We start from the raw sequence: 57,671 nt of genomic DNA, 5'->3' as shown, positions 1-57,671 counted from the left end.
ATTTGGTGTCACTTCTTCTTTCTCTTTTGAGTCAAAAAATAAGAGAAGTGGCAGAGCGTTATGTTTAGGGAGAATTGCACTGTTACAAAAAGAAGTCGAGAAATTTATTTCTGTACTTCGCAATCAGGGAATAAAAGTATCATCTATACACAACGAGTGGTTGTTTGATAATCCTCGTTTGATTTATGTTAATATCGAATCTGTTGAAAAACCATTGATTTTTGCAAGAAAAGTCAGGAGAGCATTAAAATTCACGAGATAAATGGACTTTTTACATGAAACTACACAATATTCTGTGATCTACCAAAGAGAAAAGCCCGCTAACAGGGCAAGAATTAAAATAGTCTTCCCTTGTACCCAAACATAGGATAAAAAAAGCCCTTTATAAGGGCTTCATGAACAATATAGAAACAAAATTATTGGCTGTTCATTACTAACTTCTTCTTTTTGAACCATTTTTGTATCCCATTTATCTGCGAAAGAGTGTAGATAAAAATAGCTATCCAAATGAATCCAAAACTTATCCAATCGGACCTAGTAAAACTCTCATGAAAAAAGAAAACGCCAAGAATTAAAGCAATCGTCGGAGCTAAGTATTGCAAAAATCCTATTGTTGATAACGGAACTCTTTTTGCTCCTTGAGCAAACCAGAGAAGTGGTATTGCTGTGATTACCCCTGAAAAGATAAGTAAAACCACACTAGGTAGTGGAATTTGACTAAACGAACCAGTACCACTTCCTTCTAAATACAACAAATATCCCAAAGCAAATGGGGCAACCATCATAGTTTCCAATGCAAGGGAAATGATAGCTTCTACTTTTAGTAGTTTTTTTGAAAGTCCATATAATGCAAATGTAAAGGATAAAGAGAGTGCTATCCAGGGGACCTGCCCAAATTCGATGGTCTGAATAATGACACCTATCAAAGCTAAAACCAATGCGATCCATTGCCATCTTTTTAATCGTTCTTGTAGAAAGATCGTTCCGAAAGCAATGCTGATGAGTGGATTAATATAATACCCTAAACTTGTCTCAATAACATGGCCATTATTTACAGCCCAAATATATATAAACCAATTAGCACTGATGAAAATAGAGCAACCTAAAATAGAGAAAACCACTTTCCAATCTTGTAAGGCTTGTTTTACTTGAAACCATTGGTTCTTTATGGTGAGGAGAATGGCAATAAACAGGAAAGACCAAAAAATGCGATTAGCAAGTATTTGTAGAGCAGGCACATTGTTCATGTAGTGCCAGTAAAGTGGGAGAATTCCCCATAAAAGAAATGCAGAGGCTACATACCGAATGCCTGTTCTGTTTTCTTGTGTCATGATGGGCCTCTTTTCTATAAAAATAGCAGTAATTTTTTATTACAATCCTTTTATTCTATTTATAATTATTTTAACTGTATAGCTTTTTTATTAATAGTCGCTGAAATATAGGTATAAATAGATTCCATTAGCTTGGAAAAAACAAACGGATGTTCATAGGTCACCTAGGCAACTAATGTTTTATTTTTATCTTTATCTTTTGCTTGTCCAATTGAAGCTAGTATTTGAACTACCATCATTATTACAGCAATCATAGCCATTCCTATTATCGCTAATGAGAAGCTTTTTGTAGAATCATGAATCCAACCAAGTAGGATAGGCCCTGCTGATCCAATTATATAACCTATTGATTGAGTCATCGCTGCCCATGAAGCAGCTTCTTGGGCATTTTTAGTGGCATCAATAGGAAGTAGCAAATTAAGTGGAAACAATGATCCAGCACCAATACCAATAAATAGAGCTGCAATCCATGGTTCAAAAGCGAATAATATCATAAGGAAACCTATTAATTCCATAGATGATGCAATTAGTAGCCAAGTCAAACGAGATGGAATTCGCTTGAGAAGTACCGGAAGTAGCAAACTAACTGGAATTTGAACGACTACAAAAATAGTTAGCACATTACCAGCGTACATTTTACTGTATCCCATGTTTTGAATAATAGGTGGTAACCATGCAGTTACCGAATAAAACAACATTGCCATAAGTCCGAATGATAGTGTCAAAAGCCATGCAGTTTTATTTCCCCAAGGCATTTTTACTTCTTGTTGAACGGAAGGTTGGTTAGTAGTTTTTTTTATCCGATGTAAAACAAATAACCACCAAACAGGTACTGCGATGATTGCAAAAATCGCCCAAATCGCCAATGCTCCTTGCCAGTTTAGACTTGTTTGTAATGGTGCAGTCAAACCAGAGGCAAGTGCAGCTCCAATCGTAAGTGCAACTGTGTAAATAGCAATCATGGAAGGAACTTTTGTTTGAAAGTAACGTTTAATAAATCCTGATAATAGTGGTCCTACAGCAGCAATTCCTACTCCTGCAATGAATGCTGTGAGTAACAAAAAAAGCGTCGAGTTTGAAAAGAACCGTAGAATGGTTCCAAAACCAATAAACGCTAACGACCATCCGATAACACGTTCTATTCCCCAACGATTTCCTAATTTCGCAGCTATTGGAGAGAAGATTCCCATACATAAAACTGGGATGGAGGTCAATAAACTTGCTATAGAAGCACTCATACCTAAATCATTTCGTATGTTTTCTAAAATAGGTGAAATTGAATTTATTGCTAGACGTAAATTGAGTGATGTTATAAAGAGAGCCACCATCATAAGACTGCCAGTTATTTTTTTCATATGGATCACTTCGCCTTTATTTTTGATAGATGTTTGTGTGTTTTGATGTTGTTATAACTAGTTGATCTTGTGACTCATCTGAGAATTTATCAAGAAATTGTAATCTCAAGAAATGATTCCAAGCGGGATGAATAATAGTGATCATAATAAAAAACTATTTAAGCCTATTCAGATAATTCAGATTGTCTTGGCAATTTGTTTAAGTTATAAATCGCTGTATACACATTATAGATTTTGAATTAGTTTGTCTGAACAAAAATATCCCTTGGTCAACTAGCCAGGGGATGATTCCAATATTTAAATTATTTATCCATAGAATTCTATATATAAAGCTTAAATTGAGCTATCCTTGAAAGAATGTATTATTTTGCAATCATTTCATATTCGTTTTATCGTAAGAATAAGCGATATAAATATTGGAGTATCAAGAGAAATATAGGTATCTAATTTCTCGTATTATCGAAGAAGCCTCTTGGCATTAATTAGGAAAGGGTTTCTGCTTTCTTCGGTTGGATGTTCTAGATAAAATGAAAGATATCTCTTTCTAATAGATAATTGCACATTTTAGTCGACCTTCAAATATACAAATCAAGATTTAATAGATTCACTTAATAAAGCTAAAAATATAACAGAAAGAAGAGGAGGTTATTTTAGTATAAACTTCTATAAAAGATTATACTAAAAAATAGATTTGCCAAGCTATGGAACTTATCTGTCCCGGTTCTTGGAATAAAACATTAAAATCAGCTGGAATACCGGTTCAACAAGAGGAAGTATAGGGAAATTTATACAATGAAGAACTCCTCACAATCCTGCAAACTTATGCTTAGACAGAAGACCTCCTCTTTTATCATCTGTCTATTTTGACAGAGGTAAGTTCAACTTAACTTCTCATTCGTCTCCTTTTATTTCATCCAGTGCATTCATCGTCATCTTTTTTATCTTTTGGACTAAGTCATCCGCTTCTGCTGTTGTTAAGCCGGATGAAATCGTTTGAGTCCAATAATTCAGTTTGGTTTTAATAAAATTGCGCATCTCTAATCCTTTAGTAGTTAATGTGACCAAATACGCTCTGCTGTCATTTGGATCCCGGGTTCTTTTTACATAACCGAGCTTTTCAAGTCGTCCAATTGCACGCGCTGTAGCAGCTTTGTTTATAAATAGATTGGTGGACAGCCGCTCTTGGGAAATACCATCTTTTTCATACAGATTAACCAAAAAGATGTATTCAGATGAATTAATATCGTAATCTTTTAACTCTCTGTTCAGGTAAATTTGAAATTGACGATGTAGCACGGAAATCCATCTAGCAATGCTTTCTTTTTTCATAAGTATCCTTCTATTCATATAGTATACTAGTCAACCATATGAAAAAGTATACCATCAATTAGGTTGAATAGTCAACTAAAGTTGGATTATATTGTTAAAAACAAATTATTTTCGTATCCTAATCGTTGAGAAGCGTGTTCAATAAGTTAGGAGTTTTTCTACACATCTTCATCTGCCTCAACTGCATAGCCTCGAAGCTGAAAATAGGTTTGAAAAACCTAACGGCATGGAGAGCTGGACAAATCAAGTAGAAACTGCTAGAAAAGGATCAAGTAAACCTAGAGCAGTATCTGACCGATTTATTACGATCACTCAGACAGCATAAAAGACATATTCATTGTGAACAGTCATATAGACTAAAATCGATATATTGATATGTCTCGAAGGATTGGATTTTTTTCTTTTCTATTGGTCATTTATATCTCTATTAATTAAGTAGAGAACATGATTGTTCAACCTAATCATTTTATTACATTTTTATACCATAAGAACCTGGAATTATTGAATACAGAGAATTTTAAAATCAAACGACACAAAACCACCTGTTGATCTACAATAAAAGGTGGTTTTGTATTAATGAATTTTCGTTGTAGTGGATTCCCATAGCTTTATTCGGAAAAAACTTCTGAATAACGAACAACACCTTGCACATTTTCAAGAGAATTCTCCGTTAATTCTAAAGCCATGAAAAATTCATCCGGCACTTGAAACGAAGCTCGTATATTCCATAAATGAGCTTGTTTGAATCCGAATTTTGGATAATAGTCTTTATGTCCTAAAACAATAACAGAATCATATCCAATTTTTTTTTGCTTTTTTCAATGCATCCTGAATTAATAGGCTTCCAATTCCTTTTCGTTGATACAAAGGTGCAATAGCCACTGGGGCAAGCGTCAAAGAATCTACAACTTTATCGTTATCTACGATTGTAATTTTGGATAAAAGAATGTGGCCAACAATTTCTTTGTTTTGATTGATTGTGACTAATGAAAGTTCAGGAATAAATGCATCTGATTTTCGAATGCGATTTACAAGTAAATGCTCTTTCTTGTTACTATATCTTTCATTTAAAAAGGCTTTTTTAATCACATCTTCAGTCGTTTTATATTCTTCAGTGAGCTCTTGTCTAATTAATATATCCATAGAAATCTCCTGTTCTTTTAATAAATTAATTATAAATGGTACTGCTCTCCACGATATGTCCAATAAAGGAATCCTGCATCTTCATGATCTAGTTGGAAACCTAGTTTGACTAATATGTTTTTGGAACCAATATTATCAGGCTCGCATCTTGAAACGATACCTTTGATCTCCTTTTGAGTCCATGCCCAGCTTAATAATTTTTGAACAGCTTCAAAACAATAACCTTTTCGACGATGACTTTGATTTGTACCAAATCCGATTTCAATTAAACCGTCAGAAGCGGGATTACCTAAAAAACCGACACTACCTACTATTTCTTTGGTGTCCTTCTTGAGTGCGATCCAAGAATCAAATCCCTTTGTCCCATTGTTTTTAATCAGAAGTTCTCGAAAATAGGGCAACGCTTCGGCAAATTCAGGTTCAGGCCACTCACCGTTGGTTTTGTATCCTAAAGCTTCGATTTCCTTTGTATCACGTTGAGTTGCTGCTTCTAATAAGTCAAGCTCAAGCGTTCTTAATAACAGTCGATTTGTCTCGAGTAGCATATTTGATTCACCTTTCTTTGTAAAAATCAGTTATTTTTGTTTTATGGGAAATTCAAAGTGATAAAGACTTATTATTTAGTCTGTTAATCGTTGTATTTGTTTTAAAATCCTGCTCCTTTATTTTTTGAGGCAACAAAAAAGACAGAAAATGAACTAGGTTCATTTTCTGTCTTTAAAATAGGGTACTCTCCATAAAAACGTCTAATCAAAAGAATGCTGAATACAGCACAGGTCATGACGTATTAGGATAGAATCCTAGACTTCAATTGGTCCCTTTCGTTCTTAACTATTCTTCGATAGAAGCCACCCACAACAAATAAACATAGCTTTTTATGCCATGAAATAGGTTTGCTTACAAACCGATATGAAATTACTAGTTAAGAACTACCACAAACATAAAAGACTCTCCTCGAACAAAATTATTACCTCATTATCTAGATAATATAATTAATTTGGGTATTCTTTCAAGTGGAAAAATGATAAAAAAGGAGAGGCGCAAAGAATTCATGAGCACACCTATTTTAAGCTGTGAAATATCACATATTTATTCCGTTTTGGCACAATCAAACGGATAAAAGGGATTTTTATATCTTTTTGGAGCCCTTTTGGATGTATTTACTTATTGCTTTATATATTTGAAATAGATCCTTCCCCTTCATAGGCGGAAATAAATGTTGTGATCCAATATATAAGGTGTAATAGATTTTAGCTAATAATTCACCATCTACACTATCTTTATATACATTCTCACATAATTCCTTAGCATAATTTATTCTACTTTCATCTACACGTTGTTGATAGGAGCGAATGGTTTCATCATGAGATGCCCAAGCGCGAATTTTCACTTCAAGCGTACTATCTGCCAAGCTAGTAACAAGCTTTGTTAAGCGATTGAGTTTTTCTCGGGGACTTTCTTCACTTTGACTTAATACAATTACTCCTTGGGTCCGGTCTTCTTCCCAAAGTTGGAGTAGGGAATGGATATAATCTTGGCGATTTTTGAAGTGATGATAAAATGATCCTTTTGTAAGATTTAATCTACGACAAAGTTCATCAATTGTTAATTGATCAGGTCCTGCTTGTTCAAGCACAGCAAAACCTTCATGTAACCATGAAAGTTTAGTTTTATTATTCATTTCTTCGCTCCTTTTGGATCAATATATCATACCTTTTGGTATGCAAGGAAGAAAGTTAGAGATTTTTAAGCGGTCTGTTCGAGTCTGAAATAATTAGAGAAAAAGCATTTACAGATCGTGTATATGCATGGAGTGAACAGTTTGTTTCTTCATCGCGAATGGTGATCAAAAGGAGTGCAAATAAAAATTTACACCTCTTATAATACCATACCGTATGGTATTATAAGAGGCAGAAAGAACAGTTATAAATAGTCAAACAATCAAATTCATGAGAAGAGGGAATGTTATGCATCCATCCGATCACTGGGGTTTTTGGAGAGATATTGCTTCTAAGTCATTTAGTTATTCTTTTGCAACGGTTAATCCAGATGATTCTCCACATGTTACTCCCATTGGATCATTTATGCTCATTAAGAATGAGCCAAAAGGCTTATATTTCCAAATTTTCACTTCCTAGATGACACGAGCTAACTGGAAATTTTCAGACTTAACTTTTAAGAATATTAAAAAGATACTATAAAGAGGTGTATGAACATGAATTGGCAAGATATAGCTTTAATAGTGGCTGCTGTTATCGGAATCGGTATCGCTGTGATTCATGGCATGATAATCCAGCGGCGCATGGTTCGTCCGTTTGAGGAGTATTTCCGCTCGGATGAGAGGATAGAAGTGCTTATCAGAAGGCTTGTCCCGTTGATGTTACATTACAGCACGATATGCTGGATTCTCGGTGGATTCGCATTGATCGTTGCAATTTGGTTTGAGCAGGGAGCTAGGTTTGCGACTGGCCTGTTTGTTGGATGTTTGTATCTTTCTGGAGCGATCATTGCCCTTTGGGCGACGCGCGGTCGCCATTTTGCAGGGATACTTTATGTAATTGCGGTCATTCTGATCGGCTTAGGCATCAACATCAGCGGCTGAAGAGAAGCAAGTATTGTCTCAAAGTTATATATTGTACATCGATATATTATGATACAGATGACCACGGGTTTAACCTGTAGTCATCTTTTTTGGATTGAAAAATGACAGGTCGACTATAATTGGTTGATTGTTGTATTCGCAGGATAGCGATGTTTCTTATATTTAAGAGTGGAAGAGATGAAAAATACAAGCTATCTAGTGATAACTTGTATTTTTTTATATTTTATCTATTTTAAGTCCGCAAAAATGATGATGGAAACTCCAGCCAGATGACAACAGATGCTAAAAGAACACCATGAGAATCAGTCCACGGATAAAACCAAAGATACCAATAATGGTTACGACTATGATAGGGATTAGTTTTTTCTTATTCCCTTTAATATCTTCAAACCACAGTGTAGCTTGATGTTTGAATTCTTCCAATCCCTCTACCAATTTTTGTTTAAAGGAAAGATTCTTTTTTGGATCTTGATATTCCGTCATTTAAAAACCTCCTTACATTTTCGTAGCGATGCTGCCATCGCTTGGTGGGTTAGAAGGGGTATTGTGTTTTTTTTTCATCTCTTTTTGCCATTGGCTTACCTTTTTAAAGGACTTAATAATATTCTCCATATCTTCTTCAAGTCGTTCGCGCATCGTTGCAGCTATGCTTGCTTGAACATTCATGGCATGGCGTACCCGCTCTATTTGTTTCTGTAGTTGTTCTTCATTCTGCTTCATGAATTTGTTTAATGTATCAGATGATGCAAACGCGTCTAGATTAGCAGTGGGATTACTTCTAACAAAGTTGAGCCTTTTCTGGATTTCATTTGCCATATGATCGGATGCGATTATGAGATCACTCGACATTCGAGTTGATAGTTCTATTGATTCTGTTGGTTTTTTCATTCCACTTTGCGTGGCAACAAAGTTAGCTAAGTCCATCGTCACTTGTAAATCGGTTTTACCGTTAGGTAGAGGGATACTTTGAGTTGTGGGAGCTGATCTCAAAATCTGGTTAATTTGATTTCGTAGAACACCTGCATCAAATTCAACGTTGGAATCCCCTGATCTTGTCATATTGATACTGCTTACTTGCACATCCACTTTCTGGGTTCCAAAAGTTCCTCCGCCACCAATGGGCATATCGACTTTCAGATTGATGGGTTGGGTAATCTTATCTGCTTGATAACCTTCAGTACGTAATTGTTCATAAATTTGTTTTTGAACCAAATCCAACATTTTTTGAGCTTCTTCTGCTGTGTTGGGTAGATGCTGTTTGAAGTTGCCAGTGACTTTTACATTTAACGATTCATTCCCAAAAGCACCTATTTTCCCTATAGGTGGTATTTGAATTTGATTCAGATCCAACACTACCGTACCAGAATTAGCAACTTGTTTCTTGAAATTGTCATAAACTTTAACACCTATCTCGTTTTTCTGCATTTGATATTTTAATTGACTAAAGCTTGCATATACCTCATCACCTATTGCATTTTTCGCATCTACACGTACTTGGGCAGAGTTCTCATGTAGGCGGTTACCCAACTGAAGCTTCTCAAATTGCTTTTGGACACCAGAATTCGTCATACTAGGTTTTGGAGTTGTTGTTTTTTCTTTCAGACTTAGATTGTTATAGGCATCTAATTTATTCTCAACGGATTTCCACTCATAACTTGCAGCTTCTTGCCACAACTCTACATTTTCAGCTCCAAACCTCCGTGAGAGCATCTCAAGTTCCAAGGAACCGGGAGGTGGCATATGCTTTGGCATTTCCCGAGTCATTTGCTGCGCTAGGGTGTGTTGATCGATTCTACCCAATGTTGCGGAATTATTTTTCGCAAATTGAGGTGCTACTTGATTCAGCATCGTTCTTCCTTCTGGAGTCGTAACATCTATACCAGATACGTCGTAAATATGATTGGCCATTGCCTTATCTTCTGGGAGTAATCCATCTGTTCGTTTTTGATAGGCTATCTGAGCGTCTTGCTTTTCTAATTTCTCTGCTCTGTTTTTTTGTATTTTCGAAGCTATACTATCTTTTCCTCCACCTAATTGATTGGTTGCTTCTTGTTTGATTGCCCCTTTCACGCCTTTGGTTGCTACTGTCATAGCAACCCTTGCGCCGTGTGGCATACCCGCTGCAGTCAAAGCAACTGCTGAGCCAATTCCTGCTGTTGTTTTCACCGCACCTCCAATTTTACTCATTACTAGTTCTGCTTCATTGGAAGTACCTTGGAGGAACATACCATTACCAAGTGGGATATTGGATAATCTTGTACGCAATTCTCTCATTGCTATAATCAATCCGATAAACATGCCAATAGCAAGTAACCAGATATTAAGAAATCCGATGTCATCTGCTTTAGATGCAAGAGCTGTTACCATTTTGATGTAAATCGCCAGAACGATCGTATAAAATACTTTCATAAATAAAGCTTGGATCATTGACCAACCCCACATTGCTGCTTCCTTCATACCATATCCTGGCCATAAACTGATTAACAGATAAACAGCCGCCAACAGACCTCTTCCAAGGGCGATGAACTGCCAGATAATCGTCAAAAAAGCGATATAGGCGAAACACATCATCGCAACAAAAGAAAACATCATGATGATGATGGAATGGGAAAGTCGTTGTGGAGCTTTATCTGCAGTCATCCATTTCATTTTATGCATAAAAGCACACTCAGGAGCTATATCCACCTTTTCTCCCTTTTCTCTCTTCAGTGCTTGTTCGTAATTATAAAGCAATTTCGCTGTACCACCACTCGGTGCTTTAGAGGTAGGACACTTTCTACTCCAGTTGTCATAAGCATCTTGCAATACATCATTTCGATCTTTCCCTAGAGGTGGATCTAACACTTTTTGCCAAGGGAGTTTGTTAGCGAGTTCAGGAGAACCAAAGTTAATCAACATATAGGGTAAATCGATAAAAATCCCGTCGAGACCCTCTTCCATGGTATTCAATGCAATTTTTCTATGCTTCTCAGCATTTGATTTTGTCAAATCTTTTGAGACTTTTTCTTGTGTCTCACTATCTATTAAACCAGCTAAGATCAAAATCGAGACATTCGTGCTAGCATTGCTAACACTTTGCAAAAAAGTTGGCAAATTCGCAAAAATGGAAGTAGATAACGCAATGATAATGAGCGAGTTTAGGAAGGTCGTCCATAGCTGTGTTTTTTTTCCGGAAATCCAATAGTAAACCATCCAAGCAACAGCAACTGTCCACATTAGATACATAAAGGGTTCCCAAATAGACTTTTCTAGATTTTTCATTGCTACTTTATATGCATCTAAAATATAAGTAATAATTTCCATGCTGAATGCCCAAGAGATCCATTTTACAATAAAGTAAGTAATAATAAGAAATTGTTGCCAGAACATCGTATTAAATATGTTAAGGTAGAAAGAAAGATCAAAATATTTTTCTATTGAGAACCCTATTTTGTCTGTTGCTACTCCTAGCGCACATCCACCCATTTCAAGAGCGCCTATGATGGGAATGGACGATAATAATCCTCCTCCTGGTTGACAATCACTTAATTCTTTTTCTTCAAAAGAAGTCTTGTAGTCAAGGATAAAAGTAGATTTACCATACTTTCGAAACATGGATTCGCTCTTCTCATCCGTCTCTTCTTTTGGAACCATATCTCCTGAATCTGGAGGCACATAGTAACTTGTATTAGCGGCTTCAGTGAGGGAGGGGAGGAACAATAGTAGAATTAATATGCCTAGAAATACCGTCATAAAGCGCCTGAATTGTTTCATCAGCTTACTCCTTCTCTAAATAAAGTAAGATTCAAAGGAATACTTTTATCTATTTCACGCTCCTGTGTTTTACAAAATGAAGCTATTGAATGCAGATTCACATATCTCTTATCAAAAACGTTGGTTGTTTTTGGATACAAATGAATCTCCTTCTTTCGATTTGAGTTCTACTAAATGGATGAGGAGTGATATAGATTGGTTAATCTAGCAGCTATTCTGTATACGATGTCTAAAATTTCAGTTTTGGGATCTCTTTATACTGAATAATACCATACGGTATGGTATGTTGCAATGAGTAAAAGTTGTGAGGCGATTTGGATTAGTAAACAAATATGATTCAGTGAGATCTAGAAGATACCGCTATTGCACACAGGTTTTAATGGCATCTGAAAGATGGAGAAAAGTAGCGTCTGATTTTGACTATCTTCGTAAATATGAAGAGGCTTCTTTTTATTTAAAAAAATAAACGAGATGAAATAAAATCTCGTCACGATTCTACGTTATCAGGGGATTGTATTACAGAGGTTGAATCATCTGGCAAATTTGACGGACTAGATCCTCATTTCTTGTCTATCACTATGATATATTTGAGATAGAATAAGGGAAGTTCATTTGAGTTTGAACAGATTACAAATTTCATAACCTTCCATATACATGAAAAATTTTCATTTTATATTGAGCATATCTTTGGTAGTGTCATTTTTTCTCTTTTATAAGAAAAGAATGGAGTGAATTCAAAATGATTATCTCCGTTTGTGCATATGTTGAAAACGATTTAGGAGAAGTTTTACTGGTAAAAACACATCTAAGATCAGACACATGGGAATTTCCGGGTGGAAATGTAGAAGAACATGAATCCATACACACAGCAGTACACAGAGAAGTCAGAGAGGAAACAGGGGTTTTGATCAAGCCTTTGGGAGTAACAGGAGTCTATCAAAATCTTGAAATGAATGTACTGTGCATTGTGTTTCGAGCAAAGTATGTTAGTGGGGAGATCATAAAACAAGAAAATGAGATTAGGGAAGCATGTTTTGTTAAATTAAATGAGAAAAATGTATCGGAATATATTACAAGGCCTAATCTCCAATCGCGTTATTTCGATGCAGTTAACAGCAATCTATCTTCAGAAGTTTGGCAGAATAGTTCTCAATTACTAACGAGCTGGGAATAATGAGTAGAAGAGGTGAGCGAAATTGACACATCAAAGGGAGATTTATGATATTACCATTATTGGTGGAGGACCTACTGGCCTGTTTACAGCTTTTTATGCAGGGATAAGACAAGCGAAAGTGAAAATTATTGAAAGTCTTCCTCAATTAGGTGGACAATTAACAGCGCTTTATCCAGAAAAATATATTTATGATGTCGCTGGTTTTCCCAAGATCCGAGCACAAGAGTTAGTCCATAATTTAAAAGTACAAATGCAGCAATTCGAGCCAACATTATGTCTAGAAGAATCTGTGGAACAATTAGAGAAACAAGCGGATGGGATCTTTAAACTAACCACTAATCGTGCAAGTCATTATTCAAAAACCATTATTATTACAGCTGGTAATGGAGCTTTCCAGCCTCGAAAACTAGAATTAGAAGAGGCAGCACAATATGAAAACATGAATCTTCATTACTTCGTAAAAGATATGAATCGGTTTGCAGGCAAGAAAGTCGCTATTTTGGGAGGAGGAGATTCAGCTATTGATTGGGCACTTATGTTAGAGCCAATTGCTGAAAAAGTGACAGTAATTCATCGCCGCGATAAATTTAGAGCCCAAGAACACAGCATAGAGAACTTGATGAAATCATCAATAGAGATAAAAACCCCATATGTTCCAATAGAATTAAAAGGAAAAGATTCGATTATACAAATTGTCATCAAGCATACGAAAGATGCGAAAAAAGAAAGTATTGTTGTAGACGATATCATTGTAAATTATGGATTTGTATCATCGTTAGGCCCAATGAAAGATTGGGGGCTCACAATCGAAAAGAATGCAATTGTAGTAAATTCTAAACAAGAGACCAGACTACCAGGAGTTTATGCAGCAGGAGACGTTTGTACCTATGATGGAAAAGTAAAGCTTATTGTCACAGGTTTTGGAGAAGGTCCTACTGCTGTAAACAATGCAAAAGCATATATGGATCCAAAAGCAAAAATTCAGCCTTTGCATAGTACATCTCTCTTCTCCTAAACATTTCAAGGTCAAAAAAGTTTGTTTACATTTGCTAAATAGGAAAGGATTTCTGGATAATGGATTCATCCTACCGATAATGGGAGCCACATTTATGAAGTGTGGCTTTTCTTTTTTGCAAACAATTGAATACGAGTTTTGCTTTCATTCGGGAAGCTTATAGAAATAGAATTGGAACATTGCTCAGAATTTTTAACACTATATTCAAATTAGCACATGGATATAGAAAGGAGAGGGTAAGATGATGATTGTTAAAAAAGAAAGACATAAGTTGGACGAGATGAGGATTATCATAGAACCTTATCTATCGATTGGATAGTAAGGAAGGCTCGCAAGTTAGGGATTTTGGTTGTTTTTGAATTAGTCAAGGAATATACTTACTTGACGAAACTTCCTAATGCGAATAAACTTACTTATATAAAGTAACTAAACATTGTCGTTTGCCGATAGTGAAGTAGGGGAAGCTATAAGAACCATAACGAATATAATGGTTTTTTTGATAGTTTGGGGTCTTTATGATCAGTAGAATATGGTTGGGTTTAATAGAATGAATGGTTTACAGTGATTATGTTGAGAGCTATGTTATGTTAAATTCCTTGCAGAATGTCAAGAATAAGGTCAAATGACAGGTTCTGAGGTGTTTTTATTGGTTATTTTGGTCATTTGTTTAGATAATAAGTTTTACATTTCAAGTAGTTGCAAACAGGAGTGAGAATGATGATTTTTCATCGTAAACCGAATACATTTGTAGGTCATGTGAAACTTAAAGTAGAAAACTTAGAACGATCACTTCGATTCTATCAAGAAATAATCGGTTTTAAAATTTTAGAGCAGTCCAAAACCACAGCTTATTTAACGACAGATGGTAAAACCAGTGTGTTATCAATTGAACAACCAGAAAACGTTATACCGAAACAATCACGTACAACAGGGCTATATCATTTTGCTCTTTTATTACCTACTCGTGCTGATTTAGGCAAAATATTAAAACACTTTATACAAGTTGGATATCCCCTACAAGGTGCATCTGACCACCTTGTAAGTGAAGCCCTATATTTAGCTGATCCTGATGGAAATGGTATTGAAATTTATAGTGACCGAGACTCTTCCAAATGGGTTTGGCATAACGGTAACGTAGAAATGACAACAATGCCATTAGATGCAGAAAGCCTTCTAGCTGAGGAGCAAGGAGATGGTTGGAACGGTCTGCCAGATGGAACTGTTATGGGACATATTCATTTACATGTTTCCGAACTAAAAAAGACGGAAGAATTCTATACTCAAGGTCTTGGATTTAATGTGGTACATCGATATGGAGATCAAGCACTTTTCATTTCTACTGGAAAATACCATCATCATATTGGTTTAAATACATGGAACGGTGTAGGAGCACCACCACCATCAAATAACAGTGTTGGTCTTGAGAACTTCAGTTTAATCCTTCCGAGCGAAGAAAAGAGAGAGCATATTGTGAACCAACTAAAGAACATCGGTGCATCAATCACTGAAAATAAAGGTTCAATTGTAACCGCAGACCCTTCTGGAAATCGTATCTACTTAAAAATTTCGTAATGTTTTAGGCTGCACACAACATACCTAAACTACCTGTTTCCCAAAACTCAGTAGGAAACAGGTAGTTTTCGTTTCACTCGGACCACTATTTATATTCATTTTGAAAGGTTCAAGCGATCAATTGGGAAATATTCGCAAATTAAAAACAGGTTTTTTCCTTGATGTATGGTATTACAAACTTTGTAAATCATCGAATCATCATCATTTAATCCGAGATGACTAGCTATATTCGAATCTTGAACTACGCCGAAATCTAAAATTTCTCGATAAAATTCCAATTTGTGTTTTTCGATGATCTTGCCGATTGGTGTGTTTGTATGATAAAGATCATGAATGATATCAAAACTTGCATTATCCTTATAAAAGAGTGTTTCTGCATAAATGAATGGACTAAAATGAGTATCTACTAAACAGATCTCTCGCAATATAGGTTTTTCAAACTTTTCCTTATGATGTTTTTTCAATAATTTTGGACAATGGATCATTTCTTGTTGATTTATGAGTTCTACTTTTAATTGAACATTGTATAGTATTTCAATTAATTTTGTGATAGATGCCGTTGTTTGAACAATGAGATTTCCAATTTTATTTAAGTGAAGTTGATTTATTTCCATTGGAGGTATACTTCCTTCTACTTAAATTTATTAGCTAACAATTTTCTTCAAATGCTCCGTTCGTGTGGAATATTATGTTTTATGGTTTCCATAAACCCACGTAATCTTCCGCGAACAGTTTTGCATATGTGTCGGATTGTTGTAATCTTTCAAGTCTAGCTTGACGTAAGCGGTTGGAAAAAGCTTGGTACTTGTTTTCGTCAGTGTCAGCAGTATGGTGAATCAATCGTATCATCCAATCAGAGAATTCTTGTGTCTTCCATATATGAGGCAGTCGGATGTTAGAATACTCCTTTAGTAAGCTTTTGTCTTGGTTTCGATAATATTGAATTAGTCCTTGAGAAAGGACATCAGCGTCTGCAATTGCTAGATTCATGCCTTTCGCTCCCACAGGGGTAATAATGTGTGCAGCGTCACCAGCAAGGAGAAGGTTTTTGTACTGCATAGGCTCCATCACAAAACTTCGCATGTTGAGAACTCTTTTTTCAATGATTGGGCCATGGATTAATTTGTTATCACCCTCAACCGCCAAACGTTTGTCTAATTCACTCCAAATCCGGTCATCAGGCCAATCCGATGATAGATCACTTGGGGGGCACTCCAAATAGAAACGAGTGATTTGAGAAGTTCGCGGCATCTGACCTGCAAACCCTGATTTGTGTAGTGCATATACCAGCTTTTCTGTTGAGGAAGGTACTTCAGCAAGAATGGCTAGCCATCCAATTCCGTATTGTTTCGTGATTGTCTTTACATGAGTGATAGGAATCGAGGATCGAGATATGCCATGAAATCCATCACATCCTGCTAGATAGTCAGCTTGAATATGTAATAGTAAATTACGAGAGTCATCATCTTGGTAGGAACAGGTAACTACCGGGAGATTATCTTCTAATCCTTCTATCTTGACAGCCGGATGGGAGAATAATATTTTTCCTCCACGAGAAATAAACAACCTAATCAAGTCTTGTACTACAAATTGCTGAGGATACACATAATGAGATCCACCGACCCGATCACCATATGGAATTTTATATCTGCGCCCATTTTGTCTAAATTCACACGTTGTATGCGGTATACCGTTAAGATCCAGACCTTCTGAAAAACCATGATGTTGTAGAAATTCTACAATATGGTGCTCAATTAATCCGGCTCGTGCTCTAGTTTCCACATGGGATCGGGACTGACGTTCAACAATAATACTGTCTATTCCTTCTTTTTGGAGTAGGAGAGCTAGTATTAGACCAGCAGGACCAGCTCCTACAATTGCTACCTGAGTGCGAATGCATTTTACGTTTTCATTGACATGCATTAAGTGCGTTTCTCCCTTCAGCTGCTTTGAATGGAAATAAGATTTGAATTTCGTTATTTATCAAAATCCCCTCAAGATCATCTAGCATTTCAGGAGATCTCAATTTTTTAGAATAATTATATTAATATTCGAAAATTTAACAATGAGAATTAGATCTTGTTATTATTTCATTAATGAAAACAACTTCATCTATCAGTAGATGAGTCAGCTTTATTCAAAGAGAATGGAATTTATTTTTCTTATATCAAACACAATGAAAACAAACAATATAATTCGGAATATTATTAATATAATAATTATTATATCGCTTATCATCTTTTTTGCAAATGATTATCATATTTGTCTTAAGACAGTTTAATTTGGCGAAAGGAATTTGGAAATGGAAATATCAGAAGTTATCTGAATAGTCAACAGACCTGAAATTATGCAGGTGGGGATAAAGAGAAGCGCAAGAAGGTTCCCTTTTACTAGAAGTGAAGAGGTTACTTTGTGTTTCTTAACCTTTGATTTGGATATTTCTGTTAGGGAAATTGCTCAAGTAGAGTTACTATTTTACTATTTTGAGACAGTGATCGTCTGGATTCTTGGAATTCAGGCGATTTTTTTAATATAAAATAGAGTTATTTGCATATTGTTTGATTGAAAATGTGAAGTTTACTTAACTAAATAATTGACTTTATATTTACTTGATTTTGTTTCTTCGTTATCGTGATAGATGAAACTCTTAAAATAGAGAATAAAAAGTAGAATTTTTGTGATGATCTGTTTTACATTCCTCCAAATTATATTTGAAATGGAGCTTTTGTATGAAGCCAGTTACATTAGATCAAATAAAACATAATCTTAAAGATGCAGGTTGGTATCCGGGGCGTAGTCAAGATCAAGAAGCGAAGAAAGAGTGGCAAGATAGAGCTTCCCTTTTGGAAAAAGAAGGATTCGAAGTAATTGAAAATCCAAAAATAGAAGCATTTTTGAAATCATACATCGGGATTGAGATGGAGCTTTGGAATGATGATGAACGATCCGCTATCTTTTCTACCAAATGGAATGGTGGATATATCAAACAAATCATTGATTTATCAAAAAACCGAGGACAATTGTTATTTCCAATTGGGATGAAATATTCCAGTCTAAAAGTTACTGGAATCCCTTATGATTCTATGCCTATCTGTATGGATGCCCAATCCCACTTTTTTGCTGTTTGGTTGGAAGAGTGTTTTTTTCTAGGGTCCAATGAATGGGAAGCTTTTCAAAATCTAATGAATCAAGGTTTTATTTCTGAAAAGAAAAAAGAGATAGCTAATTCATTTATCCTAAAAATACAGAAAGAAAGTCTTGTAAAATCACAGAGGATAGTGACACCTACACAAGATCAACTAAAACATAGTCTGCAGAAAGCAGGGTGGTTTATAGGGCGCAATAAGAATCAAGAGGCAAGGCAACAATGGGAGCAAACGATTCTTGATGCGAAAAAACAAGGATTTCAAATAGAGTCTTTTTCTAGTGTAGAAAAATTTCTCCGCTCTTATGTAGGAATCAAAATGGATCTTTGGAGTTCGGATAAATGGTCTTCTTATGTATCTCTTGGTGGTATTTTTGGAAACGACATAGAAGAGATGATTGTACAATCAGAGTTGCTACAATTAACTTTATTTCCAATAGGCATAGAAGTCACCTGTTTGGATCATTCTCCTTATGAGATCACTACATTATGTATGGATTCCCAATCGCGTTTTTATGGCATCCATTGGTCCGGATTTTACTTCATTGGATCCAATGAGTGGGAAGCTTTTCAAAATCTTAGAGTTCAAAATTGGATTGAGATATAGATGGGAAATGTTGATTAAGATGGATAAGAGACAGTCTAAATAGGCTTTTGTGTAAGCATAGATTTTTATTTTTTTCGTTAGGGGGATGTTATGTTTTCTATTCGAGTGAATTCCGAAGTTCAACTACGATTAATGCAGCAGAAGGACAGTCCAGTCATTTTTCAATTAGTAGAGCGTTCTCGTCCCTATTTAGGTAAATTCCTTCCTTGGGTGGAACATATGAAATCGCTAGAAGACTATAAAGCAGTAATCCAAAGATGGCTTCTACAATTTGCTGAGAACAAAGGGTTTCAAAGTGGTATTTACTTTCAAGGGGACTTTATCGGAATGATTGGGATTCATCCGATTGATTGGACTGCAAAAATGACTGCCATTGGTTATTGGCTTGATGAAAAACATCAAGGAAAGGGAATTATGACCCAATGTTGTCAAAAAGTAATGCATATTTGTTTTGAGGAATATGAATTGAACCGTTTGGAAATTCGATGCGATCCTGAAAATGAGAAAAGCAGAGCGATACCGAAAAGATTGGGATTTATTCAGGAAGGAGTGTTAAGAGAAGTGATGAACCAAAATGGGGAATATCGTGATTCGGTCGTATATGGGTTGTTAAAACAGGAGTATAAGGATTTTTCATTGTGATAGGAAAGTTACCCAATAGAGAAGAAAGATACTTTTGTATGTTGGAGTTGCTGGTATCCTAAATTTGCTTTAGTCTTATTCTCTTAAGTTCGAAATGGAAAAACATCAAGATTAATATCAGTAGGGCAACTATTTGATGAATAGTTGCCCCTTTTGTTCTTATCCAGTGATCTTAATAATTCGACAACCTTTGCGAATCTTTGGGAGAAACATTAAATTGTAAACATGGAAAGAAAAATAACTAAATTGAGTTTTAAAGTGTTATTTAAGTTTTACTGAGAAAGTTTGTTGTTTGTTACAGATTCAACCTTGAATTTTCCTACTAAAGTTCGATGGTTTTAGTAGCAATATTTTTGCAAAACTCACGGTCATGTTCCACAAAAAGAATGGTTGGCGAGTATTCGAGTAACAGATCTTCAATTTGCATACGAGAGATGACATCAATGAAATTAAGTGGCTCATCCCAAATATGTAAATGAACTTTCTCACAAAGACTTTTTGCAATCAAAACTTTTTTCTTTTGTCCTCCGCTGAAAGTCGCAATATCTTTTTCAAATTGAACTCTGGAAAAATCAAGTTTCCTTAAAATAGACTTAAACAAACTTTCATCAATCCCGTTATTTTTGGCATAGTCTGTTAAATTACCCTGTAAATGCGAGGTATCTTGGGAGACATAAGATATTTTCAGTTGATTTCCTTTTCTAAAAATACCAGTGTAGTCCATGTTTTCTCCACAAATAAGTTTGATGATACTTGATTTTCCAGAACCATTTTTCCCAGAAAGCGAGATTCGTTCCCCTTGTTCAATCGTAAAACTAATATCTTTGCAAACCACTTTTTCGCCGTAATATATAGAGACTTTTTCAAGTTCAGCCAGTTGATTTTTATGATGAATAAGTTGTGAAATCTTTAAGCTGTCTGCGTTTTCAATATTTTTGAGTAGCTTAGACTTGTCTTCCATAGCCGATAGTTGTCTTTGTTCAATTGATTTAGAGCGTTGCATCATCTTAGCAGCTTTGTGACCGATATATCCTTTATCTACTTTGGAACCAGAGTTTTTCGTTCCATTTTTCGTTTTTTCCACTTTATGTGACCAATTGCTTTTTTGGTTTGCCGAATTCGACAAACGTTTGATGTCCTTTTTTAATTTTTCATTTTCTGCAAGCTCGTAGTTATCTTGTCTCTTTTTATTATCCCACCATGTGCTGAAATTACCTTTTTGAATTTCAATGCTGGTCTTATTGATGGAAAGGATGTGATCTACGCAGTTATCGAGAAAGGATCTGTCATGAGACACTAAAATGAACCCTTTTTTGGTCTGTAGATAATCACTTACTATTTTTCTTGCATGGCTATCCAGATGGTTGGTAGGTTCATCAATTAATAAAAAACTATTTTCTTTAAGAAACAAAGCAGCCAACAATGCTTTCGTCTGTTCTCCATTGGATAATGTTTCGAATGGTTGATATAAGACATCCTCGGAAAGGTGAAGTAAGGAAAATTCACGTATTAATTCCCAGTGGAGGTAGTCTGGAAATATTTCTTCGATTACATGAAGGGTAAGCATTTGTTGATTTTCGACAGGATAAGGGAAATATTCAAAATCAACACCAGTTGAAATTTTGCCGCTATATTCTAATTTACCAAGCAATAAATTGAGAAAAGTTGTCTTACCTCTCCCATTTCTTCCGGTAAATCCTAATTTCCAATCGGTATCTATTTGGAAACTCACATTTTCAAATATGTTATCGTAACTGTTTTCATAGGCAAACATCAGATTAGTAACATGAATCAAAGACATAAAATCATCCTCCTTAAAATAAAAAGAGAAAAGCCACAAGAAAGTTACTTTCTTGTGGCTCAAAATGAAATACAATAAACCTAACCCACGTGTGGTGTTAGATTTAGGTATATGATTTGAGTGAAAGATGTAGTAACTTTCTTGCATATAGAAAATAAAACAAGCGGAATGTGCTTTTATTGTTTTATTTTAGTAGCAAGAAAACATTACATACATTTTTCAACTCCCATTATCAAATTAGAGATATCTTATCATACCTAATTTCCAATTTCAACAAATAGGGATAAGATTAAATATTGTTAGTCTGATAAAAGAAAATCAAAGAGAACATAAAATAAGGTGATACATGATGGATCATTCTATCCAAATCCGAAAAATGAAACAAGAGGACATTTCTAATGTCTACAAAGTATTTCGCGAACATGACATTAGAAAGCCTTTCGAATATATCGAACAGTGTTGGAAAGAAAATCAAACTGGGAACCGTATTACTTTGTTAGCTTTTCATAATGAAGATTTTGCGGGAAGCTTGCATTTACTTGCTAGAGCTAAATATCCTTGCTTTGTTGAAAATGGCATCCCGGAAATTAATGACTTTAATGTCATTAAACCATTTCGACGATTGGGCATTGGAAATCAATTAATGGAATATATCGAACAAATTGCATTTGAAAAATATGGGGTTGTAGGGGTAGGAGTCGGAATGCATATTCATTATGGACAAGCACAAAGGCTATATGCAAAAAGAGGATATATACCAGACGGGAGAGGTCTTACCTATCATAACAATCAACTTAATCCCGGTGTGAAGATTTATGCTGATGACGATTTAATATTGTACATGATAAAAAATGTTAAGGAGAGTATTCACCTGTAACGGAGAAGGATCAGATTTACTTTAAAAAATACTACAAATAGACCATGCTTTTTTCTAAGTGGATCAATCTAATCATGTTAAAAGGACACTTTATGTAGATCTTTTATTAAGGTGTGACAGGATTTCGATTCTGGACAGATAAGCAGAGATTAGTAGCAGAATAAAAAACTTTAGTTCGATTCCAATACTTGAACCGAGCAATAAATTTGTATAAATAATAAGTAAAATGGTGATGGAAAAGAAAACCTTGTTCAAAAACTTTTGTGATGATGGAAATGATTAAAGTTTGTAACTAAATTTAGATGAGAGATGTGAATATGGAGACATCAACTGAAAACTTTTATGATGAAATGGCTGATGATTATCATTTGATTTACTCAGACTGGAAAAAAGCAGTTTTACGGCAGGGTGAAGTGTTAAGTGAATTCATTCTTTCTAAATTTGGGAATAAAAACCCAGAACAACTTTCCTTATTAGATTGTTCCTGTGGAATTGGCACTCAAGCGATTGGATTAGCGAAAAAGGGGTTTAAAGTGACTGCTACTGATCTAAGTTTGAAATCAGTCTCACGTGCGAAAAGAGAAGCTGCTTTATTTCAAGTAAATATCGATTTTGGAAGAGCAGATTTTCGTTCATTAGCTAAAAGCATCGCTGGGAAATTCGATGTCGTTTTATCAGCTGATAATGCAATTCCCCATCTTTTAACAGACGAAGATTTGCTCAGTGCTTCACAAAACTTAAAAGATAAGCTTCAGGGTAATGGCTTACTTGTTCTTACAATTAGGGACTATGATTCAATAGTAAAAAGTAAACCTGTATCTACACAGCCACGTATTTTTGAGGATGGTAGAGTTATTACTTTTCAAGTTTGGGATTGGTCAGAAAAGAGAAATATTTATGCGATAAATCATTTTATTATGAAAGAAGTAGACGGACAATGGCTGACAAAACACACGAAGACTACTTACAGAGCTTTATTAAGGCAAGAGCTTTGTGACATCCTAAACAAAATTGGATTATTTGATGTAAAATGGCACATGCCAGAAGAAACAGGTTTTTATCAACCTATTGTAACTGCTCGAAAATAGCATTCTCCATCATTACGATTGACCCTTGATAGTAGTGTTGCGCTTCGATTGTTAGTCATCAGTGAAAGAGAAAATCCATTTATCAGGAAAAAACAGAGTTGTAGAGATAAATCTAACAACTCTGTTTTAATTAAGTTATAAACATAATTTGAAAGTATTTATTTTTTATTGATTAAGTGTAGTTGTGATGCAGAAAACAGAACCATAAGTTCTTTAAGTAAAGAGAGAAGTTCGTTCAATTTATGGAAACTCTGGTAAATGCAAATAATCCTTTTGTGCTTCACGGTATATCTTTACCCATTGTTTGAGGCTAGAATGAGTGGGAATCATTCCAGATTGTTTGGCTTTAAGATAAGTAGTTGTTCCGTTCATCTGCTGGGCGACTTTTTCGTTATAGATTTTTGTTATATAAACAACATCGTTTTGATTGTATAAGACGGAATAATCAAACGTACCAAGAGACTTGTAGGCATCAAGATTTTGCTTTAGACTAGGCCAGTCTGATTTTTTAACGGCTGAAATCTCTGCGATTACAAGAAGAGTCAGCTTGTTTTGGGCTAAGGGTATGCCAAAGGTTATGGCATGGGTTTGAGGGTCTAATGATGCTTGTATTTTATCTCTCCATTCGGGAGGATACGTTATACGTAGACCGAGTAGGTAATCTTCATATTGTTGATAAACTAAGTTTAGTTTGTTCTCTTCTTTCCAATTATACCAGCGATAGATGGTTGGTTGCTCGGCATTGGAAAGGGTTCCGGTATTCATGGCCATGTCTGTATAGGCGATATCGAGGATGCCATCATGATTGATATCTTGACTCTTCACATTATAGAGACGGTGGTTCTGCTCGTTATCAAGGTAGTCAAAGGCGTCGTGTAATTTACTATTTTCGATATAAAAAATCCCAGCTTTTCCGCTGTGAGCACCAATGGAGATATCAGCCACAATGCCAAGTCGATTTTTTTGAACTCTCCCTACAGTGATGTAACTCATCACAATGGTACCTTCTATTTTTTTGGTATCTTTCACCTTTAGTTTTTGTTGATGTGGTTCATAAAGAACGGCCTTTGTGTGCATGTCCTCTTTCTGATAGAGTATTAATTCTGTTTGTTGATCTTGATCCAAATCATCAAAGACGGTAGCAGTAGTTTCTTGCTCAAGGATAGGAATCATTTTTTGTTTGTTCCACTGAAGTACTTTGGTTGTTGCTTCGAATTCCGTTTCTCCTTCTATGCTAAGGACAATCTCAGCTGTTTGATCTCCAGTTAGATCGCCAGCTCCTCCTAGTTGAAAATGATTTCCGGTGAACGTTTCTTGGGTGATTTTTTTCCATGTTTGTGCCTCTTTTTTGATGATAATTATTCCCATTTGGTGATTTTGTTTAAATAAACCAATCCCTTCCTCTTGTTGATCACCATCGAGATCGGCAACAAAAAAAGGTGTTCGGTTATTTCCGTACTTGGGCGAAGTCCATTTTGCTCCAGTCGGTAAAAAAAGGGCCATTTCTTTTGCTAATTGCTCAGATGATATAGGATTGGAATTTTCTTTATGTGTTTTTGGAGCTGTTGGCTTAGAGCAAGCTACTAGACAGATTGAAAAGATAAGAATGCAAAGCAAAGAACGAAGTTTGTACATGTATAATTTTCTCCTTATTATCTATATAGTGTTTAGTATAAATAAATAAGTCATATAGTGGAATAAGGATACTATTCAAAAAAACTCACTTGGTGATTTAAATCAGCGAGTTAAATATTTAAAGAATAGCAAAATACACTTTCGGTTTCTTATTATCTAAAGTAGGTGATAGGAGGATATACTTGTTTATGGTAGTTATAGGTAATTCTTTTGGTTGATTCCACTTATAACAATACAAAAAATCATGTATGTTTTCTCCATTCTTTTGATGATTTTAGGTATGCTAGGGGAAAATAATTTTACTCAAAATAGGTTTCTATTGGAGGAACACTTATGTATGATCACCAAGAAACAACACTACGAGGTCATAGTATTTTAAAGTCCCCAAGGTTAAATAAAGGGGTAGCTTTTTCAATGGAGGAACGGCAATCACTTGGACTAAATGGGTTACTTCCACCATCAGTCTTGACTATTGAAGAACAAGTATCCCGTTCATATGAGCAGTTTAAAGAGCAGTCTGATGATCTTAGCAAATATGTGTATCTAAGTTTATTACGAGCACGAAATGAAATTTTGTTTTATCGATTAGTTTCTGAGCATATAAGCGAAATGTTGCCGATTGTATATACACCAACAATAGGATTAGCGATCCAGCGTTACAGCCAAGTATATCGTGGACCTCATGGAATATATCTTTCTATTGATGATCCAGATGGTATTGAAGAGGCATTCCGCAATTTGAGAGTCAATCCAGAAGATATTGATTTGATTGTTGCTACAGATGGAGAGAGAATTTTAGGTATTGGAGATTGGGGGATTGGCGGTATTGATATCGCCATTGGCAAACTCACCGTATATACAGCAGCTGGAGGTATTGATCCGAGTAGAGTTCTTCCGGTGATTTTAGATGTTGGAACCAATCGCGAAAGTTTATTAAATAATCCTTTGTATATCGGACGTAGACATCCTAGAGTACGTGGAGAGCGATATGATGCTTTTATCGATGCTTATGTAAACACTGCACATCGGATGTTTCCTAAAGCAATGTTACACTGGGAGGATTTTGCTCAGCCTAATGCTCGTCCTATTTTAGAGCGATATCAAGATAAACTTTGTACGTTTAATGATGATATTCAAGGAACTGGTGCCGTGTCCTTAGCTGTTGTATTATCTGCGGTTCGAGCATCTGGGATTCCGTTAGAACAACACCGGATTGTCGTTTTTGGTGCTGGGTCAGCTGGGATTGGAATCGTAGAACAGATTCGTGATGCAATGGTACGCAATGATCTATCAAGAGAGGATGCAAACCGCAAGTTTTGGTGTATTGATAAGTTTGGATTACAAGTAGAGAACATGGAAAGTCTTGCTGATTTTCAACGTCCTTATGCTCGATCTACTCATGAAGTCAGTCATTGGGATCATAATGGAACAGAAGGCAATATTTCTTTTGATGAGGTTATACGACAGGTACATCCAACTATTTTGATTGGAACTTCGACAGTTGGAGGCGCGTTTACAGAAGAGATTATACGAGAGATGGCGGCTCATACGGATCAACCTATCATTTTGCCAATGTCCAATCCTACAAGTTCCTCGGAAGCGATCCCAGTTAATTTGCTAAATTGGACGGAAGGCAGAGCACTTATTGCTACAGGAAGTCCTTTTCAACCCATCACTTACAATGGTATCGTTTATCAAATTGGTCAGGCTAATAACGCATTTGTCTTCCCTGGAATCGGGTTAGGAACCATTGTGTCACAAGCAAAGCGGGTGACTGACAATATGTTAGCTGCGGCAGCAGGAGCAGTAGCAGAAATGGTAGAAATAACAGGACTAGGTTCTTCTCTCTTGCCTCCAGTGGAAAAACTGCGTGAAGTGTCTGTAGTCGTTGCTACCCGAGTGGTGCAAGCTGCTATCGAGGACAGAGTGGCTAGAAATCATCCAAGTAATATCGAACAAGCGGTTCAAACTGCTATGTGGCAACCAGAGTACCGTCCTTTAAGAGGCATTTAGATAGTAGGTTGTGTTTCCCTACTATTGATCAAGCTGTTTATAAAAAACTGATTTGGTCTTAATAAAAGAAAGTCTCCATTCTTTAGAACATAGCATGGGAGGCTTTCTTTTTTTGTTGACATCAATCCTCATATTCTAAGTTTGAATAAATACAGATATGGTTACGAATGGAGTATTTATGGACTTTTTAATTAAATCGCTCGCTTACTTCTTAAAGTTGTTATAATAATAGTACGTATCAGTACAAGATGATAAGGTCCAAACCCTTTAGGAAGCTCTCGTGAAGTTTCTGTTCAAGATCGCCGCTGTCGCCATGATGATCCTCGCATGGGCAGTGTCCTGCGTGGCGCTGTAATCCTTTCAGACTGGGAAACCATCTCAGTCAGGATCTCGTTCGGATTGAGTCAATCACTCTGAACTCCGACAATAACATTTTTCCGATAGATAAGTCTTTGAAGAAAAAGTACGCAATGATACCAAGAATTAGATGGATTGATGATTTCATTCTTTTTTGGAGTTTCTATTAAACAAGGAATCCACTCCAATGGAGAATGGAGAATCGATAAAGTATATAGGAGATAATAGATGAGCCGTCAGAAGAACCATCAGTTTAATGGAGTTTTGGAGTTTCTCTTTCTTCTTATTTTTACTGTTCTTGTTTCCATAGGTACATTTTTTTATTTTAACCAATGTGATATTGGTATCAACTCCAATGCTAGTGCTTTCGCTGTCCTTTTTGTTTACACACCTATATACTTCTCGTTATTCACTTTGACGACCATGATCAGTCTATTCGTTCGTTATTTTTACTCTGTTTCTACTTTGATTCAGTGGACAATATCCATTACGAGCAAATCTATTCTAGCTATTTTGATAGGTTTGTATCTAGTAAATCGTTTTGCAGACTATCCTATGGCAGTTTGTTAGCCAAATGGAGTGTAATTAGAGTTTCTGTATCTCATTTGTAGAGTACAATGGACAACATTATTTATTGTTTGGGGAAATAATAAATAAAACGAGCTGATTTGTGTAATAACTGATCAGCTCGTTTTATTTATGAAAAGTATTCCTTTCATCTGTATTCCTATTTCATCCTATCGTTTTAAGACAAACGAGCTTCTACTACAGCCAGGCGAACCATGGCAATAAAAAATATTTATCATGAAAAAAGCCGTAGAAAGGTCTGGTTTCCTTCCGTTTCAAAGGTGCAGAATTTTCATGTCGAATTTACCTCTTCACACCATATGTAGTATGAGTTATACTCTAATAGGACTACATATGGTTTATATAAAACTTAAACGACTCATGTTTTGTTGATTTTAATCAGATAAATTTAACATACCTATGGAAAAGGAAATGGAAGGAAACGGATGAAAATGAAGTTAACCGATAAATTTTTAGCACAATACGATGAATTCCCGGAACAAATGACAGCATACTCTAGATTTGTGTATTTACGTACATATTCACGCTGGTTACCAGAAGAAAAGCGAAGAGAGACATGGAAAGAAACGTGCAAAAGAGCGGTTGAATATAATTGTTCTTTGGTTGAGGAGACAACCCAACAAGAAGCGGAATATCTTTTTGATAATATGTTTCATCTTCGTCAATTTCTCTCTGGCAGAACACTTTGGATTGGTGGTACGGAGGCTGCAAAAAAATATCCTATGGCCAATTTTAACTGTAGTTTTGTTGTAATGGACGACTTTGAAGCCATTGATGATTTATTTTATTTGCTGATGGTTGGTACAGGAGTTGGATTTCGAATTCTTCAATCGGATGTTGCGAAATTCCCTAAAGTTCGAGATAACCTTCAGCTGATACATTCACCATATAAAGCAACACCAAAACATGCACGAACAGACCATACCTCGATTGTTTTTACAGGAAATGTTGCTGAGATCAAAGTTGGAGATTCAAAAGAAGGCTGGGTACAAGCATTGTCTTTGTATTTCAAACTCTTTTGGAATAAAGATTATCGTAGCATTGAAGCCGTAATTATAAATTATAATGATGTCCGTCCAAAAGGAGAACGACTAAAAACGTTTGGTGGTACTGCATCAGGACATGCTTCTTTAAAAGTAATGTTTGAGAAGATACATGATGTACTTACAACTGATAGATTTACAGCAAAGCCAAAAAATGGACAACTAAGACCCATCCATTTACTAGATATTTGTAATATTATTGGTCAAAATGTGGTCATTGGCGGGGTACGACGTACTAGTGAAATCGCATTGCTGGATGCAAAAGATGATGAGACGATTGTCGCGAAACAAAATCTTTGGCAATATCCAGATAAAAGTCACCGTTATATGAGTAATAACAGTATTTTTTACGAAGAAAAACCAACATGGGATCGTTTGAAATGGCAGTTTGATGTATTAGAGAATGAAGGAGAACCATGTTTTGTTAATGCAGAAGCTGCGAGAAAAAGACGTCCAAATTTCCAAGGCGTGAATCCATGTGTGGAAATATTGCTTGATTCACGTGGTCTTTGTAATTTAACAACAATTAATATGATGTCCTTTGTGAAAACAGGCAAGTTAGATCTCCATGGGCTTTTAGAAGCACAAAAACTTTCTGCACGAGCGGGTTATCGGATGACGAACGTCGATTTAGAGCTATATAAATGGGATGCTATTCAAAAACGAGATAGACTAATTGGGTGCTCCATAACGGGTTGGAAAGATGCAATGGAAGCACTAGGATACAATGAAGAACAAGAACAACTTTTGCAACAACAAATGCGAGGTGCTGCTCGATTGGCAGCTGATGAATACGCGGATTCTTTAGGAACCCCACGTCCTTTGTTGACAACAGCAGTAAAACCCGAGGGAACAATTTCACAAGTTGCTGGAGGAGTATCGTCTGGACTGCATCATACTCATTCTCCATATTTCATTCGCCGAGTGAGAATAAATTCGACAGATCCATTGTGCAAAGTCGCAGAGGAACTAGGATGGTCTGTTCATAATGAAGTTGGACAAGGGATAACGATTACAGATGAAAGTGGTACACAACGATATATACCTGTCGATACCAAAGTCATTGAGTTTCCTATCTCTTCTCCAGTTACACGAACCAAATACGACGTTTCTGCAATAGAGCAATTGAATACGTACTATAGTTTTCAAGACAATTATACTGAGCATAACTCATCCAATACGATTTCCGTGAAAGATGGAGAATGGGAAACAGTTGCTGATAACATTTATACACACTGGGATGAGATGGTTGCCGTATCATTTCTAAAACTAGATGGTCATTCTTATGAACTAGCACCGTATGAGAGTATTACAAAAGAAAAATACGAAGAAATGAAAGCAAATATGAAGTCTTTTGATTATAGATTATTAGAACGATTTGAAGATGTTGGCGAAGATTTTGAATTGGAAAATGAAGAATGTGCAACAGGCGCTTGCCCTGTGAGGTGAATACGATTAGAGATGGAGGATTCTCCATCTTTTTTTGTTTGTATAAAGTCAAAGCTTATATGACAAGCATCAAAAAAGGGGAGCAAGAAAGGTAATGAAGTTACTAAGTTTTGGCGAACTGCAATAATTTTTTAGTACAGTAATATTACGATGATTTGACATTGTACTTGTTGTTTACATTCTGTTTATATCTCTATGAGAAACTGTACTTGATCATTTATCACTATCTTTTAAATGAATTTCCCGAATAAAGCTTTAGGAAAGAAAGTGGGGTGGCGTTGACTATGCAAAAAATATTAGTTGTAGACGATGATCCAAACATCCGCAAATTAATCGGAATTATTTTACAAGAAGAAGGATTTTCTATTGTTCCTGCTTCAGATGGAATGGAAGCATTATCAAAGTTAGAGACAATCAAAGTGGATATGGCCATTCTTGACATAATGATGCCAAATATGGATGGATGGGAATTATGTTTAGAACTGCGTAAATATTATGATATCCCCTTACTTATGCTGACTGTTCTTGGGGAAACCGACGAAAAAGTAAAAGGTTTTCAATTGGGAACGGATGATTATTTAGTGAAACCATTTGATCGACGAGAACTAGTTGCAAGGGTTTATGCATTGTTAAAACGATATCAAATAATGGCTTCCAAAATCATTCAAGTTGGAGAGTTGTTTATGAATCGAAGTACATATGAAGTTAAAATCGATAATATGCCTATAACCCTACCGCTCAAAGAGTTTGAACTTTTATATAAACTTGCGAGTCATCCAGGTAAGACTTTTTCACGTGATCAATTGATTGAAGACATCTGGGGTTATGATTATAAAGGAAACGAGAGAACGTTGGATGTACATGTAAATCGGTTGCGGGAACGTTTCTCCGTTAGGGAGCAGTCAATTAAGATAATAACAATACGAGGGCTGGGTTACCGTATAGAGGTAGGATCATGAATAAATATTCTGTCCAGAACATAGCAGGCATTATGATTGTGTTAATTCTTTTTATCGGGTGTTTAACCGCAGCTTTTTTTCTAACTTCATTTCTCTATACAACAATAGAAATATTTCCTTCTGCACTAGTCGTTCAGGTTATCAATTCGTTGCTTGGTTTGATGATCGGAGCAATCTTGATAAAGATTGCAGCAAGATTTGATCGTCCAACAAAGGGATTATTTGATTCTATCATTCATGCTCAAAAAAAAATTTCTTCTGGTAATTATGAGGTTGAATTGGATACGAACGGGAAGGAACTTGGGCCATTTGGAGAGCTGGTGGAAAGTGTGAATCAAATGGCGATCGAGTTGAGTAAGATGGAAAAAATGCGAAAAGAATTTATAGCAAACGTATCTCATGAAATTCAATCTCCACTTACCTCTATCCATGGTTTTGCACAGACGTTGCGAAATAGTCAGTTAAGTCCAGAAAATAGAATACATTATCTTGATATCATTGAATCTGAAAGTGTTCGGTTATCTAAAATGAGCGATAGTTTGCTAAGATTAGCATCTTTGGAAGCAGACACCATGAAGTTTGAACCAGAAATTTATCGGTTGGATAAGCAGTTAAGAAGCATTATTCTAGCTTGTGAGCCTCAGTGGTCCGATAAAAACATGAACATGGATATCATGTTGGAAGAGTTGGAAATACGAGCAGATAAAGATATGATGGGCCAAATTTGGATAAATTTAATACATAATAGTATTAAATTTACACCCAAAGGCGGAAATATGAGCATTGCTATACGCCAAGATGGCGAAGACATTGTAGGGGTAATATCCGATACAGGAATTGGGATATCTCAAGAGGATCAAATCTATATTTTTGAGCGTTTTTTTAAAACAGATCGATCGCGAAAGCCTGCTAATCAAGGCAGTGGTTTAGGGCTTTCCATTGTAAAAAAAATGGTGGACATGCATAAAGGGAAGATTACTGTAGAAAGCAAGCTGGGGTTGGGTTCTACTTTTACTGTTACTCTTCCAAATAAGAATTAAAAAACAAGACAAAAGAGAAACAGGGCTGCTTTTCGGATATGTGGAACAGACCCTGTTATTTTTTATCAAACTGCCGATACACTAAGTACTATTCACAAAGAGGGCATCTGTTCCTACTCGTTTTTGGTTTTATTTCAACAAATGATGATTCTAACGTATGTAAATCGAGGATATATCTATGATTGTATAGTCGTGATTCAGAAAAACCAGTTAGATGTTTCATGATTTCTAAAACACCCAAACTAGCTACAATCGCATTATAGGGATCAATTAAAGCGCCTTCGTAACGTTGATTAATAAATTGAACTATGGGATGAGTTTCTAATGTTTTCTCTGGCATACTACAATCAAAGCAAAGCGTTTTTCCTGGAACAATCAGCGGACCACAAACCTGTGTAGTCATAGAAGTGCCAGCAGTTAGAAATGGGATGCTCAGTTGATAGCTAGCTTCATTCATCCAGTGCGTTATTTTTCCTCTAGGAGTATCTGCTGCTAGTAAAACAATATCAGAGCCTTGGGCGATCTCTGTTAAGTCTTTAGTTGATGTAATTTGACGTTGGAAAAAATGGTATTTTGTTTGACTGTTTATCTCTTTCGCTCGTTGCTTAGCAACTTCGACTTTCTTTTTTCCTACATCTTGCTCGTGGTAAAGTATTTGCCGACTGAGATTACTTAGATCAACCGTATCAAAGTCACAGGCTGTAATCGTACCCACACCCATTGCAGCAAATGCATAAAGTGCATAGGAGCCGACTCCTCCAAGACCAACAATAGCAACATGCGAGCTCTCAATTTTTTTTTGTATTTCATATGCATTTTTATATCCATTTGTCATTCCGGAAAATAAAGAAATTTGTCTAGCATAGCGTTCTTTACTCGAATCAGAAATAATATGATTCAGATCAATTTCTGTCTGATCCACTACTAAAGAATATTCTTGAAGTGTTTCGATAAGATCAGATAACTCTTCTTCATCCATCTCATATCCGTTTGATAATAAAAATTTATAAATTTCATTGGTTGTATATTCTCCGGTCATTAACTTCATTGCTGCTACCTGAACATTATCTAAAGACTCCAATTCAATTAATTCATGTGATCGGATTATGATTTGCCCATCTATTGTATTTCTAGCATATAAATGTTTGGAGAGCATAGGTTTTATGATTGATTTCTTCATAATAAAGGATCCACTCCTTTCCTACATCTTCAATAAGAAAGCAAGCTGTTCAGAGCTTGCTTTTTTCAATAAGTATGAGCTTTTTAGAATTTGAGACCTTCCACAATAACGGAAACAGCTTTGGTTTTTGAAGACGTTTTCACTTTTAGAGATTTTTTCTTCATATTCGTCACCTCCACTATTTAATATTCTTAATAGTATATTAAATAGAATCAAAAGAAAAGCTTTTATTTAGAAAAAATATATTTCTTTTTATTATTAATATTTAGAATGATGGTTTATATAAAGCGCTATTTACTGTTTATATTCCGTTTAAAAAGCGATTGTAACATATTTAAGAAGAGTGAATGAAAAACAAAGAATAAGGAGAAAGAATATGAAGAATTTTAGAAGAGTAGAGTGTTATTCATTTCGCTATGAACATTGGCAAAAACGGTTGAGCGATCTATGTAAAACCTATCGCGTACCAGGAGCATCACTTGCTGTATTAGTAGATGGGAAAATTCATTCATTGGCTAATGGGGTGTTGCATAAAGGAACAGGTGTAGAAGCGACTACCGATTCGTTGTTCCAAATTGGATCGATCTCGAAAGTATATACGGCTATCTTGGTGATGCAGCTCGTTGATTCAGGAGAGTTAAAGCTAAATACACTGGTGAAAGATATTTTTCCAGAATTAAACATTTTTGGTGCTGAAGCGATTACGATTCGTCAATTATTCAGTCATACCAGTGGTCTAACTAGTGATTATACAATAGACACCGGACGTGGGAATGATTGTTTGGCTCGTTATGTCAAGGCGTGTAGCGATTTAACCTTAGATAGTATTCCAGGAACGATCGTTTCTTACAGCAGTGTTGGATACAATGTTTTGGGTCGAATCGTAGAGGTAGTGACAGGTCAGTCTTGGGATGATGCTTTAAGAGATCGGCTCCTCTCACCACTTGGACTCACTCACACTGTAACATTGCCAGAGGAAGTTTTACGTTTTCGATCAGCGATGGGACACTCAGGTGAAGATGGTCAAGAACCAGAACCGATGCCATTTTGGAATCTTTTACCACGTTCATCCGGGCCGAGTGGTGGAGCATTGTGTGCTACTGCTGCTGATCTTGTTCGATTGGCTCAAATGCATCTTGAAGGTGGTGTAACGTCTGACGGTACTCATATATTGACAGATGAATCGGTCATAGCGATGCAACGGCTGGAGATGGAATCTCCTGATAAGTGGACATCAGGAAATGAGGGATGGGGACTTGGCTGGATGATATACGATTGGGGCGACATTCCAGTATTTGGTCACGACGGAGCGACAATTGGTCAGAACGCATACTTGCGTATTGCCCCTGAAACTGGTGTTGCCATTGCACTTGTGACCAATGGGGGAAAATCAAATCTTCTTCATTCGATGCTCTTTCAAGAGCTGTTTTGGGAAATAGCTGGTATAAAAATACCAAACAAGCCATTTTTACCGCTACCACAACCTCCTACAGTAGATATGACACCATATGCAGGGACATACAAACGTCAAGGCCTTGACATTACGGTATTAATTGATGACAATACTCCATATTTGATATACAAAACGGTGGATGGAAGAAAAGACCCAGCTCCTCCGCTAAAAATAGAACTGATACCAGTAACTACAACCGTTTTTGCTGGGGCAGTTCCAGGTCAAGATTTTATACCTGTTGTATTTTTGCCTTTACAAGATGGCACTATTTATTGTTATCTTGGAATGCGAGCAGCTCCAAAAATTTCGTGAATAGAACTTACAAAACAGTGGAAATTTATAATATAATGAGAGGCAAGAAAGACCCCATCTAATTCAATCAAGGAGTTAAGGTGACCGACAACATCAACGGTCAGGATTGGCGCCGGAACCTGTTCATGAAGGTGACTGGAAACATCATCACTGCGAGTGCTGTTCGTAAAACTTCTTCTCAGAAAAAGGAGCAGGAAGTAGAGCGAATCAGCAGCTACACATGGACGAGGGTTACCCCTACCATGCAGGAGATGATGATGACTGAAGTAGAAGCTCACTACCGCATTCGTCAGATGGAGTTCTACGAGCAGCTGAAGGAAGTCAACAGGACTGCCTCTCGGTATTCTTGGAGCAGCTGGAATGTAGAGGTTCTGCGAGACATTCTCGAGATGGCGACCAACCATTGGTGTGCCGAATGCCACCAGGCTAGCCAGTTCGAGGGCATCGGTGTACAGAATCTCAAGAGTAGCTCTCAGGCCGAACTCTATCCGAACCGGTATCGCGAGAATCGCCGGAAGGCCCAGATTGCGAGGCATACGGCTACTATCCTCATGGGGATTTGCAACCGGCTGGCCGAACTGATCGAACAGGTTGAAGGGGCGAGGGGGTAACCTCAAGCTATTCCTGAAACACACGCTTGACGTGTATGTGTAATGGTACTTCATAGATACAGTACGCAACACATACTAGATGGATGTGACAGAGTTGGTTGATCATAGTTAGATCAAGCCAATACTCTGTCCCCGGTAATTAGCTGAGAAGCTTAATAATAAATAGATGAATGTAAAGAAAACTCCTGTATTCCAGAGGAGTTTTATCTTTTAGAAGGATACGTGAAAATAGGGAGAGATAACTAGAAAAGGATAGAAGGAAAGAAGATTGAAATTTCTGTTTTTTTGAGACAATCGATAACTCTTATTTGTCTCTTGCATGAATTGTATCTCTTATTTTTAAAATACGATAACGAATTTATCATTAAAAATAAGTGGGGCCGTTGTCACTCGAACTTTCGAGTGACAACGGCCTGTGTACAGGGCGGATCCCCTTACAACTTCTTGAAGGGATCCTTGTGCACCGTCGACTGGTACTCATGCGTGCCGGCAGGCGAGTTGGTCGACTTGATCAGCCTGCTGGTGCTGGTCGCCGGCCTCTGGATCGTCCGCGTGTGGCGAACCCTCGACACGTTCCGCTTCCTGGGGAAGAAGATCTTCTTGAAGACCCAAACGAGGAAGATCACGACCGCGAGGATGAACAGAGACACGAGGAACAGCACGAGCCAGTTCCAGGCGCTCGGCTCTCCGTTGTTGTTCCAGATGAACACCGGGTACCAGTGGCTGGTTCCACCCGAGTACGATCCACGGGAAGCGAACCCACCGGACCTGCCGGATCCGCCGCGTCCGCCGCGTCCCGCCACTTTAATATAAGTAGAGGGGCACAAAAAAACTCTTCTTGTATAGAAGAGTTTTTAATATTTTAGTGGATATGTGAAGATTAAGGTTAAGAAGGAAGAATGAAATAAGTTTTGTATCTCGTCGTTTTAAGGTCACATGCCAAAATACTGTTCGAGATGACTTTTAAAGCTAGTTTGGTCTATTTTTGTTTTTGTAGGCGTTCCATCAATCCATTGTGTGAACGATGTATTTGTCAATGTTACATTTCCTCTATCGGTTAGTCTTGTGATTAAGGGGTTTTTATTAAATGTTGATTTTGGATGGTCAGCAATAATGTTCTGGATCTCTTGAAATTCAGATATATCTGTTATCGTTTTTTGTGAATCAAAAGCATAACCTATTCTCCAATCTTTATCTTTGTATTTTAATTTTTGTTCAAAAATATAATCACCAAGTTCTGTTTTCTTTTTCTTGACTCGGAATTCACCATTACTCGAAACAACTACTTCTCCAGTTAACGGGACGGGTTTTAATGGTAAATTTCCTCCAAAACCAGTATCGATTAGATAAGTTTGTCCATTATGGATGCATAGGATAGTGACATGGTTTTTCCCTAGTTGTTGGAAATGTTGGGCTTCATTATCGTAAACTACTCCGCGTGCGAGAAAGGCGTGAAATTCATTTTCAATCAAAAACAAATAAAAAAGAGAGTTTAATTCATAACACAGACCGCCTTCCTTTTTTACTAATATTTTGTGTATCACATTCTCTTCTGTGATATCGTATGTCTTTTTGTTCATAATGCAAAGATTTTCAAAAGGAATCGTTTTTGCTGTTTTGGCAAGCACATCATCCAATGTTTCAAATGTAATTTCTTGATGTTCTGATATCCCGATTCTCTTGCGAAATAATACGTTTAGGTTATTCATTCATACTTCCTCCAACATGTTGGTATTGTATTCGTTATTCATATTTAATCATAATTTCGTTTCTTTTTATTGATCATTAATAACGAGTTTGCATATTAGGATTGAAAAACAATAGAGAGGGTAAACCTATATAGAGGAGGGATAAGATGTTTACACAAAAGAAAGCTTTTCTGGCAGGATTCACTTTGTCTACGGTTGGTTTCGCAACCTATCTTTTATCGAACAAAACGAATCGAAGAAGAATCGAAAACAGAATAAGAAACTTTTTTGATCATGTCCCTGATCAAGATAAAGATCACTACAACCAAGATCTTCAAGCAAAAATAGGCAACCCGCATCCTCGCGATGAAGGGGATAATAATATGGTGTCCGAAGGGTCTATGTACTCTGTAAAGTATTATAATGAACGCAAAGATTAATGTTGATAAAAATGTAGTCAGCGAATGCGTGGGTACATACCTATAATAGAGACAAACTCCAATAGGAGAATTTAACTTGTAGATGTGAGTACCCTGCTTATTTAACGGTAGTATATAATGTTAAATAAGCAGGGTACTTATACTTTGTGAGAAATGGATAGAATCAAGAGTAAATGAGATAGAAGGAGTCATTTATGAAACACAAAGAAAATATTACATACAAAGCAGGAGACTTAGTAGAAGGAGATAAATATCGAATTGAAACAGATTCAATGGGACCGATAAAAGTATCCGCCGATCGTTTGTGGGGAGCACAGACGGAGCGTTCGTTGCTGCATTTTTCTATTGGAGAAGACCGTATGCCGCTGATCGTTAATCATGCATACGGATATGTGAAGAAAGCAGCAGCCGTAGTAAACAAAGAAGCAGGTATTTTGTCTGAGGATAAAGCTGAACTTATCATAAATGTTGCAGATGAAGTGATTTCGGGTCAACTGGATAATGAATTTCCTTTGTATGTTTGGCAAACTGGTTCTGGTACACAGACCAATATGAACATAAATGAAGTCATTTCCAATCGTGCGATTCAAAAGGTAGGGGGGAAGTTAGGAACGAAAAATCCCATTCATCCAAACGATCATGTCAATATGTCGCAGTCTTCTAACGATACGTTTCAAACCGCAATGCACATTGCTACTGTGCTCGAATTTTCGAATCGCTTGATTCCTCGAATAGAAGCACTGATCGATGTGATGTGGGAGAAGGCAGTAGGGTGGGTAGATGTCGTTAAGATCGGACGAACTCATCTTCAAGATGCTACTCCTTTAACGGTTGGCCAAGAGTGGTCTGGTTATGTTACGCAGCTAAAAGATGCACTGCAACTGATCAAAAATTCCATGTCTGGACTTTATCAGCTTGCTGCAGGTGGGACTGCTGTTGGTACAGGAATAAATACACTCTCTGGATTTGGTGTGAGTATTGCTGCCGAGATTGCCCGCCTTACGGAACATCCTTTTGTGACTGCACCCAATAAATATGCAGCACAAGCTTCGTTGGACGCAATGGTGAATGCTAGTGCGGCTTTACGATCATTAGCAGTTGCACTTATGAAAATTGCTAACGATATTCGTTGGCTTGGGAGTGGCCCTAGAGCTGGTATCCATGAGTTACAGTTGCCTGCAAATGAACCAGGGTCATCTATTATGCCTGGGAAAGTAAATCCAACACAAGAAGAAGCATTGATCATGGTTTGTATTCAAGTGATTGGTAATGACAATGCAGTTGCTGTTGCAGGTTCTCAAGGTAATTTTGAACTGAGTACAATGAGACCAATTATTACAAAAAACGTGTTGCATTCTAGCCTTATTCTAGCAGATGTATGTCAAAACTGGCGTAAGTATAGTGTAGAAGGAATAACCTTAGACAAGAAGGGCATTGAGAAATATGTAAATGAGTCACTCATGCTTGTTACATCTCTCAGTCCTGTTATCGGTTATGACAAAGCTTCCGCGATTGCCCATCAAGCGCATGCTCAAAGTATAACTCTTCGAGAAGCGGCTATTGCGAGTGGATATATTACAGAAGATGAGTTTGACAAAATCATTGATCCAAGCACGATGGTAGGAGATCCGCGAAAAGACTTGGGTTTGGTGTAACATTCAGGAAAAGCAAACAGGTCTACGAATTCATATAGGATTCGTAGACCTGTTTTATTTTAATAATGGTTCTCATCCATTGAGCAAATTAACCTTCCAGCAATAATAGCTCTGGCTCTTCTAATAACTTTTTAATCATTGCCAAGAAACCAACTGCTTCTCTACCATCTACGATGCGATGATCATAGGAGAGGGCAATGTACATCATGGGATGATGCTCGAGTTTATCTCCATCAACGGTTACAGGTCGTGTTTGGATCGTATGCATTCCTAAGATGCCCACTTGTGGAGCATTTAAGATAGGAGTAGAGAATAGGGAACCAAATACCCCTCCATTAGTAATGGTAAAAGTGCCACCTTTTAAGTCGTTCAAGGTTAATTTATTTGTTCGAGCTTTTTGAGCTAAAGAGGCAATCTGACGTTCTATTTCTACAAAAGTCAGGGAATCTACGTTTCGCACTACTGGTACAACAAGCCCTTCATCGTTAGCCACTGCAATTCCAATATCATAGTATTTTTTATAAACAATCTCTTGATCATCTATTTCTGAATTGAGTATTGGGAATGCTTTTAAGGCCCCTACTACTGCTTTGCTGAAAAAGGACATGAACCCAAGATTTACTTCATGTTTATCAAAGAAAGATTGCTTTCTACGTTTGCGGATATCGATAACCTTTGACATATCTACTTCGTTAAAAGTAGTGAGCATGGCTGCATTATGTTGTGCTTGTACCAAGTTCTTTGCTATAGTCTGTTGTCTACGAGTCATTCGCTTGCGTTCTTCTGGTTTCGTTGGATCGCTAGTATTTGTCGCATCTTGTTTTGCTGGTGTAGGGGTAGGTTTTGTTTCTTGTCTTTGTTCTTGTTTACTACTTGATTCCACATCTTGCTTTGTTAGTCGTCCTGATTGGATGTCATCTACATGAACGCCTTTTTCTCTTGCTAGTTTTCTCAATGCTGGAGAAGCTGGACTGATGTTTCTCTTTTTGCTTCCATCTTGCTTTTCTTGGTTCGAAGTTGTATCTTCATTTGTTGGAGCAGAAACGGTTTGATTTTCTGGTGCCGGAGAAGGAGCATCTTCACTAGCACTTTCATCAAGGTGAGCGATTACCTCACCAACTTCTACATTTTCACCTGATTGTTTTATAATTTTTTTAACTACTCCAGCTTGTTCTGCGGATACTTCCATATTTACTTTATCTGTTTCGAGTTCAAGCAGCACATCACCTTGTTTGACATGGTCTCCTTCTTTGACCAACCAATTGGATATTGTTCCTTCTGTAATGGATTCTGCTAAGTTTGGTACTTTTACCTCGGTCACGATTTACCCCTCCTGTTTATATTTTTATTTTTCTTGTCGCAGTGCTTCTTTTATGATTTGTAGTTGTTCTCTATCGTGTACATTGGCTTTACCTGTGGCTGGGCTGGATCGATCTGGCCGTCCAATATATCGAAGAGTAGTTGTACTAGGCAACAATTCCCGGATTCTTGGCTCCATGTATGTCCATGCACCCATGTTCTTTGGCTCTTCTTGCACCCAAACTATTTCTTGTAAATTTTTGAACCTCTGCAAGATGGCTGTTAGTTCTACATTTGGAAATGGATACAACTGCTCTACTCTTAAGATATGTAACCAATCCAGTTTTTCAGGAGAATCGGATGATACTGTTTCGACTTCTGCTGATAAGTCAATAGCTATTTTGCCACTGCATAGCACTAATCGTTTGACTTCATTCGTTTTTGATCCTAATCCTGATTCTTCTTTGATTACCTGAAATGAACCGGACTCTAATTCAGAACTAGGGGAAATTGTTCGTTTACTTCGAATCAGACTCTTTGGAGCCATTATGATTAAAGGACGAGCTTCTTCTTGGCCAGTAATAGCTGCTTGACGTCGCAAAATATGAAAATATTGAGCAGCACTCGTCATGTTAGCAACAACCATATTATTTTCTGCTGCTAATTGTAAGTAACGTTCCAATCGAGCGCTGGAGTGTTCAGGACCTTGTCCTTCATATCCATGAGGTAACAATAACACCAAACTAGACTTTTGCCTCCATTTTGCTCTGCCAGCTGAAATAAATTGATCCATGATTACTTGCCCGGCATTTGCAAAATCGCCATACTGAGCTTCCCAGATAGCAAGTGTTTTCTCAGCAAAATAATTATAGCCGTATTCAAAACCGAGTACGGAAGCCTCTGATAAAGGACTATTATGGATTGCAAATGCTGCCTTTGCTTGAGGAATCGCATGAAGAGGACAAAAGGTTTTTCCTGTTTTGCTATCATGCAATACGAGATGACGGTGCGCAAATGTTCCTCTTTCTGTATCTTGTCCAGTAAAACGGATCGCAGTCGCATCGTTTAAAATAGTCGCAAATGCCAATGTTTCTGCTAGAGCCCAATCTACTTTTTCTTCCTCATTTAATAAATGGATCCTTCTGGATAACATCCGCTCCAGTTTGGGATAGGGAGTAAAGGTTTCTGGGCGTTCTAATAATGATTGGTTGATCGCTTGAAGAGATTCAACTGGAACTCCAGTATGGATGGATGGGAGCTCTACACCTGATCCAGATGGACTTATCAATTCGTCTAAGAGTAAATCTTGATCGGTTTGCATTTTTTGATATGCTGCTTGAAGTTTATCCTTGATTTTTTCTCCCGATTTTTCGATTATGTCTTGTGGAATCAGATTTTCTGAACTCAGTTTTTTAGCATACTGTTCACAAATACTTGGGTGATTTTGGATGATTTCATACATTAAGGGTTGTGTGACAGTGGGATCATCCATTTCGTTATGTCCAAATCTCCGATATCCAATTAGATCAATCAAAAAGTCTTTTTGGAAACGAGTGCGGTATTCAAAAGCTAAATGGATAGCTGCAAGACATGCTTCTGGGTCGTCTGCATTTACATGAATGACAGGTATTTCAAATCCTTTAGCTGGATCACTAGAATAAGCAGTGGAACGAGAATCATAATGATTGGTTGTAAATCCAAGTTGATTGTTCGCGATAATATGAATCGTACCACCTGTGCGATATCCTGTTAACTGGCTGAGGTTTAATGTCTCTGTTACTACCCCTTCTCCAGGAAATGCAGCATCACCATGAATAAGCAAAGCCAATCCTTTTGTCGTATCGTGTATGGGATAACCTGCTTTGCTTCGATCTTCCTGAACGGCACGCGTAAAACCTTCTACTACAGGATTAACAAATTCAAGATGGCTAGGATTATTTGCTAGTGTTAAATGTGTGTGCAGTGTATTACTACCATCTATATCTCGATCTCCACCTAAGTGATATTTTACATCTCCAGTCCATCCATAGTTAATGCCCATTGATCCTTCAGAAGGCACCACTTCTTTATTTGTAGAATGATGAAATTCTGAGAAAATCTTCTCATATGGTTTTCCAAGCACATGAGCTAAGACGTTCAATCGTCCTCGATGTGCCATACCCATCATCACATGACGAACACCTTCTTGGTTACTTAGATTGATTAATTCATCCACCATAGGTACTAATAGATCTACCCCTTCAATGGAGAATCGCTTCTGTCCAGTAAAAGTTCGTTGAAGAAACTTCTCAAATTCGTCTACTTCCATCAATCTGTTTAATAAATTCTTTCGTTTTTCGGTCGAAAAATCAGGGTAAAAAGACCGTGATTCTATTTTTGAATAAAGCCACTCACGTTCTTCTTGCTGATGTACATGGCTGAACTCAAATGCTAATGATTCAGTATACACACGTTGTAAATGCTGAATGACATCTAAAGCTGTTTTGATGGTATGGGATGAACCTGTCCAAATAATATCTGCGGGAATTTGATTTAAATCCTCTTCCCTTAATCCATATTTTGCAAAGTCAGGTAGAGAAGGCTCTTTTTTGGCCAAAGGATTTAGATTTGCAGACTGATGACCATATGTTCGGATGTATTGTACCATTTTTTCTGCAGATATCACTTTTCGTAAATCAGTAGGTGAAACTACATTTGTTTGACTATCAGGTGATGGTTCGGTTGGAGACCCCCACTGTTCAAAAAGCTCTTTTAATGCAGGATCCACTGATTCAGGATCTTTGGTGTATTGCTCGAATTGACCGAGTATGTACGCTAAGTTAGGACCATACAGATCGTCCCATGGTAATTTCTCTTTGTCTTTCAGTTTCGGCATCTGGTATCTCCTCCTACTGTTCCTATTATCTTTCCTCCAATTTATTAATTTACCAAATGTAAACCAATAATCTTTCCTATAAGCGGAAGAAATTTAACTTGAAGTGATTACGTTTCTTTCCATTGGTATTCCTATTTTATTATACCTAATACCAGAAGCTTTGAATTGCCCAAAAGCTTCCCTTTTATTGTAATATACATTTCTCGATGATTGAAGAAGTATTAAATTTTTCATTAAGAATATTGAATATTAGAAATAAATAGCCCATATATACCATTTTAGAGAGAACAATGAATATTGTTTTAAGCAGAAGTTGATTTGCTCTAATACATAGAGGGCGGTCTAAAAAGGGATAAAATGAAATTTGTAATTTATTTTTTACTGTTGTTTTTCATTTGATATATTTCCTTCTTAGACTTCGATACTTTTATAAAACATACTATATCTCTTCATGATGTAATCACTTCATAACCTAGATTACTAATATAAAATATATATTTTAATTATTTAAAGCGTAGGATATATATCAAGAAGTGGTATTTGTTGTAGTATCAGTTCAAATGAGATTTAAATAGAAGATGTAATAGAGTGAGAGACGGCACATTATGGTGGGCCGGTATGGGCATTGAAGGATCAAGGTGTCCCCATGGAGTTTGTCATACCAAAAGAAGGTTCCATTGGTGCTGGTAGTTATTGGCACATCGTAAAAGGTTCAGCTAATAAAGAACTTGCGTTAAAATTTCTAGATGAAGCGATCAGCGAAAAAGCACAACAAGGAATTGCTGATCAACTCTATCTAGCCCCTGTCAATAAAAACGTAAAGCTATCCGAAAAAATCGCATCTAGAATGCCTTTTGGCAAAGATGGAAAGTTGGATGATCTGTATTTTTCTGATTACAATCTCATTAATAAAAATCGGGAAAATTGGAACGAACAATGGAATAAACAAACCGGACAATAAAGGGGGGAGATAGACGATATCTTCTTCTATCATTTAACTAAAAGATATAACGAAGCTTTATGGAGATCATCCTACGGTATATTACGTTTCACTTGACATTCACCAAGGGGAGTTTTTATCTATTCTAGATCCGAGGATGTGGAAAAACAACCACTTTGCGACCAGTAAATACAGTATTTCAAAACTATGCATTGTTTCCTTATATGACCATTTATGAAAATGTGGATGTTTTTCAAGCTCCAGCGACGATACGAGATATTACGTATGCAGGTGCGAAACAAATTGTTCAAGTAGAAAGCTTTAAGCAACCGATTACGATTCATGCTTCTCATGAGAGGTTACAAGATGCTTATCCTGAGAAAGAAGTAACCATCACGTGGAAAAAGGAAGATCATAAAATTTTAAGGTGATTTGGGGGAATCATCCATGCTAGCAGATGTTTCGAAAAATGTTTTTCTCCATGTATCACGAAATCAATTACTTAATAAAGCTGCTAAAAAATGGGGGCTCCGATTTGGAGCCAGTCAAGTTGTAGCTGGTACTAGTATTGAAAGTGCCATGAGAAAAGTTAGGGAATTAAACGAGAAAGGCTTGGTCTGTACGCTGGATCATTTAGGGGAATTTGTATCAAGTCGTACAGAGGCAATAGAGGCTACTGAATATAATATTCAAACTTTAGAAGCTATTGCGGAGAAAGGATTAAATAGCAATCTTTCTGTTAAAATGACACAGCTTGGGTTGGATATTGATAAAGATTTTTGTTTGGATAATATGCGCCAGATTTTAGAAGTAGCAAATAAACATAACAATTTTGTTCGGATTGACATGGAGGATCACGCACACTGTCAGATTACCCTTGATATTTTAAGTGAACTGCGTAAAACCTATGATAATGTTGGTACCGTTATACAAGCATATCTGCATCGAGCAGAGCAGGATATAAATGATTTACAAGGAATTTCTCTACGCTTAGTAAAAGGGGCATACCAAGAATCCCCTGAAGTAGCTTATCAAGAGAAAGCAAAAATTGATGATAATTATATGCAAATAATTAAGGATCATATGTTAAGTGGTAGTTATACAGCGATTGCTACCCACGACCATCATATCATCGATAAAGTAAAAGCGTTTGCAAAAGAAAATCATATATCGCGAGACCAATTTGAATTCCAAATGTTATATGGTTTTCGTACCGAACTGCAACAACGTTTAGTGCAAGAAGGGTATAAAATGCGAGTATATATCCCTTTTGGGGTGGATTGGTTTGGGTACTTTATGCGTCGATTAGCTGAAAGACCACAAAATATAGCGTTTGCTTTCAAAGGATTCTTTTTCAAATAAAATACACACAAGACTTCCGAGTAGGGTTTGCACACAAAGAAGTCTTTGTTTTCTTTTATTGTTACTAATATCAAAATCGAATGAGTCAAACTAGAAGAAACATGAAAAAGGCGATCGATTGACCGCTTTTTTTGTTTATGTGGAACCATTGACTATTCTAACCTAATCCCTTTAAACATATTTCGTTCATTCGATGAATGATGGAGATGCCGAACGCAGTAGAAGTTACAGCTCTACCAAGAAAAGATTCAATTATAATGATGTAAGATACCATGTGGACATAGTAAGTTTGGATTGATATCTTAAAAAATCTAATTGATTTTGATAAAAATATATAAATTTCACACCTCTTTGCTATGATGGAAGGAGAGATCTGTAATCGTTTTTTTACTTTATGGAAATGGAGAGATGATCATGGATTTAGGGTTAACAGGAAAAGTAGCACTTGTAACAGGTGGTAGTAGAGGGATTGGACTAGAAACAGCGATTCATCTGGCACAAGAAGGAGCAAAAGTAGCAATTTGCGCTAGAGATCAAGCACAATTGGAGTTTGCAGTAAAACATATTGAAAAAACAACAGGCGGACAAGCGTTTTATATAGTAGCAGATATGAGTAAAAAAGAGGATTGCCAAAAAGCTGTCGAACAAACAGCGAAATACTTTGGAAGACTAGATATTTTAATTAACAATGCCGGAACTTCTGCTGCACATGCATTTGAGCAAGTAGAGACAGATCTATGGCAACAAGATTTAGATCTAAAACTGTTTGGTGCCATTCACTGCTCCCGACATGCACTTTCTTATATGCGTCAAGTAGAAGGTGGCTCTATTGTTCATGTAACTGCTGTAATAGCAAAAACACCAACAGCGTCATCCTTGCCTACCACAGTCAGTCGTGCAGCTGGTATGGCGCTAACCAAAGCCATGAGTAAAGACTTAGGACCAGATAATATACGTGTAAATACGGTTTGTATTGGGTTAATTCGGAGTGATCAAATTGAAAAACGTTGGAAAAAACAAGCACCAGAACTAAACTGGGAACAATTTTCTGCCAAACCCGAGCATCATATTCCGCTTGGTCGGATTGGCGATACAGCAGAAGCGGCAAAAGTGATAACCTTCCTAGTTTCTGATGCGGCATCTTATGTTACAGGAACTTCTATAAATATTGATGGAGGTTTGTCTGGGGTTTTGTAGGAATTGTGAAAGAATAGGATGAAAAAAATCATTTTGAAGTACCCTGTTTTTGTAACTCTTGAACGGTTACAAACTTACATCTCCTTTTGGTTAAAATATATAATATCTCTTCGACTACCTGTCTTGCTTGAGCGGCATCAGCGTACATAAGGTGTATAAAAATGATGGAACCCAACCAAGGATAGCGATGGTATGGATGATCTTTGTTTTCATCATTCACCTCAATAATATATCGAGTTCTCTAATCTTAAGATGATGAAAGAACATATTTTACATTTAAACTCTTATAAATATTTGCTGATATCCCGTAATGTGAATTCTTCTGGAATAGAATGGCTTTCATAGAAGGATTGGAATATTTTTATGGTACTAGATGTATCCAAAACTTCATTTTCTTTTGGGTTTTTGCTTTCTATCATGAATTTATTCATGAGATTGTTCAGCCAGCTTTGTTTCTTCCTTTGTTGAATTTTACCTAAAATATAGTGATAATAATTGTTTTCTGTAATTTTTCGATATTCTACGATTTGCAACTGGTTATCACCTAAACATTGGACATAACTTCCTGTTTGGTCTTCTAAAATACAAAATGTTTGCTGAGTTTCATCCATGGATTGAATATAAGTAAAAATAAAATCAAGCGATGGATGATACTCTGTTTTTACCTCATGATGTATTTCGTATTGAAATTTAATTTTTCATTTCTCCTTTCGCTTATTTGTTTTTTCTACTTTTCTATTATACAAAGAAGTGTACAGTCTCTCGAACTCTTTTAATGAAGGAGAATATTCTATTATGAACAAAAAAGTTTTGAAGATATCTTCGTTAACAGGATATCCAGTAGAAATGGGTCGATGGTTATGGGCTCTTGAGGATGTACGCCGTACACTCCTTTTAAAATTAACTGGAATCAATCAAAAAATCCTTGATACAAATAAGGATGGCAGGCAATCCATCGGATCTTTGCTCTACCATATTGCTATGATTGAGGCTGATTGGTTGTATGAGGAAGTGTTATGCAAAGAATGGGATTCGCAGATAAGCGCTTTATTTCCATTCGAGGTAAGTACGAAAGATGGTTCATTGACCCACATACAAGGTCAAAGTTTAGAAGAACATGTGGATCGCCTTCAAAAAGTTCGTGAAGTATTTCTCGCATCTTTTCGCTCTATCGATTTAGAAGGGTGGCGTAAACCGAGGATACTTGATCAATACAATGTTACACCTGAGTGGGTTGTTTATCATTTAATCGAACATGAATCCCACCATAGAGGTCAGATCTTTCAAATGTTAGGTCAATTACAAAAGGAATAATTCGTTTTGGAGAATGGAGAAAATTCGAAAAAAATACTAGATAAATCTACAAAATACATCCTTTAGGTGAATTTTATAAAAGATGGTACAAATATAGAAGGTAGAAATTTTTGTTTGTTTTCATGTAAAATACAAGCAAGTAGCTAGTGGTTTTGCGAGTGAGGAGAATGGGATGTCAAACAAGATGCTCCTCGGCAGCATAATAGCTTTTTTTGTGTTGCTATTGCTGTCGGGTGGTTTTGATAGAGCAGGGAGGATGATCGGTTCTCTCGGTTGTGGAGTACTAGCAGCTGTTGTATTTGTGTTTGTCTATTTCACTGCTTTCAGGTGAAAAAACCTTGTGGTCAAACTTAAGGTTATTCAGTTTGGCCACAACTGCTATATTGTTCTTTATCGAGTGATCTCTCTCGTTTTAAACCAAATGGACATAAATCACTTCGAAACATGGATTTTTGCAGATGTACCTTTGGATGAAGAGATGGATACAAAAAAAGCATCGAATATTCGATGCCCTTTTTGTTAGTCGGGACTAGGAAGTTCCGTTTTTTTTACTAATATCCGTTCAATACTCTGCTTTCTAACTTTTTCAATCATAAACGTTGTTCCATTCCAAGTTAGCTTTTCCCCAACACTTGGAATTCTTTCAAATTGAGAGAATAGCCAACCACCAATAGTATCATTTTCCTCATCTTCAATTTGTAGATCAAAATATTTATTCACATCATCGATTAATAACCTAGCTTCAATCGAGACACCTTTCTCTGTATCTTGAAAAAAAGGTCGCTCATTGTCATATTCATCTTGTATCTCTCCGAAAATCTCTTCAATGATATCTTCTGTGGTCACTAATCCTGAAATGCCGCCATATTCATCTACAACAATAGCCATGTGACTTTTTTCTTTTTGCATTTGCATAAATGCATCTTTTACTTCGATCGTTTCAGGAATAAAGTGAACAGGACGCATCAAAGTTTGGATAGATACATTTTTTTTCTCTTTTACCATCGCTTCAAAGAAATCACGAAGCAATACAACTCCTATAATCTGGTCTTTATCCCCATCGTAGACTGGAAATCGTGTAAGTTTGGTATGGAGCATTGTTTCCAAATGTACTTCCGGAGATTCGTTTGTATCTAAGCCTACTATTCTCACACGAGGAACCATAATTTCTCGAACGACGCGATCTGCAAATTCGAAAACATTATCAAAAAGGGTGAGCTCTGCTTTATCAATGATACCACTCCGATGGCTTTCTTCTATGACCATACGGATTTCTTCTTCTGTGTGGACTTGTTGGTGATCGTCCTGAAGTTCAATCCCTGCCCATTTGAGAATTTGATTGGCTGAACCATTAAGGGCAACAATAAATGGTTTAAATATGACATAGAACCAATGCAATGGAGTTACCGTCCATAAGGTTGTGGATTCAGAACGGCGAATAGCTAATGATTTTGGCGCCATTTCGCCTAGGACAATATGCAGAAAGGTAATAATGGAAAAAGCAATGACAAACGAGATTGTATGATTTATCCACGCCGGAAGATGAAAATAGTGGAATATAGGTTCTAAAATCTTTGCAAGCGTAGGTTCTCCAACCCAACCCAATCCGAGAGAAGCTAGCGTTATCCCAAGTTGAGTAGCAGAGAGATAGGCATCCAAATTTTTTAAAACAAGTTGAGCTCTTTTTCCTTTTTTGGTCATGATTTGAGCGATACGAGTGGAACGAACTTTAACAAGCGCAAATTCTGCTGCGACAAAGAAACCATTTAGTAAAACCAGTACCATTACCAAGAGTAAGTTTAAAACGGTTGATGTGACTATGTCCATTTTCTAGATATGTCTCTCCTAGTTTCAATTCTTTTCTTCTACTCTTATCTTACACGAGAACAGCAAAAAATAAAAATCGAGTATACATCTAGATAGTTGACAACTCGACTATGTAAATGTATACTCGATTTAAAGTTGAGTAGTCAACTAAATAAGGAGAAAATTCAATGGAACAAAAAGAAAGTGTTGCAAAGTGGATTTCTGTATTACATCGACAATTTCAAATCTATCTCAATCGAGAATTAAAAGATTATGATGTTCACTCATCTGAATACATCTTTTTAGTGAATCTGCATGAAGAAGATGGAATTTCACAAGAACAACTGTCATCCAACCTTTTTATTAACAAAGCTGCTACTGCTCGAGCAATTGGTCGATTAGAGAAACTAGGTTATGTAAAAAGGATACGTTCTCCAAAAGATAGTAGAGCCTATTTGGTTACATTGACTGCAAAAGGATTGGAAATGCGTACGTTCATTAAAACTAAATTAGCTTATTGGTCTAGATCAATTTCGGTTGGCTATACTGATGAAGAGAAAAATGACATGACCCGGATGATAAAACAGATGTCTGGTAATGCACTTTTGGAGACAAGAGGAGAGGAACTGTAAATATGTAAATGTAGGGATAATTTCAATCCTATTTTAGATATAAAGACAGTCAGTACAGACGATAATTTTAAATATACCTCTAAGTGTGGCGGTGTTTGCTCATGATTTGATTCGATCTATATGCTACTTAGCAGAACAGCAATCCGATATTGTTCATTGATCTGAGTCTGGTCGACGTGGACACTTTGCAGCATTAGAAGTTCCTGAATGCTTATTCAAGACATACAACACTATTTTTATTCGATTTGGTAAAAACATCAAAGTAAAAAAAGGGAGTGATGATTTTTGAGTATTCCTCTCTTTTTAACCACAACATGGAGGTTTTGAGTATGGAAACCAAAGTTTCAGAACATACTGGCGAAATATTGATGCGCATTGTTATGTTTACCGTGATGCTATCCTCGATGAGTGTTCTTATGTTCATGTATGTACTTCCACAGATTAGTAAAGAATTCCATCTTTCTATATCGCAAGTCAGTTGGCTTTCTTCTTCTTATGGGATTATTTATGCGATTGGGACCGTGACGTATGGAAAGTTAGCAGATCGTTTTAAATTGAAGGATTTGCTAACAGTAGGTATCATTATTTTTGCGATAGGATCATTGATAGGATTAATTTCACAGACATTTTGGATGGCTCTTGTCGGTAGATGCCTACAAGCTATAGGAGCTGGTACCATTCCTGCTGTTGCTATATTAATCCCTATACGTTATTTTTCCCCAGAAAATCGAGGGAAAGCATTGGGGATGATGGCGGTAGGACTTGCTTTAGGAGGTGTGTTGGGTCCAGTTGTATCTTCGTTTATTGCGAGCATGGTAGATTGGCATTGGCTCTTTGCTGTTTCTTTGCTGATCTTGTTTACGCTACCTTTCTACAGAAAATATTTAAATGAAGAAGAAGAAAAAAGTCATGATAAATTTGATTGGCTAGGTGGCAGTTTATTGTCTATCGCTATTATATGTATCATGATCAGTGTGACCAATGGAGTATGGTGGTTAGCAATAGTAGCTATTTTCATGATGTCCATTTTTATTGGAAGAATACGTGTCACCAAGAATCCATTTATCTCACCAAAATTATTTTTGAATAAGGCATATACTCTCCATATTATTCTTGCCTTTCTTATTAATGGGATTGGGATAGGCCTATATTTTTTAGTTCCCTTATTGTTAACAGAGGTACAAAAATTTCCTGCTTCTTGGGTCGGCTTTGCGATGGTCCCAGCTGCTGTGGCATCTGTTATTTTGGGGCGTGTAGGTGGGAAATTAGCAGATACGAGAGGGAATAAAAATCTTTATTTGATCGCTGCAAGCTCTTTATTCTTATGCTTTATCCTACTTTCTACATTTATTGAAAGTTCGGCATGGTTCGTCGCTATGTTTTTAGTCTTTGGTACTGTTGGACAATCATTCATGTTAATCGTATTGTCCAATTCTACCTCTCAAACTCTTCCAAAGGATCAAGCTGGATTGGGAATGGGGCTTATGCAGATGTTTACTTTCATTTCGCAAGGAGTGGGGACCGCAATATTGAGTAGAGTTTTGGATAATGGATCAACTGTATTTTGGAATCCATTTACTTTCGCAAATAATGGGTATATCTTTAGTAATATCTTTTTAACTTTAGCGATTTTGCATGTTCTCTTGTTTCTATTTTATTATTTCCGAGTTCGTAAAGCACAATCATCTGCTATTTAAATAAATAATGTACTTTGGTATCTAACTTTGCTCACTTAGTAAGAAAATGAAGTGAATTCAATTATTAACTATTATATAATTGAATGGTAAGGATACATTCATTTCAGATATTTTTGTAAAGTGAGAGGGAGTTAGGATGAACAAAAAAATCAAATTTAGGTGTTTTTCTTCTCTTTGCGATGTTGTTTTTTGTTACAGCTTGTAATGTTGGTGGGAAAGGAAATGTGGAAGCAGAAATAAAACAGGTGATCGAACATAATTTACAAACCATGAATGATGAAGATCTTTCCGGATATATGGATACGATCGCAAAAGATGCGAATCCAGAAGGGTATATTCAAACGGAAAATGCAATGAAGCAGTACTTTTCTGAATACGATTTGAAAGCAACAATAAAAAGTTTTAATATTGTTTCTGTATCAGAAGAATATGCTGTAGTAGAAGTAGAGCAAGATACAATAAATAATAATAGTGCTCCTTTTAAGGATAATCGTATGTTAGCGGAACACACTTTAGTGAAAGAAGATAATCAATGGAAAATAAAATCCACCATTTTGAAATCAAGAAAACAGATCGATAAATCTGGAGAAGTAATTGGTGATCTATAGCGTTTATAATAGAGTACAAATAGAAAAGAGACCTTATTTCATTGGAGAGAGGTCTCTTTATTTTTATCTCATTTTCGGTGTATCAACTAATATTTGCTCAATATATTGTTCACAAAACCATACTCAGAAGCATGAGGTCTGTCTTCTCCATTTTCATAACCATCATCCAACATGCGATTACGATTTAGACAGAGTTTGGTAAATTTAGGCCGGAGTAAATCAAACAAACGATAGCGATCTTCCCATTCTGGAAAACGATTTTGGTAGTCTAAAATAACTTGACGAATATTTCTCCAAAATATAGCTTCTGAGTAGGAGTGATGCGTTTCTAGAAGATCGGATAAATATCGCATATGACAGATAAACAGGCCTGTAAAAATAAATTGGCAAAGACCTTCTGGATTTTCACTACGAAGTATTTTTTTTAGAGCTACAGGGATGTCAGCAAGCTCAGGAAGGGCTTGTTGGCTTATATTGACATCATCTACAAAATCTTTGATAGCTAGTCGATACGGTATAGAATCATTCAATACGAGGATGGTATTTTGTCCATGCGGTGAAAATACTACACCGTAACGGTACAAATAATGTAATAGCGGATGAAGAATAACTGTAAATAAACGATTTAACCATTCATCCCATGATAATCCTGATTGCTGCTGAAGTTTGGTTATAAAAGGTATTCCTTCTTTATCCACATGCAAGAGAGAAGCTAGGGTTATGGGCTTCTCTGCTGGATTTAAATAGGAATAAATGCTTTCACGCCAGATACAGCCTAACAATTCCTGATAATGATAAGGAACATCCTCCATAGAAGAATAATAAGGATGATCATAATTAATACTTGCGATCTCACCTGGTAGAATGACACGGCATTCTGTGTTTAAGAAGGTATCTTTTTTGTGAATATTCGTAATATAAGATGTGATTTTTGGTGCAAGTACAGTGCGTTCATTTGGCAAGCCACGGTATACCAAAGTATTTAAAATACTCATTGGCAATTTAATATGATGACGCTTTTTCTCGTTTTGGTTAACAAAGGTTCGGATCGACTGCTGCGGAAGGTAATGATCTTTACCAGTACCAAGATAGATAATATATTTCTTGGCTAGTTCCTCTGCGAAAAATGGAATGATATAGTTATCCCATTGCCAGTCGTGAACCGGCAACATGTAGTAGTTTTTCGGATCTACTTTTCGTTGGATTAATTGTTCTTCGAATAGCGTAATTTGCTGCTCATCTAACTCCTCTTGGATTAGACCACGATAAGTCATCCCATCGATTGCCTGAAAATCAGCTCTTTTTTTATGGACACCTATCCAAGCGAGTTGGATTAATTGTTTTTGTTCGGGGGCATAAGCTAGATAATCTTGATAACCAAATCCAATTCTCCCTTTGTTGTAGGTAATCCAAGGATGTCCATCCATTTCTCCTTCTATTTCACTGTATTCCATTTGAGTAAGCGATTGCTCTTGATGTTGCTTTTGTTTCCAGATATGTGCATCTGCAATAAGGGTATGATTGTATTCTCGGATAAGATGAGCGGTCGTACTAGATGTCATGCCAATGGTACTTTGCAGATCTAATATAAATTGAATCGGATTGGTCGCTTGGGTAGTAAGACCTGAATGATGACGTCGAATAGATTCAGAGAAAACATGATAACTATCAAATACCCTCGATTTTGCCTCGAATGTATAGGTGACTTCATTCTTTAAGGTGAGCTGATAAACAGCGATACTCTCTCTGGTGTCTATACATTTAGGTGTGATGATTTCTTCATACATAAATTCTGCAATCATTTTTGTAAGCAAATTACGAGATACAGTTACCCATGTTTCAGCTGAGAGAATAGAACTGATTTTCTGGTTGTTCATGAATGACTCTCCTTAACTTTGGTTTCTAGAGGTATACCAAATTGTTGGAACACAGTTTTATGGGAGACAGGGTAAATGGTTTTTCCGCTGATACTATTAATAATAGTGGCGTTTCGATATGAACCAAGTCCAAGATCAGGTGAACCAACACCGTGACTGTGTAGTTCATTATTTTGAACAAAAATAGAACATTCAGTCTCTATTTGCAGGGCCAATCGGTAATCACGCTGAACCACAAATCGTTTTTTTTCATCTGTACGTATTAATGTTTTCAATTCAGTAATACACTTTGGTATTTCGCGTTTATAACCTGTAGCACAAATAATCAATTCGCTTTCGTGAGTAAAGTTTTTATTCTCTTCTTGATGGAAACAAGATAGTCGGAAATGTTTTTCTTCATCATGAGATATTTTTTTTATCTGTTGGATCTCTACTTGTGAAAGTAGACAAACAGGGACTTCGTTATTGCATGAGGTACGCTCGTATAGAAGGTTGTAGATGTCAGAAATTGTTCCTGCGCTTATTCCTTTATATAAAAGATCTTGTTTTTGTAATCGATTATCTCTTTTTTCTTGGGGAAGAGAGTGGAAATAATCGATATAATCAGCTGAGAAATGTTCTAAACCTAACTTAGAGTATTCCATGGGAAAAAAACCTTCAGAACGAGTAAACCAATCCAGGCGATAGTTATACTGATCTTGTTCTTGTAACAGAGAATAAAAAACTTCAGCTGCACTCTGCCCAGATCCAATCACAGTGATGGATTTTGCTTCTCTGCAGCGGTTACGATGATAGAGAAAGGATGCAGAATGAAAAAATTGATCAGAATCAAGTGATTGAAACGATGGTCCAAGTTGTGGTGTACTTCCAACACCGATTACTATGTTTTTGGCCTTATATATGGTTATGCTCCCGTTTTTTACGTCTTCTACTTGAACAGAAAAGTAATCTTGCGATCCTTCTTGATGCCATGTTATTTGGTTAACCCGTTGACCAAAGCGACAGTGAGGTAGTTGTTTGGATACCCACTGGCAGTAGTGATTGTATTCCACACGTGGAATATGAAATTGCTCAAGGAAATAGAAGTGGTACAGTCTGTTTTGGGTTTTTAAATAGTTCAAATAGGAGTAAGGACTTGTTGGATCAGCCATTGTAACTAAATCTGCAAAAAAAGGGACTTGTAATGTAGTTCCGTTCATTAGCAATCCAGGATGCCATTCAAATCGATCGTTCTGATCAAAAAATAAGGAAGTTATCTGTTCTACCTTTGTTAACATACTAGCCAATCCAAGATTAAAGGGACCAATCCCAACGCCAATGAGATCCAATATCGAAGAATTGGAATTTGCTTCTTTCATGGTATAACTAGACATATTTCCACCTCTTTAAAAATGGCTCCCGATAACAGAACATAAGTGCTGCATGTTTATCTGGTAGTTTTACTATCGTTTGGACCTCAAATCCACACTTTTTAAAAATATAAATCATTTTTTCATTTCGTATATCTGGTTCTGCGATAATTTTTTCTGTTTTTTCATAAAGAAATAGACGATAGATCATGGTTTTCAACAAAGGTAAGGCATAGCCTTTTCCGATATAATCAGGAGGCCCAAGTAATAGATGAATTCCTTGATCGGACGAGTGAACATGATATGTTTCCCCAATGATGTCATCCTTGGCCCAATAGGTTTCCCAATAACTCATTGGAACTTCGTTTAATGATCCAATGTGCAGCATTTGATGTGGATCGTTTAGAAATTGTTGCAAGTGTTTTTTATAGGCATCATAGGAGACTGCTAAATTCCAAAATGGTATGACATGAGGCTCATGCATCCATCCAAAGAGCATATCTAAATCTTGTGTAACATTCACTTGACGAAAGGAGATCGCTTTTTTTTGTTCCATGTCAAATAGGCTGAAATCCGTGAGATGAGGATGATTCGCCATGATCGATCTTTACTCCTTTGATTAAAGGGTTATCCAGTTGGACATAGATAGACTGACTTTCCAATGGACCTACTAATTCATCCATATCATACAATCTAGTTAATAGATTTGCTTTGCAAGGAAGTTGAGCTTCTTTCAATAAAAATTGGGTTAACTTCGAATTGGTTTGTGGAGCTGGTGGTAGATCAAATAAAGCATTTCGTAACAATGCAAGTAGTTTTTTTTCTTCTATCAGTTCGCTATTTCCAAAAGCTTGGATC

The 57,671-nt window shown here is 36.6% G+C and carries 50 protein-coding genes and 2 pseudogenes (2 of these 52 running past the window's edge); 30 read left to right on the top strand and 22 right to left on the bottom strand.

What is annotated here, in order from left to right:
* Positions 1–262, top strand: the 3' portion of a protein-coding gene (locus tag A3GQ_RS0104280) for a DUF1259 domain-containing protein (RefSeq protein ID WP_028776001.1). It extends 131 nt beyond the left edge of the window; only the last 262 of its 393 coding nucleotides appear in the window; its start codon lies beyond the left edge, outside the window; it ends in the stop codon at positions 260–262.
* Between the two features lie 154 nt (positions 263–416).
* Here the strand turns inward: A3GQ_RS0104280 and rarD are convergent, their stop codons facing one another.
* From rarD to A3GQ_RS23360, 6 genes and pseudogenes are all read right to left on the bottom strand, one after another.
* Positions 417–1,331, bottom strand: coding sequence for an EamA family transporter RarD (gene rarD / locus A3GQ_RS0104275; RefSeq protein WP_037463965.1), 915 nt, complete (start codon positions 1,329–1,331; stop codon positions 417–419).
* Between the two features lie 164 nt (positions 1,332–1,495).
* Positions 1,496–2,686: an MFS transporter gene (locus A3GQ_RS0104270; RefSeq protein ID WP_028775999.1), complete on the bottom strand. Its 1,191-nt coding sequence runs from the start codon at positions 2,684–2,686 to the stop codon at positions 1,496–1,498.
* 891 nt (positions 2,687–3,577) lie between these two features.
* Positions 3,578–4,015 carry a MarR family winged helix-turn-helix transcriptional regulator gene (locus A3GQ_RS23370; RefSeq protein ID WP_037463963.1) on the bottom strand — a complete coding sequence of 146 codons (438 nt, stop codon included), beginning with the start codon at positions 4,013–4,015 and terminating at the stop codon, positions 3,578–3,580.
* A 608-nt stretch (positions 4,016–4,623) separates the two neighbouring features.
* Positions 4,624–5,158: pseudogene (locus tag A3GQ_RS23365) on the bottom strand (GNAT family N-acetyltransferase).
* 29 nt (positions 5,159–5,187) lie between these two features.
* Positions 5,188–5,703, bottom strand: coding sequence for a GNAT family N-acetyltransferase (locus A3GQ_RS0104255; RefSeq protein WP_028775998.1), 516 nt, complete (start codon positions 5,701–5,703; stop codon positions 5,188–5,190).
* 584 nt (positions 5,704–6,287) lie between these two features.
* Positions 6,288–6,839: a TetR/AcrR family transcriptional regulator gene (locus A3GQ_RS23360; RefSeq protein ID WP_051271196.1), complete on the bottom strand. Its 552-nt coding sequence runs from the start codon at positions 6,837–6,839 to the stop codon at positions 6,288–6,290.
* Between the two features lie 286 nt (positions 6,840–7,125).
* Here A3GQ_RS23360 and A3GQ_RS26650 point away from each other — a divergent pair, with 286 nt between their 5' ends.
* Complete coding sequence (locus A3GQ_RS26650; RefSeq protein ID WP_156877539.1) at positions 7,126–7,296, top strand: hypothetical protein; 171 nt, start codon at positions 7,126–7,128, stop codon at positions 7,294–7,296.
* Between the two features lie 77 nt (positions 7,297–7,373).
* Positions 7,374–7,760 (top strand): hypothetical protein, encoded by a 387-nt coding sequence (locus A3GQ_RS0104240; RefSeq protein WP_028775997.1) that lies wholly within the window; start codon positions 7,374–7,376, stop codon positions 7,758–7,760.
* A gap of 282 nt (positions 7,761–8,042) precedes the next feature.
* On the opposite strand, the gene A3GQ_RS0104235 is transcribed toward A3GQ_RS0104240, so the two are convergent.
* Positions 8,043–8,243 carry a hypothetical protein gene (locus A3GQ_RS0104235; protein ID WP_028775996.1) on the bottom strand — a complete coding sequence of 67 codons (201 nt, stop codon included), beginning with the start codon at positions 8,241–8,243 and terminating at the stop codon, positions 8,043–8,045.
* A 12-nt stretch (positions 8,244–8,255) separates the two neighbouring features.
* The gene (locus tag A3GQ_RS0104230) at positions 8,256–11,513 is read right to left on the bottom strand and encodes a TrbL/VirB6 family protein (protein WP_028775995.1); all 3,258 of its coding nucleotides are present in this window, start codon (positions 11,511–11,513) and stop codon (positions 8,256–8,258) included.
* Positions 11,514–12,252: 739 nt separating this feature from the next.
* Here A3GQ_RS0104230 and A3GQ_RS0104220 point away from each other — a divergent pair.
* The 3 genes from A3GQ_RS0104220 to A3GQ_RS0104210 all read left to right on the top strand — a co-directional run bounded on the left by A3GQ_RS0104220 (position 12,253) and on the right by A3GQ_RS0104210 (position 15,274).
* Entirely contained in the window at positions 12,253–12,687 is a 435-nt protein-coding gene (locus A3GQ_RS0104220; protein WP_037463959.1) for an NUDIX hydrolase, read from the top strand.
* A 22-nt stretch (positions 12,688–12,709) separates the two neighbouring features.
* A complete protein-coding gene (locus A3GQ_RS0104215; protein ID WP_028775993.1) occupies positions 12,710–13,702 on the top strand; it encodes an NAD(P)/FAD-dependent oxidoreductase in 993 nt (330 codons plus the stop codon).
* 717 nt (positions 13,703–14,419) lie between these two features.
* Positions 14,420–15,274, top strand: coding sequence for a VOC family protein (locus A3GQ_RS0104210; protein ID WP_028775992.1), 855 nt, complete (start codon positions 14,420–14,422; stop codon positions 15,272–15,274).
* A gap of 95 nt (positions 15,275–15,369) precedes the next feature.
* Here A3GQ_RS0104210 and A3GQ_RS25545 read toward each other — a convergent pair whose 3' ends face one another.
* A complete protein-coding gene (locus A3GQ_RS25545; protein WP_051271194.1) occupies positions 15,370–15,888 on the bottom strand; it encodes a chorismate pyruvate-lyase family protein in 519 nt (172 codons plus the stop codon).
* Positions 15,889–15,967: 79 nt separating this feature from the next.
* Positions 15,968–17,197: a 4-hydroxybenzoate 3-monooxygenase gene (locus tag A3GQ_RS0104200; RefSeq protein WP_051271192.1), complete on the bottom strand. Its 1,230-nt coding sequence runs from the start codon at positions 17,195–17,197 to the stop codon at positions 15,968–15,970.
* 806 nt (positions 17,198–18,003) lie between these two features.
* Here A3GQ_RS0104200 and A3GQ_RS0104190 point away from each other — a divergent pair.
* A complete protein-coding gene (locus tag A3GQ_RS0104190) occupies positions 18,004–19,026 on the top strand; it encodes an SUKH-3 domain-containing protein (protein ID WP_028775990.1) in 1,023 nt (340 codons plus the stop codon).
* Between the two features lie 90 nt (positions 19,027–19,116).
* Complete coding sequence (locus A3GQ_RS0104185) at positions 19,117–19,668, top strand: GNAT family N-acetyltransferase (protein WP_028775989.1); 552 nt, start codon at positions 19,117–19,119, stop codon at positions 19,666–19,668.
* Positions 19,669–19,990: 322 nt separating this feature from the next.
* Here A3GQ_RS0104185 and A3GQ_RS0104180 read toward each other — a convergent pair whose 3' ends face one another.
* Complete coding sequence (locus A3GQ_RS0104180; RefSeq protein ID WP_028775988.1) at positions 19,991–21,469, bottom strand: Lsa family ABC-F type ribosomal protection protein; 1,479 nt, start codon at positions 21,467–21,469, stop codon at positions 19,991–19,993.
* Positions 21,470–21,818: 349 nt separating this feature from the next.
* Here A3GQ_RS0104180 and A3GQ_RS0104175 point away from each other — a divergent pair, with 349 nt between their 5' ends.
* Together A3GQ_RS0104175 and A3GQ_RS0104170 are read left to right on the top strand one after the other, a co-directional pair.
* On the top strand, positions 21,819–22,346 hold the full coding sequence (locus A3GQ_RS0104175) for a GNAT family N-acetyltransferase (RefSeq protein ID WP_028775987.1): 528 nt from the start codon (positions 21,819–21,821) through the stop codon (positions 22,344–22,346).
* 317 nt (positions 22,347–22,663) lie between these two features.
* The gene (locus tag A3GQ_RS0104170) at positions 22,664–23,434 is read left to right on the top strand and encodes a class I SAM-dependent methyltransferase (protein WP_028775986.1); all 771 of its coding nucleotides are present in this window, start codon (positions 22,664–22,666) and stop codon (positions 23,432–23,434) included.
* A gap of 240 nt (positions 23,435–23,674) precedes the next feature.
* Here the strand turns inward: A3GQ_RS0104170 and A3GQ_RS0104165 are convergent, their stop codons facing one another.
* A complete protein-coding gene (locus A3GQ_RS0104165) occupies positions 23,675–25,069 on the bottom strand; it encodes a hypothetical protein (protein WP_028775985.1) in 1,395 nt (464 codons plus the stop codon).
* Between the two features lie 333 nt (positions 25,070–25,402).
* Here A3GQ_RS0104165 and A3GQ_RS0104160 point away from each other — a divergent pair, with 333 nt between their 5' ends.
* The 5 genes from A3GQ_RS0104160 to A3GQ_RS0104140 all read left to right on the top strand — a co-directional run bounded on the left by A3GQ_RS0104160 (position 25,403) and on the right by A3GQ_RS0104140 (position 32,518).
* The gene (locus A3GQ_RS0104160; protein ID WP_028775984.1) at positions 25,403–27,082 is read left to right on the top strand and encodes an NAD-dependent malic enzyme; all 1,680 of its coding nucleotides are present in this window, start codon (positions 25,403–25,405) and stop codon (positions 27,080–27,082) included.
* A 585-nt stretch (positions 27,083–27,667) separates the two neighbouring features.
* Entirely contained in the window at positions 27,668–28,009 is a 342-nt protein-coding gene (locus A3GQ_RS0104155) for a hypothetical protein (RefSeq protein ID WP_028775983.1), read from the top strand.
* Between the two features lie 443 nt (positions 28,010–28,452).
* Positions 28,453–30,519: a ribonucleoside-triphosphate reductase, adenosylcobalamin-dependent gene (gene nrdJ / locus A3GQ_RS0104150; protein WP_028775982.1), complete on the top strand. Its 2,067-nt coding sequence runs from the start codon at positions 28,453–28,455 to the stop codon at positions 30,517–30,519.
* Between the two features lie 284 nt (positions 30,520–30,803).
* Complete coding sequence (locus A3GQ_RS0104145) at positions 30,804–31,478, top strand: response regulator transcription factor (RefSeq protein WP_028775981.1); 675 nt, start codon at positions 30,804–30,806, stop codon at positions 31,476–31,478.
* Positions 31,475–32,518 (top strand): sensor histidine kinase, encoded by a 1,044-nt coding sequence (locus A3GQ_RS0104140; protein ID WP_037463954.1) that lies wholly within the window; start codon positions 31,475–31,477, stop codon positions 32,516–32,518. Before A3GQ_RS0104145 ends, A3GQ_RS0104140 begins: the two co-directional genes overlap by 4 nt.
* A gap of 88 nt (positions 32,519–32,606) precedes the next feature.
* Here the strand turns inward: A3GQ_RS0104140 and A3GQ_RS25540 are convergent, their stop codons facing one another.
* Positions 32,607–33,698, bottom strand: coding sequence for a HesA/MoeB/ThiF family protein (locus A3GQ_RS25540; RefSeq protein ID WP_051271190.1), 1,092 nt, complete (start codon positions 33,696–33,698; stop codon positions 32,607–32,609).
* 376 nt (positions 33,699–34,074) lie between these two features.
* Between A3GQ_RS25540 and A3GQ_RS0104125 the strand changes: the two genes are divergently transcribed.
* From A3GQ_RS0104125 to A3GQ_RS27630, 3 genes are all read left to right on the top strand, one after another.
* Positions 34,075–35,463 (top strand): serine hydrolase domain-containing protein, encoded by a 1,389-nt coding sequence (locus tag A3GQ_RS0104125; protein ID WP_028775979.1) that lies wholly within the window; start codon positions 34,075–34,077, stop codon positions 35,461–35,463.
* Between the two features lie 80 nt (positions 35,464–35,543).
* Positions 35,544–36,074, top strand: coding sequence for a hypothetical protein (locus tag A3GQ_RS0104120; RefSeq protein WP_028775978.1), 531 nt, complete (start codon positions 35,544–35,546; stop codon positions 36,072–36,074).
* Positions 36,075–36,572: 498 nt separating this feature from the next.
* The gene (locus A3GQ_RS27630; protein WP_169818241.1) at positions 36,573–36,887 is read left to right on the top strand and encodes a hypothetical protein; all 315 of its coding nucleotides are present in this window, start codon (positions 36,573–36,575) and stop codon (positions 36,885–36,887) included.
* Positions 36,888–37,006: 119 nt separating this feature from the next.
* Here the strand turns inward: A3GQ_RS27630 and A3GQ_RS0104110 are convergent, their stop codons facing one another.
* A complete protein-coding gene (locus A3GQ_RS0104110; protein ID WP_028775976.1) occupies positions 37,007–37,783 on the bottom strand; it encodes an arylamine N-acetyltransferase family protein in 777 nt (258 codons plus the stop codon).
* A 146-nt stretch (positions 37,784–37,929) separates the two neighbouring features.
* On the opposite strand from A3GQ_RS0104110, the gene A3GQ_RS0104105 reads away from it, so the two are divergent.
* Together A3GQ_RS0104105 and fumC are read left to right on the top strand one after the other, a co-directional pair.
* A complete protein-coding gene (locus A3GQ_RS0104105) occupies positions 37,930–38,202 on the top strand; it encodes a hypothetical protein (RefSeq protein WP_028775975.1) in 273 nt (90 codons plus the stop codon).
* A 194-nt stretch (positions 38,203–38,396) separates the two neighbouring features.
* The gene (gene fumC, locus A3GQ_RS23345; RefSeq protein WP_037463952.1) at positions 38,397–39,857 is read left to right on the top strand and encodes a class II fumarate hydratase; all 1,461 of its coding nucleotides are present in this window, start codon (positions 38,397–38,399) and stop codon (positions 39,855–39,857) included.
* A gap of 88 nt (positions 39,858–39,945) precedes the next feature.
* Here the strand turns inward: fumC and odhB are convergent, their stop codons facing one another.
* Entirely contained in the window at positions 39,946–41,178 is a 1,233-nt protein-coding gene (odhB, locus tag A3GQ_RS0104095; protein ID WP_028775974.1) for a 2-oxoglutarate dehydrogenase complex dihydrolipoyllysine-residue succinyltransferase, read from the bottom strand.
* Between the two features lie 24 nt (positions 41,179–41,202).
* On the bottom strand, positions 41,203–44,031 hold the full coding sequence (locus tag A3GQ_RS0104090) for a 2-oxoglutarate dehydrogenase E1 component (RefSeq protein ID WP_028775973.1): 2,829 nt from the start codon (positions 44,029–44,031) through the stop codon (positions 41,203–41,205).
* A 625-nt stretch (positions 44,032–44,656) separates the two neighbouring features.
* Here A3GQ_RS0104090 and A3GQ_RS0104085 point away from each other — a divergent pair.
* From A3GQ_RS0104085 to A3GQ_RS0104070, 4 genes and pseudogenes are all read left to right on the top strand, one after another.
* Positions 44,657–44,992: an extracellular solute-binding protein gene (locus A3GQ_RS0104085; protein WP_028775972.1), complete on the top strand. Its 336-nt coding sequence runs from the start codon at positions 44,657–44,659 to the stop codon at positions 44,990–44,992.
* A 46-nt stretch (positions 44,993–45,038) separates the two neighbouring features.
* Positions 45,039–45,216, top strand: a pseudogene (locus tag A3GQ_RS28455) (spermidine/putrescine ABC transporter ATP-binding protein); the annotation flags it as partial.
* Between the two features lie 202 nt (positions 45,217–45,418).
* Positions 45,419–46,333, top strand: a complete 915-nt coding sequence (locus tag A3GQ_RS0104075) for a proline dehydrogenase family protein (protein WP_028775970.1) — start codon at positions 45,419–45,421, stop codon at positions 46,331–46,333.
* A gap of 414 nt (positions 46,334–46,747) precedes the next feature.
* Positions 46,748–47,530, top strand: a complete 783-nt coding sequence (locus A3GQ_RS0104070) for an SDR family NAD(P)-dependent oxidoreductase (RefSeq protein WP_028775969.1) — start codon at positions 46,748–46,750, stop codon at positions 47,528–47,530.
* A gap of 284 nt (positions 47,531–47,814) precedes the next feature.
* Here the strand turns inward: A3GQ_RS0104070 and A3GQ_RS0104065 are convergent, their stop codons facing one another.
* Positions 47,815–48,063 (bottom strand): hypothetical protein, encoded by a 249-nt coding sequence (locus tag A3GQ_RS0104065; RefSeq protein ID WP_028775968.1) that lies wholly within the window; start codon positions 48,061–48,063, stop codon positions 47,815–47,817.
* A 262-nt stretch (positions 48,064–48,325) separates the two neighbouring features.
* Between A3GQ_RS0104065 and A3GQ_RS0104060 the strand changes: the two genes are divergently transcribed.
* The 3 genes from A3GQ_RS0104060 (at position 48,326) to A3GQ_RS0104050 (ending at position 49,367) form a co-directional block, all read left to right on the top strand.
* Positions 48,326–48,844 (top strand): DinB family protein, encoded by a 519-nt coding sequence (locus tag A3GQ_RS0104060; RefSeq protein ID WP_028775967.1) that lies wholly within the window; start codon positions 48,326–48,328, stop codon positions 48,842–48,844.
* A 172-nt stretch (positions 48,845–49,016) separates the two neighbouring features.
* On the top strand, positions 49,017–49,175 hold the full coding sequence (locus A3GQ_RS26630) for a hypothetical protein (RefSeq protein ID WP_156877535.1): 159 nt from the start codon (positions 49,017–49,019) through the stop codon (positions 49,173–49,175).
* Between the two features lie 9 nt (positions 49,176–49,184).
* Entirely contained in the window at positions 49,185–49,367 is a 183-nt protein-coding gene (locus A3GQ_RS0104050; protein WP_028775966.1) for a hypothetical protein, read from the top strand.
* Here A3GQ_RS0104050 and A3GQ_RS0104045 read toward each other — a convergent pair.
* On the bottom strand, positions 49,364–50,671 hold the full coding sequence (locus A3GQ_RS0104045) for a hemolysin family protein (protein WP_028775965.1): 1,308 nt from the start codon (positions 50,669–50,671) through the stop codon (positions 49,364–49,366). The genes A3GQ_RS0104050 and A3GQ_RS0104045 overlap by 4 nt on opposite strands.
* A 167-nt stretch (positions 50,672–50,838) precedes the next feature.
* On the opposite strand from A3GQ_RS0104045, the gene A3GQ_RS0104040 reads away from it, so the two are divergent.
* The 3 genes from A3GQ_RS0104040 to A3GQ_RS0104030 all read left to right on the top strand — a co-directional run bounded on the left by A3GQ_RS0104040 (position 50,839) and on the right by A3GQ_RS0104030 (position 53,587).
* Positions 50,839–51,282: a MarR family winged helix-turn-helix transcriptional regulator gene (locus A3GQ_RS0104040; protein ID WP_028775964.1), complete on the top strand. Its 444-nt coding sequence runs from the start codon at positions 50,839–50,841 to the stop codon at positions 51,280–51,282.
* 329 nt (positions 51,283–51,611) lie between these two features.
* Positions 51,612–52,979, top strand: a complete 1,368-nt coding sequence (locus A3GQ_RS0104035) for an MFS transporter (protein ID WP_028775963.1) — start codon at positions 51,612–51,614, stop codon at positions 52,977–52,979.
* 224 nt (positions 52,980–53,203) lie between these two features.
* Positions 53,204–53,587: a hypothetical protein gene (locus A3GQ_RS0104030; protein WP_169818240.1), complete on the top strand. Its 384-nt coding sequence runs from the start codon at positions 53,204–53,206 to the stop codon at positions 53,585–53,587.
* An 86-nt stretch (positions 53,588–53,673) separates the two neighbouring features.
* On the opposite strand, the gene A3GQ_RS0104025 is transcribed toward A3GQ_RS0104030, so the two are convergent.
* The 4 genes in view from A3GQ_RS0104025 to A3GQ_RS23340 are tightly spaced (at most 7 nt apart) and all read right to left on the bottom strand, a layout consistent with a single transcriptional unit that may run on beyond the window.
* On the bottom strand, positions 53,674–55,464 hold the full coding sequence (locus A3GQ_RS0104025; protein WP_028775961.1) for an IucA/IucC family protein: 1,791 nt from the start codon (positions 55,462–55,464) through the stop codon (positions 53,674–53,676).
* Positions 55,461–56,822, bottom strand: a complete 1,362-nt coding sequence (locus A3GQ_RS0104020; protein WP_051271256.1) for a lysine N(6)-hydroxylase/L-ornithine N(5)-oxygenase family protein — start codon at positions 56,820–56,822, stop codon at positions 55,461–55,463. The genes A3GQ_RS0104025 and A3GQ_RS0104020 overlap by 4 nt, the downstream gene beginning before the upstream one ends.
* 7 nt (positions 56,823–56,829) lie before the next feature.
* On the bottom strand, positions 56,830–57,411 hold the full coding sequence (locus tag A3GQ_RS0104015) for a GNAT family N-acetyltransferase (RefSeq protein ID WP_028775959.1): 582 nt from the start codon (positions 57,409–57,411) through the stop codon (positions 56,830–56,832).
* Positions 57,371–57,671 carry the 3' end of an IucA/IucC family protein gene (locus A3GQ_RS23340; protein ID WP_211227705.1) on the bottom strand. It continues 1,547 nt past the right edge of the window, so the window shows 301 of its 1,848 coding nt (coding positions 1,548–1,848); the start codon falls outside the window, past its right edge; the stop codon is at positions 57,371–57,373. The genes A3GQ_RS0104015 and A3GQ_RS23340 overlap by 41 nt, the downstream gene beginning before the upstream one ends.

This window comes from Shimazuella kribbensis DSM 45090 (genome assembly GCF_000428065.1).
GTDB classification, from domain to species: Bacteria; Bacillota; Bacilli; order Thermoactinomycetales; family Thermoactinomycetaceae; genus Shimazuella; species Shimazuella kribbensis.
Note: the sequence above shows the minus strand (reverse complement) of the source record. Positions and strands in the feature narration are given on the sequence as shown.

What these genes read in the sequence shown, in the direction of transcription:
- rarD (WP_037463965.1), bottom strand. Translation starts at nt 1,331, where the DNA reads ATGACACAAGAAAACAGAACAGGCATTCGGTATGTAGCCTCTGCATTT.
- A3GQ_RS0104270 (WP_028775999.1), bottom strand. Translation starts at nt 2,686, where the DNA reads ATGAAAAAAATAACTGGCAGTCTTATGATGGTGGCTCTCTTTATAACA.
- A3GQ_RS23370 (WP_037463963.1), bottom strand. Translation starts at nt 4,015, where the DNA reads ATGAAAAAAGAAAGCATTGCTAGATGGATTTCCGTGCTACATCGTCAA.
- A3GQ_RS0104255 (WP_028775998.1), bottom strand. Translation starts at nt 5,703, where the DNA reads ATGCTACTCGAGACAAATCGACTGTTATTAAGAACGCTTGAGCTTGAC.
- A3GQ_RS23360 (WP_051271196.1), bottom strand. Translation starts at nt 6,839, where the DNA reads ATGAATAATAAAACTAAACTTTCATGGTTACATGAAGGTTTTGCTGTG.
- A3GQ_RS26650 (WP_156877539.1), top strand. Translation starts at nt 7,126, where the DNA reads ATGCATCCATCCGATCACTGGGGTTTTTGGAGAGATATTGCTTCTAAG.
- A3GQ_RS0104240 (WP_028775997.1), top strand. Translation starts at nt 7,374, where the DNA reads ATGAATTGGCAAGATATAGCTTTAATAGTGGCTGCTGTTATCGGAATC.
- A3GQ_RS0104235 (WP_028775996.1), bottom strand. Translation starts at nt 8,243, where the DNA reads ATGACGGAATATCAAGATCCAAAAAAGAATCTTTCCTTTAAACAAAAA.
- A3GQ_RS0104230 (WP_028775995.1), bottom strand. Translation starts at nt 11,513, where the DNA reads ATGAAACAATTCAGGCGCTTTATGACGGTATTTCTAGGCATATTAATT.
- A3GQ_RS0104220 (WP_037463959.1), top strand. Translation starts at nt 12,253, where the DNA reads ATGATTATCTCCGTTTGTGCATATGTTGAAAACGATTTAGGAGAAGTT.
- A3GQ_RS0104210 (WP_028775992.1), top strand. Translation starts at nt 14,420, where the DNA reads ATGATTTTTCATCGTAAACCGAATACATTTGTAGGTCATGTGAAACTT.
- A3GQ_RS25545 (WP_051271194.1), bottom strand. Translation starts at nt 15,888, where the DNA reads ATGGAAATAAATCAACTTCACTTAAATAAAATTGGAAATCTCATTGTT.
- A3GQ_RS0104200 (WP_051271192.1), bottom strand. Translation starts at nt 17,197, where the DNA reads ATGCATGTCAATGAAAACGTAAAATGCATTCGCACTCAGGTAGCAATT.
- A3GQ_RS0104190 (WP_028775990.1), top strand. Translation starts at nt 18,004, where the DNA reads ATGAAGCCAGTTACATTAGATCAAATAAAACATAATCTTAAAGATGCA.
- A3GQ_RS0104185 (WP_028775989.1), top strand. Translation starts at nt 19,117, where the DNA reads ATGTTTTCTATTCGAGTGAATTCCGAAGTTCAACTACGATTAATGCAG.
- A3GQ_RS0104180 (WP_028775988.1), bottom strand. Translation starts at nt 21,469, where the DNA reads ATGTCTTTGATTCATGTTACTAATCTGATGTTTGCCTATGAAAACAGT.
- A3GQ_RS0104175 (WP_028775987.1), top strand. Translation starts at nt 21,819, where the DNA reads ATGGATCATTCTATCCAAATCCGAAAAATGAAACAAGAGGACATTTCT.
- A3GQ_RS0104170 (WP_028775986.1), top strand. Translation starts at nt 22,664, where the DNA reads ATGGAGACATCAACTGAAAACTTTTATGATGAAATGGCTGATGATTAT.
- A3GQ_RS0104165 (WP_028775985.1), bottom strand. Translation starts at nt 25,069, where the DNA reads ATGTACAAACTTCGTTCTTTGCTTTGCATTCTTATCTTTTCAATCTGT.
- A3GQ_RS0104160 (WP_028775984.1), top strand. Translation starts at nt 25,403, where the DNA reads ATGTATGATCACCAAGAAACAACACTACGAGGTCATAGTATTTTAAAG.
- A3GQ_RS0104155 (WP_028775983.1), top strand. Translation starts at nt 27,668, where the DNA reads ATGAGCCGTCAGAAGAACCATCAGTTTAATGGAGTTTTGGAGTTTCTC.
- nrdJ (WP_028775982.1), top strand. Translation starts at nt 28,453, where the DNA reads ATGAAAATGAAGTTAACCGATAAATTTTTAGCACAATACGATGAATTC.
- A3GQ_RS0104145 (WP_028775981.1), top strand. Translation starts at nt 30,804, where the DNA reads ATGCAAAAAATATTAGTTGTAGACGATGATCCAAACATCCGCAAATTA.
- A3GQ_RS0104140 (WP_037463954.1), top strand. Translation starts at nt 31,475, where the DNA reads ATGAATAAATATTCTGTCCAGAACATAGCAGGCATTATGATTGTGTTA.
- A3GQ_RS25540 (WP_051271190.1), bottom strand. Translation starts at nt 33,698, where the DNA reads ATGAAGAAATCAATCATAAAACCTATGCTCTCCAAACATTTATATGCT.
- A3GQ_RS0104125 (WP_028775979.1), top strand. Translation starts at nt 34,075, where the DNA reads ATGAAGAATTTTAGAAGAGTAGAGTGTTATTCATTTCGCTATGAACAT.
- A3GQ_RS0104110 (WP_028775976.1), bottom strand. Translation starts at nt 37,783, where the DNA reads ATGAATAACCTAAACGTATTATTTCGCAAGAGAATCGGGATATCAGAA.
- A3GQ_RS0104105 (WP_028775975.1), top strand. Translation starts at nt 37,930, where the DNA reads ATGTTTACACAAAAGAAAGCTTTTCTGGCAGGATTCACTTTGTCTACG.
- fumC (WP_037463952.1), top strand. Translation starts at nt 38,397, where the DNA reads ATGAAACACAAAGAAAATATTACATACAAAGCAGGAGACTTAGTAGAA.
- A3GQ_RS0104090 (WP_028775973.1), bottom strand. Translation starts at nt 44,031, where the DNA reads ATGCCGAAACTGAAAGACAAAGAGAAATTACCATGGGACGATCTGTAT.
- A3GQ_RS0104075 (WP_028775970.1), top strand. Translation starts at nt 45,419, where the DNA reads ATGCTAGCAGATGTTTCGAAAAATGTTTTTCTCCATGTATCACGAAAT.
- A3GQ_RS0104070 (WP_028775969.1), top strand. Translation starts at nt 46,748, where the DNA reads ATGGATTTAGGGTTAACAGGAAAAGTAGCACTTGTAACAGGTGGTAGT.
- A3GQ_RS0104060 (WP_028775967.1), top strand. Translation starts at nt 48,326, where the DNA reads ATGAACAAAAAAGTTTTGAAGATATCTTCGTTAACAGGATATCCAGTA.
- A3GQ_RS26630 (WP_156877535.1), top strand. Translation starts at nt 49,017, where the DNA reads ATGTCAAACAAGATGCTCCTCGGCAGCATAATAGCTTTTTTTGTGTTG.
- A3GQ_RS0104045 (WP_028775965.1), bottom strand. Translation starts at nt 50,671, where the DNA reads ATGGACATAGTCACATCAACCGTTTTAAACTTACTCTTGGTAATGGTA.
- A3GQ_RS0104040 (WP_028775964.1), top strand. Translation starts at nt 50,839, where the DNA reads ATGGAACAAAAAGAAAGTGTTGCAAAGTGGATTTCTGTATTACATCGA.
- A3GQ_RS0104035 (WP_028775963.1), top strand. Translation starts at nt 51,612, where the DNA reads ATGGAAACCAAAGTTTCAGAACATACTGGCGAAATATTGATGCGCATT.
- A3GQ_RS0104025 (WP_028775961.1), bottom strand. Translation starts at nt 55,464, where the DNA reads ATGAACAACCAGAAAATCAGTTCTATTCTCTCAGCTGAAACATGGGTA.
- A3GQ_RS0104020 (WP_051271256.1), bottom strand. Translation starts at nt 56,822, where the DNA reads ATGAAAGAAGCAAATTCCAATTCTTCGATATTGGATCTCATTGGCGTT.
- A3GQ_RS0104015 (WP_028775959.1), bottom strand. Translation starts at nt 57,411, where the DNA reads ATGGCGAATCATCCTCATCTCACGGATTTCAGCCTATTTGACATGGAA.